Source organism: Streptomyces rugosispiralis (assembly GCF_024505145.1).
In the GTDB taxonomy this organism is placed as follows: Bacteria; Actinomycetota; Actinomycetes; order Streptomycetales; family Streptomycetaceae; genus Streptomyces; species Streptomyces rugosispiralis.
In genome coordinates this window covers 1-57,671 of record NZ_JANIAA010000015.1, presented here as the reverse complement: position 1 = coordinate 57,671, position 57,671 = coordinate 1, and the positions used below count along the sequence as shown (strand labels likewise).

Below are 57,671 nucleotides of genomic sequence, written 5' to 3'. Positions count from 1 at the left end.
CGAGGACCGGCTGCGCTTCGTGGAGACCCTCACCTGGGTGGCCAATCCTGCCGTACAACACAGCGGCGGCCAGGAGTGGGCGCGGGAGCGGCGCACCATCGAACTCCACTCGGTGGAGCCGGACGCGGGCACCTGGGCCCTGGACTGGTCCATCAACCTCACCAACATCCGCGGCGAGGCCCTGCACTTCGGCTCCCCGACCACCGCCGGCCGGGAGATGGCCGGGTACACCGGGCTCAACTGGCGCGGCCCGCGCGACTTCACCGGCGGCGACGTCATCGGCCCGGACGGGCGCGGCGGCGACGGCGAGAAGGGCGCCTCGGACCTGATGGGCACCCCGGCCGCCGACGCCCCCTGGGTCGCCTTCACCGGTGAGCACGACGATGTGGACGGGCACTCCACGCTGCTGTTCGCCCACGCCCCGGAGAACGCCGACGCCATCCACGCCTCCCACTGGTTCGTGCGCTCCGAGCCGATCCCCTCGGTGGCCCCCTCCTGGGCGTTCTTCGAGGAGTTCGAGCTGGAGCCCGGGGAGTCCTTCGGCTACCGCTACCGGGTGGTGGTCGCGGACGGCGCCTGGGACCGGGCGCAGGCGGAGCACTACCTCAAGAACCACGGGTGGTGAGGACGATGGCCGCGTCGTCCGAGATGTCCGCCCCGCTGCCGGGCGGTGTGGGCCTCTCCCACATCAGCGCGTACGAGTGGGAGGCCGCCGACGGGGTGTGCGGCGGCAGCCCCCACCTCCACCTCGCCTGCACCGAGGCGTATGTGGTCACCGCCGGACGTGGCGCCGTGCAGACCCTGACCCTCGCGGACGGTTTCACCGAGACCCCGCTGGAGCCGGGCTCGGTGGTGTGGTTCACCCCCGGCACCATCCACCGCATGGTGCAGGGCGGCGGTCTCAAGGTGACCGTGCTGATGCAGAACAGCGGGCTGCCGGAGGCCGGGGACGCCGTCTTCACCTTCCGGCCCGAGGTGCTCGCCGACCCCGAGCGCTACGCGGCCGCCGCCGCGCTGCCCGCCAAGGAGGGGCCGGAGGCCGACGCGGCCGCCCGGCGCCGCCGGGACCTCGCGATCGAGGGCTATCTGACGCTGCGGGCCGCCGCCGGGAAGGGCGACCACGCACCGCTGCGCGCCTTCCACGAGGCGGCGGCGCGGATCGTGGCGCCCAAGGTGAAGGAGTGGGAGCCGCGCTGGCGGGACGGGGCGCTCGCCGCCGCGCGGCGCACCGGTGAGCAGCTCACCGCGCTCGCCGCGGGCGACCCCGCGCACCTCGCCGAGGCGCGGGTCACCGCGACCGGGCCCAGCCGCCGGGGCGGCTACGGCATGTGCGGCCGCCGGGACGAGTACGAACTGCCCGGCATCACGCTCCCGTACTACGGCGAATAGCCGCCATGGGCCCTGTCCGGCGGACCTTCGCGGGCCCGCGACGCCTGGCACGGCGCCCCCAGCTACCGCTGGGAGGTGCCCCGAAGGGGCGCGGGGCTGTATCGATATGCGGCTCCGCCGCGCGGGCGCGACCAGCCACGACGGCGCCGCGGCCGGCCGACGACCCATTGCGACACTTCCAGCGGAGCGCTTAGGCACCACCACTCACGCTCAACGAAATGATCATGGAGGGAGGTCGGCTCCGGTATGCGCGGAAACAGGACAACGAGGTCCTGCGCCCTGGCCCTTGTGCTCACGCTCGCAGGGACCCTCACGGGCTGCGGCGGCGATGGCGGCGGCGGCTCGGGCGGCAAGGTCAGCCTGCGGTTCACCTGGTGGGGAAACCCCGACCGGGCCGCCCGCACCGAGGCGGCCGTCAAGCTCTTCGAGCAGCGTCACCCCGACATCGACATCGCGACGTCCTTCGCGGGCTTCGACACCTACAAGGCGAAGCTGGCCACCCAGGCGGCGGGCGGTGACGCCCCCGATGTGATGCAGCTGGACTACCGGCAGATCAACCAGTACGCGACCTCCGGCATCCTGCTGAACCTCGGTGAACACTCCGAGCTGCGCACCTCGGAGATCGACAAGGGGCTGCTGGCCACCGGCGTGGTCGACGGCAAGCAGTACGCGCTGCCGGTGGCCCGCGGCACCGAGACGGTGGCGTACGACGCCGCGCTGTGGCGCAAGGCGGGCGTCCCCGCGCCCACCCTGACCTGGACCTGGGACGACTGGGCCGACGCCATGCGCAAGCTCTCGGCGTCCAGGGCGACACAGGGGCGGGTGGGCTCCACCGACCCGGGCCAGAGCGAGGACGTCTTCGAGATCTGGCTGCGGAGCCGGGGCAAGTCCCTCTACACCAAGGACGAGAAGCTCGGCTTCACCGCCGACGACCTGACCCGCTACTGGGAGTGGTGCACCAAGCTCCGCAAGGAGGGCGCGGTCGTCCCCGCCGAGCAGACCACCCAGATGGACGGGACGGTGGAGAACACCCCGCTGGGCCGGCTCAAGTCCGTCTCCGACTTCAACTGGGACGCGCCCACCAGCGGCTACGCGCCCATCGTCGGCGAGGGGCTGAAGCTGGCACCGCTGCCGGTCGGCGACGACGGCACCCCCGGGCAGTACTTCAAACCGTCGATGTTCTTCGGCGCCTCGGCCAAGACCGCACACCCCAAGCAGGCGGCCCAGTTCATCGACTTCCTGCTCAACGACAAGAAGGCGGGCGCCATCCTCGGCGCCACCCGCGGCATCCCGGCCAACGACGCCATCCGGCAGGACGTACTGCCCAAGCTGGAGGGCTTCGACCAGGTCATCTCCACCTACCAGAAGCAGTTCGAGGGCAAGCTCAAGGATCCGCCGCCCGCGCCGCCCAAGGGTGACGCCTCCCTGCAGACCACCTTCTCGCGCGACTACGACCAGGTCAGCTACGAGCGTATGTCGCCGCGTGAGGCGGCGCAGAACTACATCACCGAGGCGAAGGCGGAGCTGAGGCAATGACCGCGACCGCGACCCGCCCCCCGGACGCCGCACCCCCCGCCACCGGCGGCAAGCGGGCTCGCAAGCGTGAGCGGCAGGGGGCCGCCTGGGTGTTCCTGTCGCCATGGGTGCTCGGCGCCGCCGTGCTGACGCTGCTGCCCATGGCCGTGTCCCTGTATCTGTCGTTCACCGACTACGACATGTTCGACGCGCCCCGGTGGATCGGCTTCCGCAACTACACCCAGATGTTCACCGAGGACCCCCGCTACTGGCGGTCGGTCCTCACCACCCTGACCTACGTCGTGATCGCGGTGCCGCTGCAACTCCTGCTGGCGCTGGCCGTCGCGATCGCGCTGAAGTCGGTCAAGCGCGGCAAGGGCTTCTACCGTTCGGCGTTCTACGCCCCCTCGCTGCTCGGCGCGTCGATGTCCATCGCCCTGGTCTGGCGGGCGATCTTCAACGACGGCGGCTCGGTCGACAACCTGCTCTCCGGCATGGGCATCGACATCGGCGGCTGGATCAACAAACCGGGCTGGGCCATCCTGTCGGTCGCGCTGCTCACCATCTGGCAGTTCGGCGCCCCCATGGTGATCTTCCTGGCCGGGCTCCAGCAGATACCGGCGGAGCTGTACGAGGCGGCCGCGGTGGACGGGGCCTCCTGGTGGCGGCAGTTCCGCTCGATCACCATCCCGATGCTCTCACCGGTGCTCTTCTTCAACCTGGTGCTCCAGATGATCCAGGCGTTCCAGGTCTTCACCCCCGCCTTCGCGGTCAGCGCGGGCAAGGGCGGGCCCGCCGACTCCACGCTCGTCTACACGCTCTACCTCTACGACCGCGGCTTCACCGCCTCCCACATGGGCTACGCCTCCGCCATGGCGTGGGCGCTGCTGCTGGCCATCGGGGTCGTCACCGCGGTGCTCTTCCGCACCTCCCGGGCCTGGGTCTTCTACGCCAACGACAACAACGAGGGGGCCCGATGACCACCGCCCGGATCACCACCGCCCCGGCGGCGCGGCGGCGCCCCACCGGCCGGATCGTGCTGCACATCTGCCTGATCGCCGTGCTGCTGGTGATGCTCTATCCGCTGGCGTGGCTGCTGGCCACCTCGTTCAAACCCGCCGACGAGGTCATCGCCAGCCTCAAGCTGCTGCCCAGCCACTTCGAATGGGGCAACTACTCCACCGCGCTGGACGGGGTGAACGAGGTCAGCGTCGGACGGCTGCTGTGGAACTCGCTGCTCATCGCGTGCGGCGCGGTGCTCGGCAACGTCATCAGCTGCTCGCTCGCCGCGTACGCCTTCGCGCGGCTGCGGTTCCGGATGCGCGGTCCGCTCTTCGCGTTCATGATCGCGACGATCATGCTGCCGCACCACGCCATCCTCATTCCGCAGTACATCATCTTCAACCAGCTCGGCATGGTGAACACCTACTGGCCGATGATCCTGCCGAAGTTCCTGGCCACCGACGCCTTCTTCGTCTTCCTCATCGTGCAGTTCATGCGCGGACTGCCGCGTGAGCTGGAGGAGGCGGCGCGGATCGACGGCTGCGGGCCGTTCCGGTCGTTCTTCAGCGTCATCCTGCCGCTGACCCGGCCCGCCCTGATCACCACCGCGATCTTCACCTTCATCTGGACCTGGAACGACTTCTTCACCCAGCTCATCTACCTCTTCGAGCCGGAGAAGTTCACCCTGACCCTGGCCCTGCGGTCCTTCGTGGACGCCTCCAGCCAGTCGGCCTTCGGGCCGATGTTCGCGATGTCGGTCTTCGCGCTGCTGCCCATCGTGCTCTTCTTCCTCGCCTTCCAGCGGTTCCTGGTCGAGGGCATGGCGAGCTCCGGACTGAAGGGATGAGCATGGCCACCGCCACCAAACGCGAACCCGGTGAGCTGTTCGGCCCGCGCTTCGCGCTCTTCGCCGACGTCCTGGCCGTGGGCCTGGCCACCGCCGCCGCCTCGCTGCCCCTCGTCACCGCCCCGGCCGCGATGTCCACGGCCTGTGCCGTCCTGGACCGGCGGGTGCGCCAGGACGCGCCCACCACGGCCGGCGGCTACCTCCGCGCGCTGCGGGACCGGCTGCGCGCCGGCGATCTGCTGGCCGGGGCGGGGCTGCTGGCCGGCGGTGCCCTGCTGCTGTTCAACGCCCTCGCGGCGGGGGCGGGGCTGCCGGGCGCGGTGGTCTTCCGGCCCGTGCTGCTGATCGCGGGCGGGCTGCTCGCCGTCGTGCTGCTGCGGGCCTGCGCCCGCCCCGAGTCGGCCACGAGCTGGCGGGTGGCGCTGCGCTCGGCGGCGTACGACAGCGTGCGCGGGCCCCGGGCGAGCGCTGTGCTGCTGCTGGCCGTGGCCACCGCCGCCGTCTGCGCCTGGGCCTATCCGCCGCTGGCCTTCCTCGTCCCCGGCCCCCTCGCCCTGGCGGCCCGAGCCACGGAGCACCACCTATGACACCCCTGCCCCGCCGCCATCTGCTCGCCGGGACCGCCGTGGCGGGCGGGCTGCTGGCCGTCGGCGCCCCGGGCGGCGCCTCGGCCGAGCCGACCCGGGCCTCGGCAGGGGCCCGGGTGGGGGTCGACAAGCCGTTCCTGGCCCTGCTCACCGAGGCGGCCGACGCCCGGGTGGCCGAGGTGCTGGACGGGCTCGAGGGGGTCCTGGGACAGCTGAACAACCTCGGCCAGGCCCGCCCCGCCGCCCGCAGCCTCCGGCTGCTCACCTCCGTCCAGGTGTGGGGCGACGCCGCCCACCACCACGACGACGCGCTGATCGCGCCGATGACCCGGCTCGTGGACGCACTGGCCGCCGCCCAGTTCGACGACGGCCTCTACGACCAGGGCGCGGTCCACTCGCCCCCGGACACCGCCTTCTCGATCGTCGATCTGGGGCTGCTGTACGGCCTGCTGGACGCGGACGGCCACACCGGCACCCGGGCGATCCGCGCCACCCTGAAGAAGATCCTGCTCAAGGCGGGCAAGGGGCTGTCCACCGGCGGGGTGCACACTCCCAACCACCGCTGGAAGGTGTGCGCCGCGCTGGCCCGGATCAACTCCTTCTGGCCCGACGCCCGTTACACCCGCCGTATCGACGCCTGGCTGGCCGAGGGCATCGACCAGTACGACAGCGGCCAGTACAGCGAGCGCAGCGCCACCTACGCGCCCATCGTCACCAACCCGTCGCTGCTGACCCTGGCCCGGCTCACCGAGCGCCCGGCCCTCTACGAGCACGTACGCCGCAACCTGGACGCCACCCTCCACCTCCTGGAGCCCGACGGGGAGGTGGAGACGGTGCACTCGCGCCGTCAGGACCAGAAGACGGTCAAGCATCTGTCCGAGTACTGGCTGCAGTTCCGGGCCCTGGCGCTCCGGGAGCGGGACGGGCGGTTCGCGGACGTGGCCGCCACCATCCAGCGGCGCGGCGCGGATCAGACCTTCGACGAGACCCCGCTCGGGGACTTCCTCGCCGAGGTGCTGGACCACCCGGAGCTGGCCGCGCCGCTGCCCGAGGCCACCCGCGCGCCGGGGGAGTTCACCTGGCGCGACAAGGACTGCGGGCTGGTCCGGATCGCCAAGGGGAGGACGCGGACCACGATCTTCGGCGGCACCGACTTCCCCGATGTCCACGCGATCTCCTCGGGCCTGTCCACCAATCCGACGTTCTTCAAGTGGCGCAAGGGCGCGGCCGTCCTGGACTCGCTCCGGCTGTCCCCGCAGTTCTTCTCGCTCGGCCACTTCCGGGCCGAGGGCGTGGAGCGCACGGCGGACGGCTGGCGGCTGTGGGCCGAGGTGCGGGCCGGATTCCACCTGCCGCTGCCGCGCCGCCACCGCCGCCCCGACGGGCGGTATCCGCTGACCGACGACGGCCGGTTCTGGTCCGCGATGGACTTCCCGCACCGCCCCAAGGAGTGGCGCACCCTGCGTACCGAGGTGCGGATCGCGGCGGCGGACGGCGGCTGGGACCTGGACCTCGAGATCGGCGAGTCCGAGGTCCCGTTCGCCCTCGAACTGTGCTTCCGCGATGGCGGAAAGCTGACCGGGGTCGATCCCGTGCCCGGCCAGAAGGACACGTATCAGCTGGTCAATGGGTACGGCAGCTATACGTCCGGCGATGACGTGATCACCTTCGGGCCCGGCAACGGCAGCGGCCCGCGCCAGCCCGCCGTCGTGGACTCCGGCGAGCGCTACAGCTGGCTGGGCGGCGATCTGACCCCGGCGGGGCAGCGGGTCCTGATCACCGGGCGTGCGCCGCTGCGCCACCGGCTGACCGTGCGCTGAAGCGCTGACCGGCCCCGCCCCCGTGTTCGGTCCTCTGTACAGAGGCGGGGCGGGGCGGTTAGCGTGGACCTTAGAAAGCGCTTACTATCACTCGCGGTGAGGAGAAGAACCCACGTGACACGCAAGACAGTGCGGATCGCCATGAACGGTGTGACCGGCCGGATGGGCTACCGCCAGCACCTCGTCCGCTCTCTCCTCGCCCTTCGCGAACAGGGCGGCCTGGACCTCGGCGGCGGCACCGTGCTCTGGCCGGAGCCGCTGCTCGTCGGCCGCCGGGAGCACGCGCTCAAGGAGATCGCCGAGCACCACGGCCTCGACCCGGTCGCGGACGTCTCGACCGACCTGGACGCGGTCCTGGCCGACGACGGCGTCGACATCTACTTCGACGCGCAGGTCACCGCCGCCCGTGTGGAGGCCATCAAGAAGGCCATCGCGGCGGGCAAGCACATCTACACCGAGAAGCCGACCGCCACCGGTCTGGAGGGCGCCCTGGAGCTGGCCCGGCTCGCCGAGGCGGCCGGCGTCAAGCACGGGGTCGTCCAGGACAAGATCTTCCTGCCGGGGCTGCTGAAGCTGAAGCGCCTCATCGACGGCGGCTTCTTCGGCAGAATCCTCTCCGTGCGCGGGGAGTTCGGCTACTGGGTCTTCGAGGGCGACTGGCAGGTCGCCCAGCGGCCCTCCTGGAACTACCGCACCGAGGACGGCGGCGGCATCGTCTCCGACATGTTCCCGCACTGGGAGTACGTGCTGCACGAGCTGTTCGGCCCCGTGCGCACCGTCCAGGCCCAGGCCGCCACCCACATCCCGACCCGCTGGGACGAGCGCGGCAAGCCGTACGAGGCCACCGCCGACGACTCGGCCTACGGCGTCTTCCAGCTCGAGGGCGGCGTCATCGCGCAGATCAACTCCTCCTGGGCGGTCCGGGTCAACCGCGACGAACTGGTGGAGTTCCAGGTCGACGGCACCGAGGGCTCGGCCGTCGCGGGCCTGCGCAACTGCCGCGTCCAGCACCGCTCGCACACCCCCAAGCCGGTCTGGAACCCCGATCTGCCTGCCACCGAGGCGTTCCGCGACCAGTGGCAGCAGGTGCCGGACAACGAGGAGTTCGACAATGGCTTCAAGGCGCAGTGGGAGCTCTTCCTGCGCCATGTCGCGCTCGACGAGCCCTGGCGCTGGGATCTGCTGGCCGGTGCGCGCGGTGTCCAGCTCGCCGAGCTGGGCCTGAAGTCGTCGGCGGAGGGCCGGCGTCTTGACGTACCGGAGCTGAGCCTGTGACGACCATCCGCCGCCTGGACGTACCGGAGCTGAGTCTGTGACCATCCACCTTCCCGCGCCGGACGGTACGACCCGCGCCTACGAACCCCGCGCCGAGCCGCTGTCGCCGGCCCCCGGGACCCCCTTCACCTCCCGCGTCGTCTTCTCGGCCGCCCATGTGGTGGCCGACCCGTACGCCGATGTGACCCCCGACGGCCCGGCCGCCGTCGACTGGGACGCCACCCTGGCCTTCCGCCGCCACCTGTGGTCCCACGGGCTGGGCGTGGCCGAGGCCATGGACACCGCCCAGCGCGGTATGGGCCTGGACTGGGCGGCCGCCGCCGAGCTGATCCGCCGCTCGGCGGCCGAGGCGAAGGCGGTCGGCGGCCGGATCGCCTGCGGCGTCGGCACCGACCAGCTGGCCCCCGGCGACCGCACGGTGGCCGAGGTGCGGACCGCGTACGAGGAACAGCTGGCCGTCTGCGAGGAGTCCGGCGCCCAGGCGATCCTGATGGCCTCGCGCGCCCTGTGCGCCGCCGCCAAGGGCCCGGAGGACTACCTCGACGTCTACGCCCATCTGCTGCGGCAGACCACCGAACCGGTCGTCCTGCACTGGCTGGGCCCGATGTTCGACCCGGCCTTGGAGGGCTACTGGGGCAGCGCCGACCTGGACGCCGCCACCGAAACCTTCCTCGACGTGATCGCCGCCCACCCCGACAAGGTCGACGGCATCAAGGTCTCCCTGCTCGACGCCCAGCGCGAGATCGACCTGCGGCGCAAGCTGCCGGACGGGGTGCGCTGCTACACCGGCGACGACTTCAACTACCCCGAGCTGATCGCGGGCGACGACCGGGGTTTCAGCCACGCCCTGCTCGGCATCTTCGACCCGCTGGGCCCGCTGGCGGCGGAGGCCGTGCGCCGGCTCGACACCGGCGACGTGGGGGCCTTCCGCGCCCTGCTGGACCCCACCGTGGAACTCTCCCGCCATCTCTTCCAGGCCCCGACCCGCTACTACAAGACGGGTGTGGTGCTGCTGGCCTGGCTGGCGGGCCACCAGTCGCACTTCACGATGGTCGGCGGCCTCCAGTCGGCCCGTTCGCTGCCGCATCTGGCGCGGGCGTACGAACTGGCCGACGGGCTGGGCCTGTTCCCGGACCCGGCGCTGGCCGAATCGCGCATGAAGCACCTGCTGTCCGTGTACGGAGTGGCCCGATGAGCGCGTTGTCCCGGCTGAGCCTCAACCAGGAAACGATCAAGCAGTGGTCGTTGCCCGAACTGGCGGAGGGCTGCGTCAAGGCGGGCGTCACGGGCGTGGGCCTGTGGCGCGAGCCGGTCCAGAAGTACGGCGTGGAGGAGGCCGCCGAGCTGGTGCGCGGCGCGGGCCTGACCGTCACCAGCCTCTGCCGGGGCGGCTTCTTCACCGCGAGCGAGCCCGAGGCCCGCGCCACGGCCCTGGCCGACAACCGCCGGGCCATCGAGGAGGCCGCCACCCTGGGCACCGACACCCTGGTCCTGGTCTCCGGCGGCCTCCCGCCCGGCGGCCGCGACCTCTTCGCCGCCCGCGAGCGCATCGCCGACGCGCTGGCGGAGCTCGCCCCGTACGCCGCCGACCACGGCGTCCGCCTGGCCATCGAGCCCCTGCACCCCATGTACGCGTCCGACCGCTGCGTGGTCTCCACCCTCGCCCAGGCCCTCGACCTGGCCGAGCGCTTCCCGGCGGAGCAGGTGGGCGTGGTCGTGGACACGTACCACATCTGGTGGGACGACACGGTCGCGGACCAGATCGCCCGCGCGGGCGCGGGCGGCCGCATCGCCGCCTTCCAGCTCGCCGACTGGGTCACCCCGCTCCCGGAGGGCGTCCTGCTGGGCCGGGGCCAGCTCGGCGACGGCTCGGTGGACTTCCGCTGGTTCCGCGAGCGGGTCGACGCGACGGGCTACACCGGCCCGATCGAGGTGGAGATCTTCAACCCGGATCTATGGGCCCGGGACGGCGCGGAGGTCCTGGCGGAGGTCGCCGACCGGTATCGGGCGGTGGTGCTGTAGCGACTGCTTCGGGGCGTGTTGGGCGGCGTTGCGTCCAGGCAGCCGAACGCCCCCCGGTGCGGGGAATCCTGAGCCCCGCTGAACCTTGCCTGGCGCCGCTTGGCAGCGTCATGCGAGTGCGCCGACGCGCTGGGCGAACGCACGTACGCCGGGAAGGGCACGGTCGTGCCGCATCAGCCCGGCGGCCATCGTCCGCACGGAGCCGCGGCGGGCCTCCTGCGGTGCGGCGTGCTCCGCGGCCAGCAGCGCGCGGTAGCAGCGGTCGGGCTTGCCCCACTGGTCGAAGGCGCGAGCGACATCGATCCAGTAGCGGGCCTGGCGTTCGCTGGTGGGCAGGGCGGCGGTGTCGATACGGCGGGCGTGCTCGATGGCTTGTCCGGCGTCGCCGAGCAGATAGCTGATCGAGATCTGGTGGAGCAGCACCTGACTGGGGCCGAAGACGGTGCCGCGCAGCAGTTCGTCGCGGCCGAGTTGGCCGGCGGTGGCCTGTGCCTCGGTGATGAGAGCCTGCGCGGTGTGCCGGTCGCCTTGCTTCGCGGCGGTGTAGGCGGCGGTGGCGTACAGGTTGCCTTGCACGGACAGCCGTTCGGTCATGTCCGTGGTGCGGTCGGTGGCCAGTTGCTGGGCTGCGGTCACGGCGACATCAGTGGCGCGGGCGTAGTGGCCCTGGCGGCGCCAAGCGCTGGAAACCATGCGATGGGCCTCGGCGATGGTCAGCGCGTCCGCGCCGCTCAGAGCCGCGGTCAGGGCCCGGTCGGCGGTGACCGCCGCGAGGCCGTCCTCGCCGAGCTTGATGCACAGCCTGGTCGCGACGGTGTAGAGGTCGGCGACCGGGGTCGCCGCCTGCCGGGGGTGCCCCTCGGCGCCGAGGGCCTGCGCGAGCGTGATCCGGGATGGCAGGCCGCGGGCAAGGGCGTCGTAGCGGCAGGCGCTGAAGTCGCGTCGGGAGGCGTCGACCGCCGCGAGGACCGCGGACGGGGTGGGATCCGTGCCGAGTAGCGGGTTGTTCTGCCGGTGCAGTAGCAGGTCCTCCAGACCCGACAGCATCGGCCGCGCCGGAGACTGGGCGGCGGCCGGGGTGGGCCCCAGGACCGCACTGGAGGTCGCTCCGGCCAGACCGGTCAGGAGTTTGCGGCGTCGCACTGGGTCGTCCCCCTCTTCGCCGAACAGGGCGTGCGGGCCCACCCTAGTGGTGCCGGAGAGGCGCTCATCGACGTATCCGCGGGATGTCGCCTGCTCGTGTCGGGGCGCGAGTCCCAGCAGGTCGGGCGGGATGTCCAGATACTCGGCAACCTGCCGTAACAGCTGTACATCGGGCATGGGCTGCTTGCCGCGTTCCATTCGGGACAGCGAGGCGGCGGTGTAGCCGACGGCCGCTCCGAGTTGGGCCAGCGTGATGTCGGACGCGCGCCGGGCCAACCGGACGATCGCCCCGGCGTCACGGCGGACGAGGGCATCACGCATGGCGACTGAGCGCCAGATCGAATGTGTGCCGTCCACAACAAGTCACCTCCTATGGGGACCTATTGTTCCGCCAAACTCGTCGCCATTACAGTGCGTTGCACACCATTTGCGCCGCGTGAAACCCGTGTGCGCCCCCGACGGCTACACCTCCCACCGCCACCCGAGCTGCGGTGTCCTCAAAGGCCAGGACGGCCCGCAGCGAGCGGGTCGCAGTGCACCCCAGGAGCGAGCGCCATGAAGCAGAAGACCCCCGGCGGCTGAGGGGGTGTGGGGGTCGGTCACACACGCGCCTCCGCTGAAGCGGGATGCGATGTACGACCACCGTGCCCAGCAGGCTGCCATCGGCGTCGAACTGCACCACGCCGATGGCCGGACCACGGAATCGGTGCTGATCTTCACTCCCGGCCAGGTGGAGCTGTACGCCATTCAGTTCGCACAGCTCATCGACAAGCGCGAGCAGGCCCGTCAGGAGGGTCGGTGACGCCGCACACCTCCCCGCTCCGCGCGAGTGGGGAAGAACGAGCACTTTCCATGCATCGAGAGAGGGAAAGCAATGCCCACCACTCAGATTGAAGAGCGCCGCCCCGTCGGCGTGGAGCTCGACGTGCCGGAACTGCGGTTGCCGCTGAGCACCGACGGCCCCGCGGCCATGCCGGAGCTGCGCGAGGGCGACGGGTCGTCGCCGTTCGCGTTCCGCTTCCTCGTACCGGTCCCGACGACGGGCGGCATCCTGCCGACCGATGTCGGGTACGACGAGAACACGCAGACGGCGCCGGTGTCGGCTACATCCTGCACACGCCCGCCGCGTTCATGCCGCTCAAGAGTGACACGGGGACACCCCCACAGGTGCCCGCCGTCCGGGAGGGTCCCGGTGGGGACACCGACCTCTCGGCCCGCATCCTCGACGACTGGACGTTCTCGTTCTTCGCCCAGCTCCACATGGACCCTGACCTCATCCGCACCTACGGGAAGAACGCCAACGGGCTACACGTCACCACTCTGTACGACCCAGCCGACGGCTCGGCGACGCGCATCGACGACATGCCTGACGGGCCGCCGATGGTCATCCACAGCGGGCCGCGCAACCTGTGGGAACCGATCGAGGCCGCCCACAAGCTGTGGCAAGAACTCAATCGGCCCCGCCGCGAGTGGTTCACCATCGAGGCCACCCGCGCCGAGCAGACCGTGAGGTACACGGCACCGGACGGGCGGGTCCACCGCTGGACTCTGTAGCCACCGACACCACAGGGCGAAGAGCACCCATCGTTTGACGCCCTCCACACCGGCGTTGGGCCGGATCAGGGCTGGGTGGGGACGGAGGTCGAGGTCGGGGGCGGAGTCGCGGGTGGAGAGGTGGGGGACGGCCGGGTTGGAGGGCCGGGGTTCGAGGACGGGACTGGGGTGGCCGGAGGGGAGGTGCGGGGGTCCCGTGCGGGCGGTGCCGGGCGCGGGCGGTCCGGGGAGCCGGACAGCAGCAGGAAGGCCACGGCCGCCGCTGCCGCCAATGTCACCGCGACGGCGGACACGACCCGCCGGATCCGCCGCCTGCCCCAGGCCGGGCCGGTGGGCGGCCGGTACGGGGACAGATCGTGGGCGTCGATGAGCCGCGCGCGGGCGTCGAGCGCGGCGCGCAGCCGTTCCTCGGTGGGGGAGGGAGTGCTCATCGGGCCGCCTCCAGCAGCTTCTCCAGGGTGACGAGCGCACGGCTCGCGGTCGACTTCACGGTGCCTCGGGAGACGCCCAGCGCCTCGGCTATCTGAGCCTCAGTCAGCTCCGACCAGTAGCGCAGCACCAGCACCTCGCGCTGGCGCGGGGTGAGCCGCGCCAGCGCGTCGAGGACCTGGCGGTGCTCCTCAGCGAGCAGCAGCGGCTCGTCCACGGGCGCCCCCGGCCCCTGGTACGGCGGGGTGTAGGCGCGTGCCGTACGCCGTCGGCGCAGCACCGAGCGGGCGGCGTTGACCACGGCGGTGTGCAGATAGGCGTGGGCGTCCTGGAGGCTGTCCAGCTTTGAGCCGTGGCGGCGGCAGACGGCGGCGAAGGCGTCCTGGACGACGTCCTCGGCGGTGTGCAGGTCGTCCACCAGGAAGACCGCCAGCCGGATCATGTCCAGCCGCCGGGCCCGGTACAGATCGTCCAGGGTCGGGCCGGGCTCCCCGTCGCCCCGGCCGCCCACCGGCCGCAGCGCCCGCAGCCGCCGCCCGGTTCGCGGTGCCTCCACCGCCGGTGCCGAGGCGGTCGTCCGGGCACGGCGGAGCAGCCGGGTCCACCAGGGCAGGACAAGAGTGAGCTGCATCGTCCTCGTTCACCTCATCGGTGCGGCGGGACCGGCTCCGGATCCGGCCCCGCCCCACCCGTGTTCGGGCTAGCGGCTGGCCTTGGTGGGCGCGGGCTTGGTGGGCTCGGGCGCGGTGGTGGGCGGCAGCGTGGGGGCGGGCTTGGTGGGCTCGGGCACGCTGGTCGGCGGCTCGGTGGGCTCGGGCTTGCTCGTGGGGGGCTTGGTCGGCTCGGGCTTGCTGGTCGGCGGCTTGGTGGGCTCCGGCTTGCTGGTGGGGGGCTTGGTCGGCTCGGGCTTCGAGGTCGCCGTCGGGGCCGGCTTGGCCGGGCGGGAGTGGTCGGAGGTGGCCGCCTGGGCGGCGATGCCCCCGCCCACGATCAGGGCGACTCCGGCGACCGACCCCACGATCCAGGGGCGCAGACGGCGGTTCGGCTTCTTGGCGCGGACGTGCTGCATACGGAACGACTCCCGAAAGGATTGAGCGAACGCTGAAGGGCGAGGCGTGCGCCGAGGATCCGAGGATCCGTTCCGGAACCCGCCTTCATCCCACCAGACGTGCGGCCCTGTCCGAGGTTGTCGCGCGTCGGAAAAATCTTTCGCCGATCGCCGTGCAACCGTTCCGGCCCTTGGTGGGTCGTACCTGGCATCGGGCTTCCCGGGGGGATCCGGGGGGGATTCGAGAGGAAGCCCTGGGAGGGGAAGACGAGGGGCCCGGACCACGGCCGGGCCCCTCGAAATATCAGACCGCGCCCGGGGACGCGCATGTCACACCGCGCCCCGGGGGCGCCCGCGCGCCGTACGCCTCAGAACGGCACCCCGCACCGCAGCAGTACGTTCGCGTACGGCCGCGCCTCGCCCGTACGCACCACCAGCCGCGCCCCCGCCGTCAGCGTCTTCAGCTCCTCGTGCGGGACCAGCTCCAGCGCGGGAGCCGGGAAGAGGCGGTCGAGCAGGGCGGTCGCCCCGGAGTTGTGGCCGCGTACCTCCCGCGCCGCCGTGGCCCCCTCGACCACCAGCTCGTCCAGCAGCCCGGTGAGCACCCGCTCGAACGACGGCACCCCGGCCGTGAAGGCGAGGTCCACCACGAACGGCCCGTCCGGTATCGGCAGGCCCGCGTCGCACACCATCACGGTGTCGGTGTGGCCCAACAGGGCGATGCCCGCGCTCAGCCGGCGATTGAGGATCCCGGACCGCTTCACAGGGCTGCCACCTCCTCGGCGCTGGGGAAGGACGCCTGCGCCCCGGCCCGGGTCACCGCGGCCGCGCCCACGCGCACCGCGAACCGCACCGCCGTCACCAGGTCGTCGCCGACGCCGAGGCGCCAGGCGAGGGCTCCGGTGAAGGCGTCCCCGGCGCCCGTGGTGTCCACGGCCGTCACCTCGGGACTGGGCACGAGCACCGTACGGTCGCCGTCGGCGACCAGCGCGCCCTCGCCGCCCAGGGTCACCACGACCGAGCGCGGACCGCGCGAGAGCAGGGCGTCGGCCCACTCCTCGGGGTCGTCGGAGGAGCCCACCTGGTCGTCGCTGAGCAGGAACCGCGCCTCGTGCTCGTTGACCACCAGCGGATCACAGGCGGCCAGCACATCGTTGGGCAGCGGCGCGGTCGGCGAGGGGTTGAGCACCACCCGCGGCCCGGGGCGGTCGCCGAAGCCCGCGGCCGCCGTGCGGACCACCTCGGCGACCGACTCCAGGGGGATCTCCAGCTGCAGCGATACCACCCGCGCCGCGGCCAGCAGGTTCGCGGCGGCCCGGACGTCGCCGGGGGTCAGCCGGGCGTTGGCCCCCTGGGAGACCACGATGCTGTTGTCGCCGGAGGGGTCCACCGTGATCAGCGCGACCCCGGTGGGCGCGCCGCCGACCAGCACGCCCACCGTGTCGACCCCGGCCGACCGCTGGGAGTCCAGCAGCAGCCGGCCGTAGTCGTCGTCGCCGACCCGGGCCAGCAGGGCCGTCCGGGCCCCCAGCCGGGCGGCGGCGACGGCCTGGTTGCCGCCCTTGCCGCCCGGGTGGACCACCAGGTCGGACCCGAGGACCGTCTCACCGGCCTCGGGGCGGCGGTCGACTCCGATCACCAGATCGGCGTTGGCCGACCCCACGACCAGCAGGTCGTAGTCGTGCATCCGCACGTCCTTTCGTTTGTCTCTTCGCGGTGACGACCTTCACCCGTCAATTCGCGGTGACGACCTTCACCGGCACCTTCACCGTGCCGTCGATCTTCTGCCCCTTGGCGGCCTTGACGGCGTTCTCCACCACCATCCGGCCCAGTTCCTTGGGCTGCTGGGCGACGGTCGCGGCGAGAGTGCCGTTCTCGACGGCCTTGAGCCCGTCCGGGGTGCCGTCGAAGCCGACGACCGCGACGGACTTGCCCGCCTTGGACCCGAGCGCCTTGACCGCGCCGAGCGCCATCTCGTCGTTCTCGGCGAAGATCCCGTCGATGCCGGGGTGGGCCTGGAGCAGATTGGTGGTCACATCGAGCCCCTTGGCCCGGTCGAAGTCGGCGGTCTGCTTGCCGACGACCTTGATGTCCGGGTACGCCTTCAGGCCCTCCGCGAAGCCCTTACCGCGCTCACGCGAGGCCGAGGTGCCGGGGGTGCCCTGCAGCACCAGGATCGTGCCCTTCTTGCCGAGCCGCTCGGCGAGCGTCTTGGCGGCCAGCTTGCCACCGGCGATGTTGTCGGAGGCCACCAGGGTCGCGATCTTCGCCTTGTTGACGCCGCGGTCGGCGGCGAGCACCGGGATGCCCGCCTTGTCGGCGGCCCGGACGGACGGTCCGGCGGCGTCGGAGTCGACCGGGTTGATGATGATCGACTTCATGTTCTGGCTGGTGAAGTTCTGGAGCTGATTGGCCTGCTGGGAGGCGTCGTTCTGGGCGTCGGTGACCGTAAGGCTGACACCGGCGCGCTTGGCCTCCTCCTGGGCGCCCGCCTTCAGTTGCACGAAGAAGGGGTTGTTCAGGGTGGAGACCGACAGGCCGACCTTGGTGGACGTGCCCCCGGAGGAGCCGGAGCGCCAGACGGAGGCGCCGAAGGCGATGGCGGCGACGACGACGGCGGCCAGTGCGAACTTGCCCGCGTTGACGGCCTTCTTACGGCCGCCACCGGACGGCCCGCCCGCCGCGGCCCCGGGCGCGCCCGGTCCGGCCCCGGCCCGTCGGCGCACGGTGTCAAGCAGCACCGCGAGCGCGATGACGACACCGATGACGACCTGCTGCCAGAAGGCGGACACCTCCAGCAGGTTGAGCCCGTTGCGCAGTACGGCGAGGATCAGCGCGCCGATGAGCGTGCCGGACGCCTTACCGACGCCACCGGACAGGCTGGCGCCGCCGATGACCACCGCGGCGATCGCGTCGAGTTCGTAGCCGACCGCCGCCTGGGGCTGCGCGGAGGACAGCCGGGAGGCGAGCACGATGCCCGCGACGGCCGCGAAACCGCCGGAGAGCGCGTAGATGACCAGCTTCTGGCGGGTCACCCGGATCCCGGAGAGCCGGGCCGCCTCCTCGTTGCCGCCGATCGCGTACATCGCCCGGCCCGGATACGTACGGCCCAGCACACCGGCGGTGATCAGGCCCATCACGATCATCACGATCACCGGGACCGGCAGCCAGCCGCCGAGGGTGTCGCCGAGGCCGGACACCGAGTCGGGCACGGCTATCGGGCTGCCCTGGGAGATCACCAGGGCGAGGCCGCGGCCGATCGACAGCATCGCGAGGGTGGCGATGAACGGCGGCAGCTTCCCGAAGGAGACCAGCGCCCCGCTGACCAGCCCGCAGGCGACGCCGGTGGTGAGCGCCAGGAGCGCCGCGAACCAGACCGGCAGTCCCTGTGAGCTCGCGGACCAGGCGAGCACGGTGGCGGACAGCGCGGCCACCGAGCCGACCGAGAGGTCGATGCCCGCGGAGACGATGACGAAGGTGACGCCGAAGGCGAGGATCGCGGTGACCGCCGCCTGGACGCCGACGTTGAGGAGATTGTCGGTGGTGAGGAAGTCGCCGGACAGCAGCGCCATGGCGGCCACCAGCAGTACCAGGGCGCTCAGGGCGCCGTTGTCGAGCAGCACGCGGCGCAGCGCCGTCGAGCCTCCGGGGTCCTTCGTGGCGTCAATCGTGTCAGTGGCCACGGGAGCCCTCCTTTTCCTTGCCGCCGACTCCTTCGTCGGCGTCCTTGACGTCCTTCACTGCCAGGGCCATCACGGCGTCCTGGGTCGCGTCGTGCGCGGTCAGCTCACCCGCGATCCGGCCCTGGGCCATGACCAGGACCCGGTCGCTCATCCCCAGCACCTCGGGCAGATCGCTGGAGATCATCAGCACGGCGTGGCCGGACGCGGTGAGTTCGTTGATGAGCTGGTAGATCTCGACCTTGGCGCCCACGTCGATCCCGCGGGTCGGCTCGTCGAGGATCAGCACCTTGCTGTCGGCGAGCAGCCACTTGCCGATGACGACCTTCTGCTGGTTGCCCCCGGAGAGGGTGCGCACCCGCTGGTCGAGACCGGCCATCCGGACGGCCAGCCGCTCGGCGACACCGGCCGCCGAGCGCCGCTGGGCGGCCCGGTCGACCAGCCCGGCGCGGGTGGCGGCGCGCAGCGTGACCAGGCCCAGGTTCTCCTGTACGGAGCCGTCGAGGACCAGTCCCTGGCCCTTACGGTCCTCGGGGACCAGGCCGATCCCGGCCCGCATGGCGGCCACCACGTCATGGCCGGGCAGTGGGCGGCCGAGCACCTCCACGGAGCCGGAGTCGTACGGGTCGGCGCCGAACAGCGCCCGGACGACCTCCGTACGGCCCGCGCCGACCAGCCCGGCCAGGCCCACCACCTCCCCGGCCCGCACCTCGAAGCCGATGTCCTGGAAGCTGCCGTTCCGGGTGAGCCCCCGGACCTTCAGCAGGGGCTCACCGGCATCCCCGCGCTCGCGCGGGTACTGCTGCTCGATGGAGCGGCCCACCATCAGCCGCACCAGCTCGTCCTGGTCGGTGCTCGCCGGTACCTGGGTGACGCTGCGGCCGTCGCGCAGCACGGTGACCCGGTCGCCCAGGGCGGCGATCTCCTCCAGGTGGTGGGTGATGAAGACGACGCCCACCCCGTCCGCGCGCAGCGTGCGCACGATCCGGAAGAGCTTGTCGACCTCCTCGGTGGTGAGCACGGCGGTCGGCTCGTCCATGATCAGGACGCGGGCCTCCAGGCTCAGCGCCTTGGCGATCTCCACCATCTGGAGCCGGGCGATGCCGAGGTCGCGGACGCGGGTCCGGGGCGAGACGTCCACCCCGACGCGGGCCAGCAGCTCGGCGGCCCGCGCGTCCATGGCCTTGCGGTCGATCATGCCGAAGCGGCGCGGCTGGCGGCCCAGGAAGATGTTCTCGGCCACGGTGAGGTCCGGGACGAGGTTGAACTCCTGGTAGATGGTGGCGATCCCGAACCGCTCGGCGTCCTGCGCGCTGTTGATGCGCACCGGTTCGCCGTCGACCAGGATCCGCCCGCCGTCGGGGCGGTGGGCGCCGGAGAGCATCTTGATCAACGTGGACTTGCCCGCGCCGTTCTCGCCCAGGAGGACATGCACTTCGCCCCGGCGCAGCTCGAAGTCCACCCCGTCCAGCGCGATCACTCCGGGGAAGGTCTTACGGACCCCCTCCATGCGCAGCAGTTCCGCCCCGCCGGGGGAGGACCGCTCGGGCTCGGAACTCATGGCTTGCTCCCTTCGGGCTCGCCGCACGAGCGGCGGGTGACCAGACGGGCGGACAGGGTCACCGACTCGGCGGGCCGCCCCTCGACGAGATCGATCAGCGCCGTCACGGCGGCCCGGCCGAGCGCCCCGGTCGGCTGGGCGATGGCGGTGATGGGCGGATCGGTGTGGACGAACCAGGGGATGTCGTCGAACGCGGCGAGCGCCACGTCGTCCGGCACCCGCAGGCCCCGGGCGCGGATCTCGTCCATCGCGCCGAGCGCCATCAGGTTGTCGGCGGCGAAGACGGCGTCCGGGGGGTGTGGCAGATCGAGGAAGCGGGCGGTCACCCGGCGGCCGCTGTCCGCCTGGAAGTCGCCCTGGCCGATGTGGTCCTCGTGCAGCTCCAGGCCGGACTCGCGCAGCGCGGAGCGGAAGGCGTCCACCCGTTCGCGTCCGGTCGTGGTGGCCGCGGGGCCCGCGATGATCGCGACCCGGCGGTGGCCAAGGGCGCACAGATGGGCCACGAGGGCGCGGATGGCTCCCCGCCCGTCGGTGCGGATCACCGGCACCCGGTCCAGACCCTCGCCCTCGATCCAGCGGTCGACGAAGACCATGGGGGTGCCGGCGCGGGCGGCGGCCAGCATCATCGGGGAGCCGCCGTCGGTGGGGCTGACCAGCAGTCCGTCTATGCGGCGGTCCATCAGGGTGCGCACATGGTGGTCCTGGAGGTCGGGCCGCTCGTCGGCGTTGCCGATGACCACGCTGTAGTCCAGCTCGCGGGCGGCGTCCTCGACCGAACGGGCCAGCTCGGTGAAGAAGGGATTCAGCACATCGCTGATGACCAGCCCCAGGGTCCGGGTCTGATCGGTGCGCAGCGAGCGCGCCACCGCGTTGGGGCGATAACCGAGGTCGGCGACCGCGGCGAGCACCCGTTCGCGGGTGTCCGCGCGGACGGAGGGGTGGTCGTTGAGCACCCGTGAGACCGTCGCCACGGAGACCCCGGCGCGCCGCGCCACATCCTTGATGGCCGGCATCGTCCACCTCCTTGTGGAATCGATTACATGAGATTGGAATCGATTACATTGAAGGAGGCAAGGGGTCGGCCCCCGGTGAAACCGGATCGTGATATTCCGCTGCGGGGCGCATACCCGCGTTCGTTCCCCGCGGGCGTTGTCCACAGGCCCGAACCGCCTGTCGGCTCCCGGCGGTACGGTCGGGGCATGCTCAAACTCGCGGTGGTGGAAGGGGTCCTGGAGCGGATCACCTACGCCAATGAGGAGAACGGCTATACGGTCGCGCGGGTCGACACCGGCCGTGGCTCCGGCGATCTGCTCACCGTCGTCGGCTCGCTGCTGGGCGCCCAGCCGGGCGAGTCGCTGCGGATGGAGGGTCGCTGGGGTTCCCATCCGCAATATGGCAAACAGTTCACGGTCGAGAACTACCAGACCGTCCTCCCCGCCACCGTCCAGGGCATCCGGCGCTATCTCGGCTCCGGGCTGATCAAGGGCATCGGCCCCCGGATCGCCGACCGGATCACCGAGCACTTCGGCGTCGACACCCTCGATGTCATCGAAGAGGAGCCCAAGCGGCTGGTAGAGGTCCCCGGCCTCGGCCCCAAGCGCACCAAGATGATCGCCGCCGCCTGGGAGGAGCAGAAGGCCATCAAGGAGGTGATGGTCTTCCTCCAGGGGGTCGGCGTCTCCACCTCCATCGCGGTGCGGATCTACAAGAAGTACGGAGACGCGTCGATTTCGGTCGTGAAGAACGAGCCGTACCGGCTGGCGGCCGACGTCTGGGGCATCGGCTTCCTCACCGCCGACAAGATCGCCCAGTCGGTCGGCATCCCCCATGACAGCCCGGACCGGGTGAAGGCCGGTCTGCAGTACGCGCTGTCCCAGTCCGCCGACCAGGGCCACTGCTATCTCCCCGAGGAGCAACTCATCGCGGACGCGGTCAAGTTGCTCCAGGTGGACACCGGCCTGGTCATCGACTGCCTGGGCGAGCTGGCCACCGAGGACGAGGGCGTGGTGCGCGAGCCGGTCCCGGGTCCGGAGGGCGGCGAGCCGGTCTCCGCCGTCTATCTGGTGCCCTTCCACCGCGCCGAGATCTCCCTCGCGGGCCAGGTGCTGCGGCTGCTGCGCACCGAGGAGGACCGGCTGCCCGCCTTCCGGGGCGTGGACTGGGACAAGGCCCTGGGCTGGCTGGCCGGTCGCACCGGCGCCGATCTGGCGCCCGAGCAGAGCCAGGCGGTGCGGCTCGCGCTGACCGAGAAGGTCGCGGTGCTCACCGGCGGGCCGGGCTGCGGCAAGTCGTTCACCGTGCGGTCCGTGGTGGAGCTGGCCCGCGCCAAGAAGGCCAAGGTGGTGCTCGCGGCGCCCACCGGCCGGGCCGCCAAGCGGCTGTCCGAGCTGACCGGCGCCGAGGCGTCCACCGTCCACCGGCTGCTGGAGCTCAAGCCCGGCGGGGACGCGGCGTACGACAGGGACCGCCCGCTCGACGCGGACCTGGTGGTGATCGACGAGGCGTCGATGCTCGATCTGCTGCTGGCCAACAAGCTGGTCAAGGCGGTCCCGCCCGGTGCCCATCTGCTCTTCGTCGGCGATGTGGACCAGCTGCCCAGCGTGGGCGCCGGGGAGGTGCTGCGCGATCTGCTGGCCCCCGGCAGCCCCGTTCCCGCGGTGCGGCTGACCCGGATCTTCCGCCAGGCCCAGCAGTCCGGGGTGGTCACCAACGCCCACCGGATCAACGAGGGGGTGCCGCCGGTCACCCAGGGCCTGTCGGACTTCTTCCTGTTCGTCGAGGACGACACCGAGGAGGCCGGGCGGCTCACGGTCGATGTCGCGGCCCGCCGCATCCCCGCGAAGTTCGGCCTGGACCCCCGCCGCGACGTGCAGGTTCTGGCCCCGATGCACCGCGGCCCGGCGGGCGCCGGCACGCTCAACGGACTGCTTCAGCAGGCCATCACCCCGGCCCGCCCGGACCTCCCGGAGCGCCGCTTCGGCGGCCGGGTCTTCCGCGTCGGCGACAAGGTGACCCAGATCCGTAACAATTATGAGAAAGGGGCCAACGGGGTCTTCAACGGCACGGTTGGCGTCGTCACCTCGCTCGACACCGATGAGCAGCGGCTGACCGTGCGGACGGACGAGGACGAGGAGGTGCCGTACGACTTCGACGAGCTGGACGAGCTGGCTCATGCCTATGCGGTGACCATTCACCGGTCACAGGGCAGTGAGTACCCGGCCGTCGTGATCCCGGTGACCACCGGGGCCTGGATGATGCTGCAGCGCAACCTCCTGTACACGGCCGTGACCCGTGCCAAGCGCCTTGTGGTGCTGGTCGGCTCGCGCCGCGCGCTGGGGCAGGCGGTGCGCACCGTCTCGGCGGGCAGGCGCTGTACCGCGCTGGATCACCGACTCGGCGGCGATGTGACAGTCGAGCGTGTCAGATGGGTTTCCGAACGATGACGAACGGGGCAGGATGGCCGTGAAAGGCGGCACTGAGTGCCGCCAAAAGGCTCTTCGGCCGACCCCGAGTGCACGTTCGCTACCCGAGTAGGGGAAGGTGGGGGGAGTCAGGGCACCTCGAAGAAGAGAACCAGACGTCGGTGAGGGATGACGTGAGCGACAACTCTGTAGTACTGCGGTACGGGGACGGCGAGTACACCTACCCGGTGGTCGACAGCACCGTCGGCGACAAGGGCTTCGATATCGGCAAGCTGCGCGCCCAGACCGGTCTGGTGACCCTGGACTCCGGTTACGGCAACACCGCCGCGTACAAATCCGCGATCACCTATCTGGACGGTGAGCAGGGCATCCTGCGCTACCGCGGCTACCCCATCGAGCAGCTGGCGGAGCGCGCCTCCTTCCTGGAGACCGCCTTCCTGCTGATCAACGGGGAGCTGCCGACCGTCGATGAACTGGCGGCCTTCCGTGAGGACATCACCCGCCACACGCTGCTGCACGAGGACGTCAAGCGGTTCTACGACGGCTTCCCGCGTGACGCACACCCGATGGCGATGCTGTCCTCCGTGGTCAGCGCGCTGTCGACCTTCTACCAGGACAGCCACAACCCGTTCGACGAGAAGCAGCGCAACCTCTCGACGACCCGGCTGCTGGCCAAGCTGCCGACCATTGCCGCCTACGCGTACAAGAAGTCGGTCGGCCACCCCTTTGTCTACCCGCGCAATGACCTCGGCTATGTCGAGAACTTCCTCCGGATGACCTTCTCGGTCCCCGCGCAGGAGTACGACCTGGACCCGACCGTGGTCTCCGCGCTCGACAAGCTGCTGATTCTGCACGCCGACCACGAGCAGAACTGTTCGACCTCCACGGTCCGGCTGGTCGGTTCCTCGCAGGCCAATATGTTCGCCTCCATCTCGGCAGGCATCAATGCCCTGTGGGGTCCCCTGCACGGCGGCGCCAACCAGTCCGTGCTGGAGATGCTCGAGGGCATCCAGGCTTCGGGCGGCGACGTCGACACCTTCATCCGCAAGGTGAAGAACAAGGAAGACGGCGTGAAGCTCATGGGCTTCGGGCACCGCGTCTACAAGAACTTCGACCCCCGGGCGAAGATCATCAAGTCGGCGGCGCACGATGTCCTCTCCGCGCTGGGCAAGTCCGACGAGCTGCTCGACATCGCGCTCAAGCTGGAGGAGCACGCGCTCGCGGACGACTACTTCGTGGAGCGCAAGCTCTACCCGAACGTGGACTTCTACACCGGTCTGATCTACCGGGCGATGGGCTTCCCGACGGAGATGTTCACCGTGCTGTTCGCGCTCGGCCGGCTGCCGGGCTGGATCGCCCAGTGGCACGAGATGATCAAGGAGCCGGGCTCCCGCATCGGCCGCCCCCGCCAGATCTACACGGGCGTGGTCGAGCGCGACTTCGTCCCGGTCGAGGAGCGCTAGAGCTTCTTGGAGTCTCCGGGTGCCCCCGCCCTGTTCCTTGAGAGGGCCGGGGGCACTCGTATGAGCTGGGCCGGGTGCCGTAGGGCTTCCGGCCCCGGGGTCTTCCGGCAGGGGGTACCTCCCGGCGGTGGCCGGGGGAGGCTGAAGCGCCCCGGCGGGGGCACCTCCCAGCCGTAGCCGGGGGAGAACCGAGCCCTCAAAAAAGCGAGAAGCGCCCCGCTGCCGATCCCCCCACGGGTCGGAGCGGGGCGCTTCCCTTGCCCCGGAGCGGATTCCCCCCACGGGATCCGGCCGGGCGTCTACGGGCCCTTGCGGGCCGTACGGTGGCGCGATCTGCCGGGACGGGTACCTACGGGAGGGCCGCTCAAAGCTCCCCGAGTACGTCGTCCCGGCTACGCGTTGCAGGATCCGTCCCCCAAGACGTATCCCCACCGTCCCATTAGACTCGCCACCCCCCTCAATGGTTACGTTGGGTTGTCTGTGATCTGCGTCTCTTGCCATAAGGGCCATAAAAGGGCAAGAGCCTCGATTTGAAGATCGAGGCTCCGCCGTATGGGTGTTGTGCGGCTTATGGGGACTTGGTGAATCTATGTGGACGCTGTGAAGGCCCGCAGTCGCAGACTGTTCGACACCACGAACACGGAAGAGAACGCCATCGCGGCTCCCGCGATCATCGGGTTCAGCAGTCCGGCCGCCGCGAGCGGCAGCGCGGCGACGTTGTAGCCGAAGGCCCAGAAGAGATTGCCCTTGATGGTGCCGAGCGTCCGGCGCGCCAGCCGGATCGCGTCCGCCGCCACCCGCAGATCGCCCCGGACCAGGGTCAGATCCCCGGACTCGATGGCCGCGTCCGTGCCCGTGCCCATCGCGAGCCCGAGGTCGGCGGTGGCGAGGGCGGCCGCGTCGTTGACCCCGTCGCCCACCATGGCGACCGTACGGCCCTCATCCCGCAGCCGCTTCACCACGTCCACCTTGTCCTGCGGCAGCACCTCGGCGATGACGTCGTCGATGCCGACCTCGCGGGCCACCGCCTCGGCGACCAGCCGGTTGTCGCCGGTCAGCAGGATCGGGGCGAGGCCGAGCGCCCGCAGTTGGGCGACCGCCTCGGCGCTGGTCTCCTTGACGGCGTCGGCCACCAGGAGGACACCGCGCGCCGCGCCGTCCCAGGCCACCGCGACCGCCGTCTGCCCCTCGGACTCGGCCGCCGCCTTGGCGGCCGCGAGATCCTCGGGCAGTTCGATGGCCCGGGCGCCCAGCAGCTTCTCGCGGCCGACCAGCACCGCGTGGCCGTCCACCGTGCCCTGGACGCCGAGACCGGGCTCGGAGCGGAAGTCCTCGGGTGCCGGGAGGTCGCCGATCCGCTCGGCCGCGCCGTCCGCGATGGCCCGCGCGATCGGGTGCTCGGAGGCGTGTTCCAGGGCGCCCGCGAGCCGCAGCAGCTCCCGCTCGTCCACACCGGGCGCCGTGACGGCCCCGCGCAGCCGCATCTGCCCGGCCGTCACCGTGCCGGTCTTGTCCAGGACGACGGTGTCCACCCGGCGCGTGGACTCCAGCACCTCGGGCCCCTTGATCAGGATGCCCAGCTGGGCGCCGCGGCCGGTGCCGACCATGAGCGCGGTCGGGGTGGCCAGGCCCAGGGCGCAGGGGCAGGCGATGATCAGGACGGCGACGGCCGCGGTGAAGGCGGCGGCCGTGTCGCCCGTGGTGAGCAGCCAGCCCAGCAGGGTGCCGACGGCGATCAGCAGCACGATCGGTACGAAGATCCCCGAGACCCGGTCGGCCAGCCGCTGCACCTCGGCCTTGCCGTTCTGCGCGTCCTCGACCAGCTTGCCCATACGGGACAGCTGGGTGTCCGCGCCGACCCGGGTGGCCTCGACCACGATCCGGCCCGACGCGTTGACGGTCGCGCCCGCCACCGCGTCGCCGACCCCCACGTCCACCGGCACCGACTCGCCGGTCAGCATCGAGGCGTCCACGGCGGAGGAGCCCTCGACCACCGTGCCATCGGTGGCGATCTTCTCGCCGGGGCGCACCACGAAGTGGTCGCCTACGGCCAACTCGCCGACGGGGATCCGTACCTCCCGGCCCGCCCGTCGCCCACCACCGCCCTCAACCGGGAGCGCTTCGCGCTCGCCCCCCTCGTACCGGAGCACGGCCACGTCCTTGGCGCCTAGCTCCAGCAGTGCGCGCAGCGCGGCGCCCGCCCGCCGCTTGGACTTCGCCTCCAGATAGCGGCCGAGCAGGATCAGCGCGGTCACCCCGGCCGCCGCCTCCAGATAGATCGAGGACGATCCACCGGTGCGGGAGACGGTGAGGTCGAAGCCGTGCCGCATACCGGCCATGCCCGCGTCACCGAAGAACAGCGCCCACGCGGACCAGCCGAGGGCCGCCAGGGTGCCGATGGAGACGAGGGTGTCCATGGTGGCCGCGCCGTGCCGGGCGTTCGTCCAGGCGGCCTTGTGGAAGGGCGCGCCGCCCCAGACGACGACCGGCGCGGCGAGGGTGAGCGAGAGCCACTGCCAGTTGTCGAACTGCAGGGACGGCACCATCGCCAGCACCACGACGGGCAGGGACAGCGCGAGGGAGACGAGCATGCGGTGGCGCAGGGAGTCCGGTGCGGCCTCGCCGCGCGGGTCGGCCTCCGGTGCGGCGGCGCCCTCGGGGGCGCGGGGCTCGGGCACGGCGGGGCGCGGTTCCTCGGCGGTGTACCCGGTTTTGACGACGGTGGCGATCAGGTCGGCGACCTCGATCCCGGCGCCGTAGGACACCTTGGCCTTCTCGGTGGCGAAGTTCACCGTGGCGGTGACGCCGTCGAGGCGGTTGAGCTTCTTCTCGACACGGGCGGCGCAGGACGCACAGGTCATCCCGCCGATGGCGAGTTCGACCTGCGAGGGGCCGCCGGTCGTCGCGGTGGTGTCGGCGGCGGACCCGGCGGGGGGTGCCGTGCTGGTCATGTCTGGTTCTCCTGGGAGGAGGGCCGGGCCGTGCGGCGACTGTATGAGCAGGGCGGCACGGGCCGGCGGGGGTTTGGTGGGGGCTCGCTCAGGCCCGGCCGGCGAGCTCGTAGCCCGCCTCGTCCACGGCGGCGCGGACGCTCTCGTCGTCCAGCGGGGCGGCCGAGACCACGGTGACCTGGCCGGTGGACGCCACGGCCTTGACGGAGGTGACGCCGTCGAGGCCGCCGATCTCCTCGGTGACGGCGCCTTCGCAGTGGCCGCAGGTCATGCCGGTCACCTGGTAGACGGTGGTGACTGCCTCGGAGCTCATGGGGTTCTCCTGTGTGAGGTGAGCGTGACGGTCGGTGCGCAGGAGGTGCCGGAATGCCTCAGCGTCTCCTGACGATTCCCACTCTATACCCCTAGGGGGTATGGATGGAAGCCGGTGGTGCGCGGGTCCGTGGCGGGTACCCCGCACCCGCGCGCACCCCTCCGCGGCCCGGGGACTTTTCCCGGGGCCCCGGGGTGGGGGCGTCGTGCGACTCCGTCCGGCCGTCCGTCGCGCGGAGGTGGCCGGGGCTCTGGCCGACTGCCGTGGAAGCCGGTGGCCAGGGCCCCGGGGCGTGCCCCCGGCCACCGGGGGCGGGAGCGGACGGGGCCGTCTCAGCGGCGCCCCCGGCTCCCGGTGGCGTTCTGCTCGCGGTGGCGGGGGCACTGGCATGGCGGCCACGCCTGCCCCAGTCCGTAAGCGTCGGTGCTGTCCCTCCCGGTCAGGACGGTCACCACCGCGCGCCGCGCGATGACGATGCCGTCGCGCGCCATCGTGTACACGCGCATCGTCATCCGAGGCTCCGCACGGGGCTCCTCGCCCCCGCCCCTGCCCTTGCGGATGTTCACGGGTCGTCCTCCCCGACCGGCGCGAGGAGCTGGAGCACGCTGCGCAGACCGCGTTTCACCGCGCCCAGGTGGTAGGCCAGTTCCTCCGGTGCGGCGGTGGCGAGGCTCAGAGCCTCGGCGGCGGCAAGGCTCTGTCCGGCGACGATCACGACGGCCTGCTCCAAGCCGTCGCGGGTGGGCCTGCCCGCCGCGACACACGCCGGGCACAGACCCGAACGCGGCTCGCCGAGGTCGCGGTGCCCGAAGTCGCCGGGCACGGCGCACAGGGCGCAGCCAGGGGCCGGAACGGGCGCGGCACGGCCGGTGGCGGTCACCGGATCACCACCATCCCGTGCGGAGCACAGATCAACTCCACCCGGGGGACGCTCTTCGGCCGCTCTCGCCGCCGCCGCTCATCGGCCACCGGGTAGGGGCGCACCAGCGCGGGCAGCCCGCTGTCCAGCGGCAGGAGGGGAACGGTGTGCAGTTCCAGGGTCGGCGAGTTGGTGTACGGGCGCGGGGGCACCGGTCGGTGCGTGACACTCGGGGAGGCCATGGCCCCCGCCACGGGGCCGGAAGGCCCCGGGCGCGACGTGGGGAGGTTCGGGGCGGCCCGGTGACGGCCGGACGGCCGTAAGGCGAAAAACGCCCTCACCCATACGAGCAGACGGGCGATAGGGTCCAGCATGTTGACGCTCCAATCCAGCGTTGACCATGCCCCCGGACCCGGCCAGGTCGCGGGGGTCTCCCAGGTCAGAAGTTCCTGCCCGCGCCCGTGTCGGTCAGGGGCGCGGTGGCTGTTGACTCTGTGTAGTGCAAGCGTGGCTGTCCGCGCGTACTCTCGACAGACTTGGATGTCTCAACCTGGTTTTGGGAGATGGGAGTTACGTGCATGGCGGCACGGCAACGTGAACTGACGCCCGACCGATCGGCCCGTCATCTCTTCGGTGCCGAGCTGCGCGGGCATCGCGAACGGGCAGGCATGAGCCTGGCGAGGCTGGCTGAAGTGGTGCCGTCAAGCCGTAGTCACTTGGCGCGCATCGAGGTAGCCGAGTACATGATCCCGCCCGAGCTTCCCGCCCATCTGGACGCCGCGTTCGGCACAGACGGGCTCTTCGGAAAGCTGTACGCGCTCGCAAGGCGGGAGGTGCACCCGGACAAGTACCGGCGTCGTATGGAGCTGGAGACTCGCGCCAGGGCAATTGCTTGTTATGCGGGTCAGCTTGTGCCTGGACTGCTCCAGACCGAGGACTACGCTCGCGCTCTCTTTCGAGTCAGTAACCCGAAGGCGACCGTGAACGAGATAGAGGAGAAGGTGGCGGCACGGATGGGGCGCCAGGCACTTCTCCGGGCTACGCCTTCACCTCATCTATCCGTGATCCTGGACGAGGCTTCCTTGCGGCGGCCGGTTGGTGGGGCAGGCGTGATGCGTGCCCAGTTGGCCCGGTTGATGGGCTTGGTGGACACCCCTGACAGCGTGATTCAGGTGCTGCCGTACGAACACGGTGAACACCCGCTGATGGGTGGCACTCTGGATCTGCTGAGGCTGGACGATGGCACAGAGGTGGCCTATGAAGAGAGCATCGACACCGGGCAGTTACTAGAGGACACCGAGACGGTCATGGCCCGGATTCAGGCATACGATCTGCTCAGGGCATACGCCTTGTCGCCGACACAGACGGCAGCATTCATCCGTTCTGTTATGGAGGAATTGACGCCATGAGCACCCCCCGGGACACCTCCTACGTAGGGTGGGTCAAATCCAGCTACAGCAACGGCGGAGGGGGGTCCTGCGTCGAGTGGGCTCCCGCGTTCGCGTCCACTGGCGCCGTCCCCGTGCGTGACAGTAAGGATCCGAACGGCCCGGCGTTGGTCTTCCCCGCCTCGTCCTGGTCATCGTTCATATCTGCCGTCAAGGACGGGGAGTTGCACGGCGCCTGACCCCTCGCTGATGACGCATCGACACAGCAAAGAGCGGCCCCTGACCACATGGCAGGGGCCGTTGTGCTGGTGCGCCCGGCATGGGCGATGGGCCATGCCGGGGTGGCAACGTCACGGCACGGTTTCGCGCAAGAGGGTGAGAAACCGCTAGTCCTTGCCATCGCGCCGGGCGCGGCGGTTGCCGGGTCTGCGGACCACCCAGGAGCGGATCGTATCCGCGTACCAGTACGGCTTGCCGCCCTCCACATGATCGGGGGGCGGCAGCAGACCGTGCTTGCGATAGGACCGTACGGTGTCGGTCTGCACACCGATATGCGCGGCGATCTCCTTGTACGACCACAGCCTCCGGTCGGTCATTTCTCATGCCCTTCCGCAGGGCGTCGCGGTTACGGCCCGGTGGGGCCGTCGGGGGAGCCACGTCGCGCCTGCTCACATTCCATCAGCCTGTGCCTGGTCAACGACGCTGAGTGAAGGGTGGCCCGGGGCTGTTGAACATCTGTGACGGAGGCGTATGGAGATGTGACCGCTGTGACGCGCGAGTGACGCACCGGACGAGACCCGGACGCACTCGGACGCGCTCGGACGTACTCGTCCGCCAAGACCACAGCGGGCCGGCCGTGAGGTCACGGCCGGCCCGCTGGGCGTCGGCTGGAGACGGGGTGTCAGCTGTAGAAGGCGGGGCGCTCGATCATCTCGACGGCCGTGCGCTGACCCGTGGCCTGGGCCCGGACCCCCGCCTCACTGACGGCGGCCGCGGCATAGCCGTCCCAGGCGCTGGGGCCCTCGACCTCCCCGCGCCGGGTGGCGTTGACCCAGCTCTGCACCTCGCGGTCGTACGCCTCCTCGAAGCGGGCCACGAAGTCCGGAGCGATCTCCCCGCCCCAGACGCCGGGCCGGTTGACCAGCATCCCGTGGGCGTCGCCCACGCGGGCGGTGCCGCGTTCGCAGACCGCCTCCGCCTGCACCTGGTAGCCGAAGCCGCAGGTGGCGAAGATCTCCACATTGACGATCGCCCCGCCGGTAGTCTCGAAGACCACCAGCTGGGGGTCGCTGAGCGGCTCGGGCGACAGTGAGCTGGGGGTCGGCTTGAGCACGGTGATGGCGGCGATCTCCTGCTCCAGCAGCCAGCGCGACTGGTCCATCTCATGCACCACCGAGTCGGTGATCAGCATCTCGTTGGTGAAGTACGAGTGCACCGAGGCATTGCGGTGGCGGCAGTGCAGCAGCAGCGGGCGGCCCAGTTCGCCCCCGGCCAGCAGCGCCTTGAGCTTCATGAACTCGGTGTCGTAGCGGCGCATGAAGCCCACCTGCACCCGGCGGTGGCCCAGCCGCTGCTCGGCCTCCAGCACCCGCAGCGCGGACGCGGAGTCCGGGGTGAGCGGCTTCTCGCACAGCACCGGCAGATCGCGTTCGAACGCGCTGAGCAGCGCGGCCTCGTGCGCGGGCCCCGGCGAGGCGATCAGCACCGCGTCCACGCCGGGCGCGGCCATCGCGGCGGCCGGGTCGGTGAACGCCTGACAGCCGTCGGCGGTGTCGGCGACCGCCTTGGCCCGCGCCTCGTCGATGTCGACCACGGCGGCCACCCGGGCGCCGCTGATCACGTCGTTGATGCGGCGGACATGGTCGGCGCCCATCTTGCCGGTCCCGATGACGGCGACCCCGAGCGTTCCCTGCTGGGTCATAGACTGCTCTCTCTTCTCTCTCTGCTCTCTGGACGGTTCGACGGCCCGTGTGGGCGACGGCCCCTGGGGGCTGGTGGGGGCGAAAAGGAAGGGGTCAGGCGCCGCAGGAGCGCAGGAAGCGCCGGGTGCGCTCGGCGATGGGGAAGGGCTGGCCGGGCGGGCAAGGGTACATGTCCTGCTCGACGATGGCGAACAGATCCACATCCAGGTTCTGGGCCGCGGTCAGGACCGGCCCCAGCTCCGGAATGCCGTTCGGCGGTTCGCACATCACCCCGCGCTGGACGGCGGGCCCGAACGGCACCCCGTTCTTCACCACATCGGCGAGGATCTCCGGGTCGACCTGCTTGAGGTGGAGATAGCCGATGCGCTCGCCGTAGGTCTCGATCAGCTTGACGCTGTCGCCGCCGCAGTAGGCGTAGTGCCCGGTGTCCAGGCAGAGGCTGACCAGGTCGGAGTCGGTGGCGTCCAGGAAGCGGGCCACGTTCTCCTCGGTGTCGATATGGGTGTCGGCATGCGGGTGGACGACGATGTCGAGCCCGAAGCGCTCCCGCACCTCACGGCCGAGCCGCTCCATCCCGGTGGACAGATGGCGCCACTGCTCGGCGGTGAGCGTCGGAGGCTCGATCAGCTCGGCGGTCTTGTCGTCCCGCCAGAAGGAGGGGATGACCACGAGGTGCTTGGCGTTCATCGCCCGGGTCAGCTCGGCCACCTGGGAGACATGCTCCCAGGTGGCGTCCCAGACCTCGGGGCCGCGGTGCAGCGAGGTGAAGACGGTGCCCGCGGAGACCGTGAGACCGCGCCGGCCGGTCTCCTCGGTGAGCCGGGCCGGGTCCGTGGGCAGATAGCCGTACGGACCCAGCTCGATCCACTCGTAACCGGCCTCCGTGACCTCGTCGAGGAAGCGCTGCCAGGGAACCTGCTGATCGTCGTCGGGGAACCACACCCCCCACGAGTCGGGGGCCGAGCCGACCCGGATGCGGTCCAGGGTGGGTACGGGGGAGGCGTCGGCAGTCATGGCAGAGGGTCTCCTCGGTGTGCTGGGGTGCCCGCGTCGTACTGCTTTGGGCAGCTTCACCGGCCGGGCGGGCGGCCGTCAAGGGTTCGTCAGGACATTCGGACGTCTTGTCAGGGAAAGGCGTCGGAAGGATGGCGTCCGTCAGGAGGTGTCCATCAGGAGGTGTCCATCAGGAAGATGGGGCGGTCACCTCCTCCGGCAGCTCGTCTACGTCGACCCCGCGGACCTGGGCCAGCTCATGCTTGAGCGCGGCCAGTTCGGCACCGCCGGCCATGTGGTTGGTGAGCTCCTCGAGGCTGACATCCTCGCGCGCCGCGTTCAGCTCCAGGGTGCCGAGCCGGAGCACCGCGAAGTGGTCGCCGACCATATAGGCGTGGTGCGGGTTGCGGTGACGAGCGCGGCGAAGCCCGCTCTGCGGTGTCGATTGAGTCTGAGGTCCATCCGTTCCAGCACCTCTCAAGCCAGGTCCGTCGGATCAGCACGGCCGTTGCAGAACGGGAGCCTCTCCCCGTGGGTGGCCACTGTCAAGACTTTGTCATGACAACATTTCATCTGGACGTAACGAGCCGATAACGCGCCCCGTGGGCCCGGATGATTACGTCCGTATGTAAGGACAAAGTCTTGACAGTGGTGGGGGCACACGTCTAGACCTGAAGGGCCGGGATGGATCCCGGAGTTCTGAGCACCAGACCCTGAGCTGCGTCTTTCCCGAAGGGGCAGGCATGAGTGAGCCGTACGACCTGATCACGATGGGCCGCATCGGAGTGGACCTCTATCCACTGCAGACCGGTGTGCCACTGCCGCAGGTTGAATCGTTCGGAAAGTTTCTCGGCGGCTCGGCGACCAATGTCGCGGTCTCCGCGGCCCGCTTCGGCCACCGCTCCGCCGTGATCAGCCGCACCGGGGCGGATCCGTTCGGCGACTACATCCACCAGGAGCTGCGGGCCTTCGGGGTGGACGACCGCTTCGTCACCCCCGTCGAGGAGTACCCCACCCCGATCACCTTCTGCGAGATCTTCCCGCCCGACGACTTCCCGCTGTACTTCTACCGCCGCCCCAAGGCGCCCGATCTGGAGATCCACTCCGATGAGCTGGACCTCGACGCCATCCGCACCGCCCGGATCTTCTGGATGACCGGCACCGGGCTCAGCGAGGAGCCCAGCCGCACCAGCACCCTCGCCGCGCTCGCCGCCCGCGCCAAGAGCGGCACCACCGTCTTCGACCTCGACTGGCGGCCGATGTTCTGGGCCGACCCGGAGACCGCCCGCCCCTTCTACGCCGAGGCGCTGCGCCATGCGACCGTCGCCGTCGGCAACGTGGACGAATGCGAGATCGCCACGGGTGCGCGCGAGCCCAAGGCGTGCGCGCAGGCGCTGCTGGACGCGGGCGTGGAGATCGCCGTCGTGAAACAGGGCCCGCGCGGGGTGCTCGCCGTGCACCGCGACGGCACCACCGCGGAGGTCCCGCCGGTCCCGGTCGAGGTGGTCAACGGGCTCGGCGCGGGCGACGCGTTCGGCGGAGCGCTGTGCCACGGGCTGCTCTCGGACTGGCCGCTGGAGCGCGTCATGCGGTACGCCAACGCGGCGGGCGCCATCGTCGCGTCCCGTCTCGCCTGCTCCTCCGCGATGCCCACCACGGCGGAGGTCGAGGCTCTGCTGGCGGGGGACTGACCACCGACGTCAGGCCCTTCCCCTCGTCGGCACGCGGTCCCCGCGCTCCGTGTGCCCTTCAAGAATCGCGAATGCGAGGAAAATCCCTTGAGCATCAGCATTTCGGACCTCGTGGCGGTGCGCAGCCGCCACCCGGAGTCCATCGCCGAGGCGGCCGCCCGCCGGGTCCGCCGCCCCCTCATCGGGGACAGCGGCCGTCTGATGATCGTGGCCGCCGATCACCCGGCGCGCGGCGCCCTCGCCGTCGGTGGCCACAAGCTGGCCATGGCCAACCGGGGCGATCTGCTGGAGCGGCTGTGCGTGGCGCTGTCCCGGCCCGGGGTCGACGGGGTGCTCGCCACCGCCGACATCCTCGAGGACCTGCTGCTGCTCGGCGCCCTCGACGGCAAGGTCGTCATGGGCTCGATGAACCGCGGCGGCCTCGCCGGGGCCTCGTTCGAACTCGACGACCGGTTCACCGGACACCGCCCCCAGGACATCGAGCGCCTCCGCTTCGACGCGGGCAAGCTGCTGCTGCGCATCGACTACGAGGACTCCGGTTCGCTGACCACCATGGTCACCACGGCCCGCGCCATCGACGAGATGGCCGAGCGGCGGCTGCCCGTCTTCGTCGAGCCGTTCATCTCCCGGCGGACGGGCGGGAAGGTCGTCAACGACCTGTCCGCCGAGGCCGTCACCAAGTCCATAGCCATCGCCTCCGGCCTCGCCGGAACCTCCGCCTACACCTGGCTGAAGGTGCCGGTCACCCACGACGCCGACGAGATGGCGGCGGTGATGGAGACGAGCACCCTTCCGGCGGTGTTGCTCGGCGGCGACGTGGGCAAGTCTCCGCAGGACCAGGAGGAGGCGTACGAGAAGTGGCGCAAGGCGCTGGGCCTGCCCACCGTGCAGGGGCTGGTCGTCGGCCGCTCCCTGCTCTATCCGGCGGAGGGCAGTGTCGAGACCGCCGTGGACACCGCCGTCGGCCTGCTGTGACGCTGTAAGAAAGGCAGAGACTTCACGCCATGACCACCACCGATCCGTTCCCCGGCTTCCATGTGCAGGCCGGCAAGGCGGCCGACGGCCCCTACGCCGTGGACATCGACCCCGAGCGGGCCGGCTGGGGCTACTCCAGCCTGCGGGTCCTCGATCTGCCGCCCGGCGGTTCGCACTCCCTGGCCACCGGGGACAGCGAGTGGATCGTGCTGCCGCTGAGCGGCGGCTGCACCGTGATCGCCGAGGGCGAGACCTTCGAACTGCACGGCCGGGAGAGCGTGTTCAGCGGGGTGAGCGACTTCGTCTATCTGCCGCGCGACTCCCACGCCCAGATCGCCAGCGGCGCGGGCGGCCGCTTCGCGCTCACCGGCGCCCGCTGTGAGCGCCGGCTGCCCGCGCGCTACGGACCGGCCTCCGCCGTCCCCGTCGAACTGCGCGGCAGCGGCAACTGCTCGCGCCAGGTGAACAACTTCGGCGCCGCGGCCCCCGCCGGAGGCGGAAAATCAGGTGGCGGTTTCGAATGCGACAAGCTCATCGCCGTCGAGGTGCTCACCCCGGGCGGCAACTGGTCCTCGTATCCGCCGCACAAGCACGACCAGTGCCGCCCCGGCGAGGAGAGCGAGCTCGAGGAGATCTACTACTTCGAGATCGCCGAGGCCCACGGCAACGAGGGCGTCGGCTATCAGCGGGTCTCTCCGTCCGGCCACGGCCGTGGCACCGATGTGCTCGCCGAGGTCCGCTCCGGCGACACCGTCCTGATCCCCGACGGCTGGCACGGCCCCTCCATCGCCGCCCCTGGGCACGACATGTACTACCTGAACGTCATGGCGGGCCCGGAGGCGGAGCGCGCCTGGCTCATCCGCGACCACCCCGACCACAGCTGGATCCGCTCCACCTGGCCGGACCAGCCCGTCGACCCCCGTCTGCCCCTCTATCAAGCACCCGCTGGAGACCCACGATGAACGGTTCGGCAGTGCGCCGCCTCACCGTCGCCCAGGCGCTGGTGGAGTTCCTGGCCCACCAGTACACCGAGCGGGACGGTCGGCGGCATCGCCTGATCAACGCCACCTGGGGGATCTTCGGCCATGGCAACGTGGCCGGGCTCGGCCAGGCGCTGCTGGAGTCCGGGCCGGGCACCATGCCGTACCTCCAGGGCCGTAACGAGCAGGCGATGGTGCACGCAGCGGTCGGCTTCGCCCGGCAGAACAACCGGCTCGCCGCCCAGGCCGTCACCACCTCCATCGGCCCCGGCGCCACCAACCTGGTCACCGGTGCCGCGCTCGCCACCGTCAACCGGCTGCCGGTGCTGCTGCTGCCCGGCGACATCTTCGCCACCCGGCCCGCCGACCCGGTGCTCCAGCAGCTCGAAGTGGGGTACGCGGGCGACATCTCGGTGAACGACGCGCTGCGCCCGGTCTCCCGCTACTTCGACCGGGTGATGCGCCCCGAGGCGCTGATCCCGGCCGCGCTCCAGGCCATGCGGGTGCTGGCGGACCCGGCCGAGACCGGCGCCGTCACCCTGGCCCTGCCGCAGGACGTCCAGGCCGAGGCGTTCGACTGGCCCGAGGAGTTCTTCGCGGACCGGGTGTGGCACGTCCGCCGCCCCGCCCCCGAGGCGGCCGAGGTGGCCGCCGCCGCGCGGACCATCCGCGCCGCCCGCCGGCCGCTGATCGTCGCGGGCGGCGGGGTCCACCACAGCGAGGCGGAGGACAGCCTGCGCGCCCTCGTGGACGCGACCGGCATCCCGGTGGCCTCCACCCAGGCGGGCAAGGGCTCGCTGCGCTACGACCACCCCGCCGACATCGGCGGGATCGGCCACACCGGCACCGCCGTCGCGGACGACCTGGCCCGCACCGCCGACCTGGTCATCGGCGTGGGCACCCGCTACAGCGACTTCACCACCGCCTCCGCGACCCTGTTCGCGGACCCGGCGGTCCGCTTCCTCAACCTCAACATCACCCCGTTCGACGCCCACAAGCTCGGCGCCACCACCGTGGTCGCCGACGCCCGCGCCGCCCTCGAAGCGCTCACCGCCGAGCTGGCGGGCCACCGCGTGGACGAGACGTACGAGGCCGAGTACCGCACCGGGAAGGCCGCGTGGGAGCGCCGGGTGGACGCCGCGTACGCCGCCGAGGACGAGACCGCCCGGCCGTCCCAGACCCAGGTACTGGGCGCGCTGGACGCGGTCGTCGGCGACGAGGACGTGGTGATCAACGCGGCCGGCTCGCTGCCGGGCGACCTCCACAAGCTGTGGCGCGCCCGCTCCCCGCGCCAGTACCACCTCGAGTACGGCTACTCCTGCATGGGGTACGAGATCCCCGGCGCCATCGGCGTACGGCTCGCGGCGCCCGGCACCCCGGTCTGGGCGCTGGTCGGTGACGGTACGTATCTGATGATGCCCACCGAGATCGTCACCGCGGTCCAGGAGGGCATCAACATCAACGTCGTGCTGCTCCAGAACCACGGCTACGCCTCGATCGGCGGTCTGTCGGAGACCACCGGCGCCGAGCGCTTCGGCACCGCCTACCGCTTCCGGGCGCCCGACGGGCAGTACACCGGCGATCCGCTCCCGGTCGACCTGGCCGCCAACGCCGCCTCGCTCGGCATGGACGTGCTGCGCGCGAAGAGCGTGGGCGAGCTGCGGGCGGCGCTCGCCGAGGCACGCGCCTCGGACCGGCCCACATGTGTCTATGTGGAGACCGAAACGGCCGACACAGTGTCCGGCGCACCCGAGGCACAGGCGTGGTGGGATGTGCCTGTCGCCGAGATCGCGACCCGTCCGGCCGCCGTGAAGGCCCGCGAGGACTACGACCGGCAGGCCGCCGCACGCCGCCGCCACCTCTGACGTTTTTCGACAGAAAGGCTCCGCACCCATGAAGACCGTCAACCACTGGATCGGCGGAAAGACCGTCGAGGGCGCGACCGGCGCGTACGGACCGGTCTACAACCCCGCCACCGGCGCGCAGAACACCCAGGTCGCCCTGGCCTCCGTGGACGAGGTCGACGCGGCCGTGGCCGCGGCCAAGGAGGCGTACCGCTCCTGGGGCACGGTGTCCCTCGCCAAGCGCACCGCGATCCTCTACAAGTACCGCGAGCTGCTGGACGCCCACCGCGACGAGATCGCCGAGCTGATCACCGCCGAGCACGGCAAGGTCCACTCGGACGCGCTCGGTGAGGTGGCCCGCGGTCTGGAGATCGTGGAACTGGCCTGCGGGATCGCCGAGAAGCTGAAGGGCGAGCTGTCCACCCAGGTCTCCACCGGGGTCGATGTCTCCTCGATCCGCCAGCCGCTGGGTGTGGTCGCGGGCATCACCCCGTTCAACTTCCCGGCGATGGTGCCGATGTGGATGTTCCCGGTGGCCATCGCCTGCGGTAACACCTTCGTCCTCAAGCCCAGCGAGAAGGACCCCTCGGCCTCCCACCGGCTGGCCGAGCTGGCCTCCGAGGCGGGGCTGCCGGACGGGGTGCTCAACGTGGTCAACGGCGACAAGGTGGCCGTCGACCGGCTGCTCGAGCACCCGGACGTCGCGGCCGTCAGCTTCGTGGGCTCGACCCCGATCGCGAAGTACATCCAGTCCAAGGCCGTCGAGCACGGCAAGCGGGTGCAGGCGCTCGGCGGCGCCAAGAACCACATGCTGGTGCTGCCCGACGCCGATCTGGACTTCGCGGCGGACAACGCCATCAACGCGGCCTACGGCTCGGCCGGTGAGCGCTGCATGGCGGTCTCGGTCGTGGTCGCGGTCGGCGACGCGGGCGACGAGCTGGTGAAGAAGATCGCCGACCGGGCCGCCAAGTTGCGGATCGGCCCCGGGAACGACCCGGCCTCCGAGATGGGCCCGCTGATCACCAAGGAGCACCGCGACAAGGTCGCCTCCTATGTGCACGGGGCCGCGGCCCAGGGCGCCGAGGTGGTCGTGGACGGCACCGGATACTCCGTGGAGGGCCATGAGAACGGCTTCTTCATCGGCGTATCGCTGCTGGACAGGGTTCCGCCGACGGCCGACGCCTACCGTGACGAGATCTTCGGCCCGGTGCTGTGCGTGGTGCGCGCCGAGACCTACGACGAGGCCATCGCGCTGATCAACAGCTCCCAGTGGGGCAACGGCACGGCCATCTTCACGCGCGACGGTGGCGCCGCCCGCCGCTTCCAGCTGGAGGTGGAGGCGGGCATGGTCGGCGTCAACGTGCCGATCCCGGTGCCGGTAGGCTACCACTCCTTCGGCGGCTGGAAGGACTCGCTCTTCGGCGACCACCACATCTACGGCAACGACGGGGTGCACTTCTACACCCGCGGCAAGGTCGTCACCACCCGCTGGCCGGAGCCGTCGGAGGAGGTCGGCATCAACCTCGGCTTCCCGAAGAACCACTGACCGTACGTCCGATCGGCCCGGCCCTCATGGGCCGCGTACGCCCCTCGCCCCAGCCCGTCAGGGGCGGGCGGGGGGCACCTTCCGCGTCCACGGCCTCGCCGAGTCGCCGGAGGCGGTGTAATGGGGCTAGGAGTGCTCGATGGTCTCTCCCTCGGAGACTTGGTAGCAGCCCGAGGTGACTTCGATGCCGATGCTCGGGGTGTCACGCTTGCTGTACCCGACGATCCAGACACTCATCTTCTTGGAGTCGTTGTCGGCGACGATGTTGAGGTTCTTGTTCGCACTGTTGTCGCGGTAAGAACTCTTGATCACCCAATCGCCCGTACCGAGTTTCTCCTTGAGGTTCCTCATGGCGACGTCGTTGTCCGCGCCGGACTTGGGCTTGAAGTTCCACGGGTGGTAGACCTGGAAGTACTTGTCCGGGTCCTTGCCGGAACACGCCTTGACACCGGGCCCGGGTTGGGATGCTGTACCGGGCACGCCGATGAAGTCGTAGATCTGGCTGGAGATCGCTTTCACGGCGGCAACCGCCTCGTCGGTGCCGGCCGTGCCCGCGTGGGGAATCCGTGAGGCCGAGTCGCCCGACTCGCTGGTATTGGTGGTGGGAGATTCCGAGGTGTCGTCGTCAGTCATGCCGCATCCACTGAGAAGAAGGCCGGTCAATACGAGAGGGAACACGGCACTGCCCGTGCGACGCCGATGAGAGGTGGGGAGCGGTGCGCGGAGCATGCGAGTCCTTGGTGTTGTTCGGCAGGTCGACGGTGGGCCGGTGGGTGTTTGCGCGCCTGGGTGTGATTCGTTACCGGGGAGCGGTGACGTCGCCGTACTCGCCGACCACGACCAACGCTTGGTTCTTCAGCGCGGTCGTGCCCTTGTTCCAGTACTCACTGTGGCCTTCCGATCCCGTGGTCGCTTGGGGGCCGCTGCCCTCGGCGTGCGTGTTCATCTGGTGCGCGCCGAAGGCATCGTCGCTGGGGATGAGGAATACGCCGCCGCCCATCTTCCACTGACTGCCGCCGTGACCCCAGCGGCCGATGTCCGGGACCTTGTCCCCGTCCGCTTCCTCGTTCCACACGTGCCCTTTCGGAACGTCCATCTCATGGGCCGAACCTACCTTTACCCCTGGGCTCCCGGCGAAGACCACATCATCCGCGTTGAGGTCGCCCGTCTGGGCCGCTGCCCCGATGAGGGTGGTGCCGTAGGAGTGCCCGATGGCCGTGCGGTGCGGCTCGCCGGAGCCACTGTACGAGGCGTCGAGACCGTCCATGAACTTCCGGTAAGCGGGCGCTCCGTCGTAGGCGTAGTGCTCGAACGGGGCATCTTTGACGATGCTCTGCGGGGCGTCGTAGCCGAGCCAGGTGATGGTCGACACGGAGGCATCCGGTGTCGCCTGCTGTGTCTGGCGCCACAGTTCGGTCATCCGGTCGACGTTGCCGCCGATACTGCCCAGGTTCGACGTCGTGCCGGGCACGTACACCGCCTGGTGCCGAGCGGTGTCCGGGTTGCCGTTGGCCACGATGGCCCGGCCGTTGCCCTCCGGACTGAAGCCGAGTAGATACGCCTCGGGCAAGCCGCCCTTGCCGGTCTGGTCGAACCGGGTCTGGATGGCGTTCATGCCCTTGAGGGATGACTCCAGGTGCCGGTACTGGTCGCCGTACTTCTTGTCCCACTCCATCCACTCGTCGGTGTGCACCTTGGAGGGGAACATGCCCGCGGTGATCCACGTCCACTCGTTCGCGGGCGGCTTGGGGATCCCGTTCAGCTGCGTCTGGTACTGGCCCCGCTTCTCGTCGAGGACGATGCGATTGGCCTCGTCCCGAGCCGTGGCGGGCAGGCCATCGAGCCCGCCGACGGTGTTCGGCTGGAGCGCGGTCCAGGCCGCCTGCTGTTCGGGGTCGAGCCCCTTCCACCAGTCCGCGTTGGCCTTCGGGCTGCCGTCCTTCGGGGGCTGCGGCAGGGAGTCCAGATAGTCCTGGCCCGCCCTGCGGACGCCCTCCGTGTCCTTCCCCGCGTCCGCCCAGTCCTCGGCGGACACGACCAGGTCGTCGTCCGCCTTGAGCTTGCGCAACTGCGGCGCCCACTTCTGGTCCGCGTCCGTGGCCTCCTTCAGGGCCTCCGCGATGCGGTTGGCGATGCCCTGGGCTATCGCGTAGTTCGGGTTCGGGTCGAAGTTGCCCGCCTGGCGCTGGATCGCCCGGACCTGCTCGGACAGGGTGCCGCTGGCCGAACCGGGCTGCGGCGGGGAACCGCCCGGGTTCTCACCGGCCGCCGGATAGGCCACCGAGCCATCGGCGCCCACCGTGAACTTGTGCTCGGCCGCCTCCGACAGCGCCCGCTTCAGTTTGTCCTGCGCCGGGCGCATGTCCGCCGCGAAGGCTTTCAGGGCTGTGCCGATCAGGCCGCACTCGACCTGCACGTAATGGAAGTCCTTCGCCACCTCGCGCAGTTGGACGACCGCGGCATCGACTGCCTCCCCCTTCAGCGCCTTCCGCATCTGGACGGTGATCCGCTGCTCCAGCGCGTCCTTCGCCTCGCTCCCCATGTCGCTGACCGAGCGGTAGCCGGTCGCCGCTTCCTCGAACTCGTGCAGCTTGAGCGTCTTCAGCGCATCGATGTCCATGGCTCAGGTCACTTTCCCTCGCCGCCGACGGCCGGGGTGTCGCGGTACTGCTTTCCCAGCTCCACGAAAAGGCCCTTGACGTTCTCGTCGGTGAGGAGCAGGTCCTTGCCCGCCCGCTCCAGGTTGCCCTGCAAGGTGGTGCATCGCCCGGACAGCTTGTCCAGGTACGTCTTCCAGCTCTGGTAGACCTCGGACTGCGCCGCCGCGGTCTCCACCTCTCCGTCGGTGGCAAGACCGTGCTGGCCGGTCTCGAGGGAGGTCAGCACCTTCTTCGCGTTGCTGCACAGGCCCCCGACGGCGCTGCCCGCCGCCGTCCACGCGGTCTTGCTGGACTTCACGCCCCCCTCGGCGCCGCCGTCCCCGGCGCTCGCCAGCCGCATCCCGGGCCCGCCCGCGGCACCATCCTTGAGACGCGCCCATTCCTCCTCGAACGAACCCATCTTCCCCCTCCAGTACGGCTTGCGCCGCGCATCACCCTCATCAGCCGCTGCCAGGCTGGAGGGAACAATACGGAGACTCATGAGTGCACGTACATACAAACCGGGCCGCGTTTCCAGATGTCGGCCCGTCGTGGATGGCCGGCTCACGGCAGGTGAGGGGACGGCATGGATGTGGTGGGGGTCTCCGGAGGCGACGCCCGGAGACCGGAACGGGTGGTTCAGTTCTCCCGGGGCCACCCCGTAGTCTCGCCGTATGACCTGGTCGCACGCGTTGAAGGAGACCGCCCGGACGGGCCTCGCGATCGAGCGGACCAGGACCGAGCCGCTGGTCGCGATCCGCGGCGCGTGCGGGGTCGCGCTCGTCGTCGGGGTGGCGCTGTGGCTGGGCTCGCCGACGCTCGCCGTCTCGGCGGCCTTCGGCGCCTTCTCCGCCGGGATCGCCACCTTCCAGCGCAGCTGGCGCCCCCGCCCCTGGCTGGCCCTGGCCGCCGCGAGCGGTCTCGCGGTGAGCACCTTCCTCGGCTATCTGGCCGCCGCCCACACCCTCACCTTCGTCCTCATGCTCTCCGTGTGGACGCTGATGACGGGCATGTCGTGGGCGGTCGGCCCGGTCTCCGGGCTGGTCTCCACCCAGATGGTGGCCGTCATGCTGATCACGGTCACCCTCCCGACCTCGGTCACGGGCGCCCTGGGGCACGCCCTGCTGGTCGGGCTCGGCGGTGTGGTGCAGGCCGCGCTGATCGTGCTCTTCCCGGTGCGGCCATGGGGCGTGCAGCGCGACGCCCTCGCCGACGCGCTCGCCGGCGTGGCTGACTACGCCCGCAGGCTGCGCCACGATCCGGTGGCGCCCTTCGACCCCAAACCGCTGATGGACGCCCGCAGTGCCGCCGCCGTGACACCCCGTCAGGCCCGGCGGCGGCCCCGCCAGCTGAGCGGCTACCGGCTGCTGGCCGAGCGGATCCGCCCGGTGCTCGCCTCGCTCGCCGATCCGGTGGTCGGCGCCCCCGAGGAGGGGCCCGAGCGCGACCGGGTGCGGGAACTGCTCGCCGCCACCGGCACCGTACTGGACGCGGTGGCCCACGCCATCCGCCGCGGCACACCGGTGCGGGTGCCCTCCGACGCCATGGCCGTGCTGCGGATGCCGGCGGACGGGCCCAGGCTGACCGGTGCCGCCCGCCGTGCCGCGCTGCGGCTCTTCTCGCTGGTGGCGGACGTGGTGGAGGCGTCCGACGAGCCGGTGGAGGAGGTGTCCGCCGAGGGCCGGATGGTGCACCGCTTCCTGCCCCGCCCCGGTATCGGGGGCACCGCCGCCGTGGCGCTGCGCGCCGTCCACCGCGAGGCCCGCTGGTCCTCGCCGGTGCTGCGCCACGCGGTGCGGCTGTGCGCGGTCAGCGTCAGCGGCTATCTGCTGAGCACGACGCTGCCGCTGGGCCACTCCTACTGGGCGCCGCTGACCTCCACCATGGTCCTGCGGCCGGACTTCGCCCAGACCTACTCCCGCGGTGTCGCCCGCTTCCTGGGCACCCTGGCCGGGGTGCTGGTCGGCGGCGGGGTGGTGGCGCTGGTCCACCCCGGCTCGTATCTGAGCGCCGCGCTGGCCGTGCTGGCCGTCCTGTCGATGTATCTGCTGCTGCGCACCGGTTTCATCGTGACCTCCGCGTGCGTGAGCGCGTATGTGGTCTTCCTGCTCAGCGTCGCGGGCGAGGCGTGGCATCAGACCGTGCAGGCGCGGGTGGCGCTGACGCTGCTGGGCGGGGTGCTGGCGATGGTCGCGTACGCGGTCTTCCCCGCCTGGGAGACGCCGCGGCTGCGGGACCGGCTCGCGGACTGGCTGGCCGCCAACGGCGCCTTCGCCACCGCCGTCTTCGACGCGTACGCCCGGCCCGCCGAACGCCGCCCCCGCCAGGTGCGGGACGCCCTGCTGGACGCCCGCGCGGCGCGGGCGGCGTGGGAGCAGAGCGAGACCCAGGCGCACCGGGAGCCGGTGCGCCACCGCGGGCTGTCGCGGCCCGCCGCGCGAGCCGCGCAGACGGCGCTGTCCATGATGGGCCGGGTCGCCATGTTGCTGGAGGCACATCTGCCGGAGCGGGACGCGCCGCCGTCGGAGGAGGCCGGGGACTTCGCCGCGGCACTGCGGCAGGCGCTGCCCGAGGCGGTGAAGGCGGTACGGGAGCGGCGGCCGCTCAACTGGTCGCCGGTGCACCAGTCGCTGGAGCGGTGGCGGCAGCGGTCCGGGGACCGTCCGGGGGTGGCGCTGCGCGACGCGGAGCAACTCGTCGACGCCCTGGACGATCTGGTGGAGGCGCTCAACAAGGGCGCACGGAAGTAACGCACGCCCCGTGACCCCAGTCAAGAAGAATCCCCCTAGACTAGGGGTGCCCCCTACATCATTGGGCGTGTTAATCATGAAGGGGCAGTGCTGTGCCGATGCGTCCTCGGATGCGTGCCCGGTACGCTCTGCCGTCTGTCCCCCACATTTTGCTTGACGAGTGAAAGACTTTCCCTACGCATGGGTGCACAGCGAGAAGACAGCGTCTGGATACGACGATTCCATCCGATGCCAGAGAGTCGCGCCCGTCTGGTCTGTCTGCCCCATGCCGGGGGTTCGGCGTCGTTCTTCTTCCCGATGTCCCAAACGCTTTCGTCGTCCGCCGATGTCCTTTGCGTGCAGTATCCGGGGCGTCAGGACCGGCGGCAGGACGCGCTGATCGAGAACATCGACGAGTACGCCGACACCATCGCCGCGGAGTTGAAGCCCTGGCTCGATCTCCCGGTCGTCTTCTTCGGGCACAGCATGGGCGCCGTTCTCGCGTTCGAGGTGGCCCGCCGGCTGGAGGAGGCCGATCCGGAGTTCTCCGCGCTCGCCCTCTTCGCCTCCGGCCGCCGGGCGCCGTCCCGTTACCGCGACGAGAATGTGCACCGGCGCGATGACGACGGCGTCGTACGCGAGATGAAGCTGCTGAGCGGCACCGATTCCCGCGTCCTCGGAAATGAGGAGATCCTGCGCATGGCGATGCCGGCGATTCGCGGTGACTACAAGGCGATCGAGACCTACCGCTCGGTGCCCGGCGCCGCCGTCCGCTCGCCGATCACCGTGCTGACCGGCGACAACGACCCCAGGACCAGCCTCGAGGAGGCGGAGGCCTGGCGGTCGCACACCACCGGCGCGTGTCATATCCGGGTGTTCCCGGGGGGCCACTTCTTCTTGGCCGGGCATCAAGGGCCGATTATGAGTCTCGTCGCGGAGGCGCTTTCGGGGTCGAGACCCTGAGTCGTCCGCCTCATCAGGTACCTGCCCGACGCTCTGGAAAACACCACTCGTCACGCTCGATGCCTCCGGCGGTCCGCTGGGGGCATCACGTGGCTTCATCGGGGGATGAATTCTTTGCCTGCGAACCTCTTCGAATGGGAGAACCACCTCTCCGCGCTGCGTGAAATGCTGCGCGGCGCGACGCAGGGCCGGGGTCGGCTGGCACTTGTCAGCGGTGCGGTGGCCAGTGGCAAGACCACACTGCTGAACACCTTTGCCGAACAGGCCATCGAAAGCGGTGCGTTGCTCCTGGAAGCGACCGGTTCGCGGGCCGAGCGGGACCTTCCCTTCGGAATTGTCCGAAAGATTTTCGATAGCGGTGCGATGTCCGCCGATGTGCGATCCGAAGTGATCGCGCTGCTTGACGGAAACGCGCTGGAAAGCACCGCCGCGGGGCGCATGCACGTGATGTCCCAGATTTCCTCGGCGTTGCTGCGGATGGTCGACGATCGCACACTTGTCGTCCTTGTCGACGATGTGCACTGCGGCGACGACCAGTCCCTGCAATTCCTGCTTCATCTGGCCCGGCGGGTGCGTCAGGCGAAGGTTCTCATCGTCCTCACCGAATCCCCCCGACTTCGCCAGGAACAGTTCACCTTCCACGCCGAACTGCTCCGTCAGCCCAACTGCGTGCGCATGCGGCTGCACATGCTCACCGAGTCGGGCGTCGCCGAGGCGCTCTCCGGCACCCTGTCCGCCACCGTCGCCGCCCGCCTCGCCCCCGAATGCCACCGCGTCTCCGGCGGCAACCCGCTGCTGCTGCGCGCCCTGCTGGAGGACTGGCGGACCGTCGGCGAGCACGGCGAGGCCCAGCAGCGCCCCGCGCCCGGCGAGGCGTTCGCCCACGCCGTTCTCGGCTGTCTGCACCGCGGCGAGCCCGAGGTGCTGCGGATCGCCCGCGGGGTGGCCGTCCTCGGCGACGCCCGCTCCCCGCGGCTGCTCGGCCAGCTCCTGGACCTCAGCGCCAGCACGGTCCAGCAGGGCGTCCAGGACCTGCACCAGTGCGCCATCCTGGAGCACAACGCCTTCCGCGACGAGGTGGCCCGTACCGCAGTGCTCGACGCGACCCCCGCCACCGCACGCGGCGCGCTGCACGCCCGCGCCGCCCGGCTGCTGCACGCCGACGGCGCCTCCGCGCTCGACGTGGCCCGGCAGTTGGTCTCCGCCCGGCAGGACGCCGAGCGCTGGACCGTCCCCGTTCTCCGCGAGGCCGCCGAATTCGCCCTGGTCGAGGAGGAGTTGGAGTTCGCGCTGCGCTGCCTCGAATGCGCCCACCACGCCTGCGCGCCCGGCTCCGAGCGCACCGCGCTCAAGGCCCGCCTGGTCAGCGTCGCGTGGCGGATCGGCCCGGCCACCGCCGAAAGCCATCTGCCGGAGCTCACCGAGGACGCCGAGCGGGGCCGGCTCGCCCCGCGCGACGTCGCTCCGATCACGTCCTACCTCGCCTGGTCGGGACGGCTGGACGCGGCGGCCGGCGCCGTTTCCGCGCTGGCCCGCTCGGCCGCCACCGGTGACGACTGCGCGATGACCGCCGCCGTCTCCGCCTCCGCCCAGTGGCTGACCATGCTCAGCCCCCCGCTGCGCGACCGCCTCCCCACCGTCGGGACCGGCGCCACCGGGACCACCGCCGGAGCCCCGCGCGACATGGCCGACCTGGCCCACGCCCACGCCGCCGCCACCATGTCCGCCGTGCTCACCGAGGGCCAGGCCGACCGCGCCGTCATCGAGGCCGAGCGGGTGCTGCAGCGCTACCACCTGAGCGACAGCACCCTCCAGCCGCTGGCCGTGGCGCTGATGGCACTCGTGCTGGCCGGCCGGCTCGACCTCGCCCTGTCCTGGTGCGAGCGGCTGCAGGGCGAATGCTCCTCCCGCCGCGTGCCCACCTGGCAGGCGCTGCTGTCCGCCGTACGGGCCGAAATCGCGCTGCGCCAGGGCGATCTGCAGGTCGCCGCGCACCAGGCGCGCACCGCGATGTCACGGATCTCGGTCCAGGGCTGGGGTGTGGGCATCGGACTGCTGCTGTCCACCCTGATCCAGGCCGAGACCGGGATGGGCCACTACGACGAGGCCATGGCGCTGCTCGAACAACCCCTGCCCGAGGAGCTCTTCCAGACCCTCCCCGGGCTCTTCTACCTGCGCGCCAGAGGCCGCTGCCACCTGGCCACCGGCCGCTACCACGCCGCGCTCGGCGACTTCACGGCCGCCGGTGAGCTGATGGCCGCCTGGCGGATGGACATCCCGCTGCTGAGCCCCTGGCGGCTGGACGCCGCCGAGACCTGGCTGGCCCTCGGCGACCCGGCACGCGCCCGCGCCCTGGCCGAGGAGCAGTTGCGGCTGGGCCCGGAGGACGCCCGGCTGCGCGGCGCGCTGCTGGTCGTGCTCGCCCGCACCGACGAGCTCAAGCGCCGGGTGCCCCGGCTCAAGGAGGCCGTGGAGATCCTGGAGGGTGGCGACGACCGCGTCCAGCTGGCCGTCGCCCTCGGTGAACTCGGCCGCGCGTACCGCTCGCTGGGCGACTTCAACCGGGGCCGGGTGCTCGTCCGCAAGGCCTGGCACGTGGCCAAGACCTGCGGCGCCGATCCGCTCTGCCGTGAGCTGATGCCCCGGCACGCGGACCCCGGCGAGCTCGCGGCGGCCGCCGCGCAGCCGGGCCCGGGGACCGAGGCGCAGCGCGATGTGGAGGCGCTGACCGAGGCGGAGGTGCGGATCGCGGTGCTGGCCGCGCACGGCAACACCAACCGGGAGATCGCGTCCAAGCTGTTCGTCACCGTCAGCACGGTGGAGCAGCACCTGACCCGCATCTACCGCAAGCTGAACGTCAAGCGCCGCCGCGACCTCCCCGCGAAGCTCTCCGACAGCAGCCTCACGGGGACGGTGTAGCGGGGTCCGCTCAGCTCAACAAGCCGTGTTCCATGGCCTTCATCACCGCGGCCGTGCGGTCGGACACACCGAGTTTCCGATACGACCGCAGCAGATGCGTCTTGACCGTGGCCTCGCTGACGAACAGCTCGGCGCCGATCTCGGCGTTGGTCAGCCCCCGGCCGACCAGCCGCAGCACCTCGCGCTCACGGCCGGAGAGCGGGGACGGCTCGGGCGCCCGGGGGCGGAAGAGCTTGCCCGCGAGGGACGGGGTGAGCACGGTCTCGCCACGCGCCGCGGTCTGCACCGCGTCGATCAGCTCCTGACGTGAACTGCCCTTCAGCAGATAGCCCGCGGCGCCCGCCTCCACCGCGCGCAGGATGTCGGAGTCGTCCTCGTACGTGGTCACGATGACCACCTTGCAGCTTGGCACCTGGCGCAGGATCTGACCGGTGGCCTCGACCCCGTCCATTCCGCCCATGCGCAGATCCAGCAGGGTGATGTCCGGCCGCAGCGCGACCGCCTGGACCACCGCCTCCTCACCGGAACCGGCCTGCCCGACCACCGTGATCCCCTCGGCGGACTCCAGCATGGCGCTCAGCCCCTCCCGCACCACGGGATGGTCGTCGGCCAGCAGGACCCTGATCGGGCTCGACCCGCCCGGCGTGCTGTCAGCCACGCGACTCCTCCCCGGCCGGCGCCGTCATCGGCACGCTCACCTCCACGGTGGTGCCCCGTCCGGGGCCGCTGGTGACGGACGCCACCCCGTCGATCTCCGCCACCCGGGCCTGCATACCGCGCAGCCCGTAGCCTTCCTGGCCGCCGTCCGGGGTGAACCCCTCGCCGTCGTCGCGGACCATCAGCCGGACGCCGTCCTGGTCGAAGACCACGATCACATCGACCGTACGGGCCTGTTTGGCGTGCTTGCGCACATTGGCGATGGCCTCCTGCACCGTACGCAGCAGCACCACGTTCACCGCCATCGGCAGCGACTTCTCCTCGCCCATCACCGAACACCGCACCTCAAGGCCGGTCTCGGCGATCAGGCCCTCCGCCTGCCGCCGCACCGCCTGGGACAGCGAACCGCCACGCAGCGCGGGCGGGGTGAGGGCGGCCACGAAGCCCCGGGCCTCGGCGAGCGACTCCTTGGCCACCCGCCCGGCCAGCGACAGATGGTCCACCGCCTGGTCCGGGGCCGCGCGCACCTCCGACTCGGCCGCCTGCACCAGGCTGATGATGCTGGTCAGGCCCTGCGCCAGGGTGTCGTGGATCTCCCGGGCCAGCCGCTCGCGCTCGGCCGAGATACCGGCCTCGTGGGAGAGCCTGGCCACCCGCTCCCGGCTGTGCCGCAACTCCTCGATGAGCAGTCCGCGCTCCTTGCTCTGCCGCACCACCCGCTTGATCCACATCCCCAGCAGCACCGACAGCGCGATGCTCAGCAGCGAGATGGGCAGCACACCCAGGACGCTCAGCCCCAGGTCCGCACCGGTGAACGCCACCACCAGCACGGGGCAGAGATTGGCCACCGTGGCCAGCACCACCGCCGAGGCCATCGGCAGGCTCATGATCAGCATCGGGATGACCGCGAACAGCGCGAACGCGCCGATGAGGTTGAACGCCGTGGTGAGACAGAACAGCGTCACCAGGCCCGCCGCGAAGACCAGGTTCCGCGGTCCGTAGGTGTCCTCGATCATCAGCGTCCGGCCGACCGCCGCGTACCAGGGCACGATGAGGGTCAGCGCGGCGATCGGGATGGAGTGGTTGACCTGCGAGCCGCCGGAGAGGAAGAGCAGGACCGCCGTAACGAGATAGGAGACGGCGAAGAAGCCGTCCCACAGGCCGAACCAGCGGGTGCCGGACTCGGGACCGTAGTACGCCCCGGTCTGCGAGCCGTCCCCCGGAGAGTGATTGCGCACGGCTCAGTACTACCACGCGTGTCCACCGTGTCCACCGGACGGTTGACAGTCGGAACCCACCGTTCAGTCGTCTCGCCGTGGCTCGCCCGCTTCTAGCGTTGAGCTAGGCGAGGCGGAGCACCGTCACACCGAACGCACATCCCCTTTTGGCTTGGAGAACGTCGCATATGCCACAGATGAGCCAGTTCCTGTCCGCACTGATCGCCAGTGGCACGATCCTGATCATCATCCTGGCGACCGACATCGGCCGCCGCCGCATCACCACGATGCGGATGGTGCGCTCGGTCATCGCCGTGGCCGTGGTCATCGCGATCTTCGTCGACTCCTTCCCGACCAAGGGCAACGACATTTCCCTGCAGCTCGTGGGCGTCGGCACCGGCGTCATCTGCGGTCTGATCGCCGGAGTGCTGCTGCCCGCCTACAAGGACGCCACGTCCGGTGAGCTCTACACCATCGGTGGCATCGGCTACGCCCTGGTGTGGATCGTCCTCTCCGGCGGACGCGTCCTCTTCGCCTACGGCGCCGAGCACTGGTTCACCATGGACCTGGTCAAGTTCTCCATCGACTACAAGATCAGCGGCCAGGACACCTACGCCAACGCCTTCGTCTTCATGTCGCTGGCCATGGTGCTGACCCGAACCGCCGTGCTGCTGGCCAAGATGCGCAAGCTGAAGGACCAGAACACCGGAACCGGTCAGCTGCCGCGGCAGACCGTCACCGGTGCGTCGGTCTGAGCCGCCTGATTTCATAGGCCACCAACCCCCGCCGGGCACCGTCCCGGCACCCGTCAGACGCAAGAGCAGGGTGAAGCAGTGGAAAGCCATGACAATCTGAGGCTCCGACCGCCCCGGCACCGGGTCGACCGCCGTGCGATCGGCTGGTGGACGCTGCAGTCCGCACTCTTCGCCCTGCCCCTGCCGCTCGTCTTCGGGATCCTGTGGGCCTCCATTCCCCCCACGCGTGAGTTCTTCATGTGGGCCACGCTGATCTCGCTGGTCCCCGGGCTGCTCTACATGGCCGTCATGCCGGCCTGGCGCTACCGGGTCCACCGCTGGGAGGCCACCAACGAGGCGGTCTACGCGGCCTCCGGCTGGCTCTGGCAGCAGTGGCGGGTCGTGCCGCTGTCCCGGGTGCAGACGGTGGACACCCTGCGCGGCCCGATCCAGCAGCTGTTCGGGCTCTCCGGTGTCACCGTGACCACCGCCTCCGCCGCGGGCGCGGTGAAGATCAAGGGCATCGACCACAAGCTGGCCGGGGACCTGGTGGAGTACCTGGCCAAGTGCACCCAGGCCGTGCCGGGAGACGCCACATGAGCTCCGAGACCACCGTGCGGCCGGACCTCCACGCGGCGGGCCGCGACTGGGGGCGGCTCAACGGGCGGCTGCTCCTGGTCAACCTCTCCATCCTCGCCGCGCCGGTGGCCATGTTCCTGGCCAGCCTCGCGGTCACCGGAGGCAAGACCAACCTCCAGGTCATCATCACCCTCGGCTCGCTGTTCGTGACCTTCCTGGTCATCAGCGGCATCGGGCTGATGCGGCTGTTCACCACCTGCTACCGGCTCACCGAGGACCGCTTCGAGCTCCACACCGGGCTGCTCTTCCGCAGCGAGCGCTCGGTCCCGATCGGCCGCATCCGCGGTGTCGACGTCACCGCCAACCCGGTGCACCGGATCTTCGGCCTCACCACGCTGCGCATCGACAGCGGGGACCAGAGCGACGCCGCCGCCCGCAGGCTCGCCCTCGACGGCATCACCAAGGCCGACGCGGTGGAGCTGCGCCGCCAGATCATCGCGCTGCGCGACGCCGGCCGGGCCCGGCCGGTGGCCGACAGCGACGGTGTGCTCAGCCGGCTGGACTGGTCCTGGCTGCGCTACGGCCCGCTGACCGTCTGGGGCGTGGGCGGTGTCTTCATCGCCGCCGCCAGTACGTACCGCACCCTGAGCGAACTCCAGGTGAACCCGCTCGACCTCGGCGTCGTCAAGGACCTCGAGGACCGCTTCGGCACCATTCCGCTCTGGTACGGAATCCTGCTGGCCGTCGTCGTCATCGTCGTCCTCGGCATGATCGGCTCCTCCGCCACCTTCATCGAGAACTGGGCCGGTTACGAACTGCGCCGCGAGGACGGCGGAATCCTCCGCATCCGCCGCGGACTGCTGGCCACCCGCTCCGTGAGCATCGAGGAACGCCATCTGCGCGGCCTCGAACTCGTCGAGCCCGTCCCGCTGCGCTGGGCCAGGGGCGCCAAGCTCAACGCCGTCGCCAGCGGCCTGGGCAATCAGGAGGACAACCGCAGGCGCCGCGGACTGACCCCGCCCGCCCCGCGCGACGAGGCCATGCGGGTCGCCGCCCAGGCGCTGCCGACCGGCCCCGGGCTGATCGAGCGCAAGGGCCTCCTCGCGCACCCCAAGGCGGCCCTGCGGCGCCGGATCAACCGCGCCCTCATGTGGTCGGTCCTGATCGCGGCCGTCCCGGTGGGCCTGGGCCTGTGGCTGGGCGAGTGGCTCGTCATCACCGGCGTGATCACCGGCGTGGTGCTGGTGCCGCTCCTGGTGGCGTTCGCCTTCAGCGCCTACCACAGCCTCGGCCACGGGCTGCGCGACCGCTATCTGGCCGCCTGCTCCGGCGCGTTCGCCCGCCGCACCGTCGCCCTCCAGCGCGACGCGATCGTCGGCTGGAAGTTCTCCCGGACGCCCTTCCAGCGCCGGGCCGGGCTGATCACCCTCGGCGCCACCACCGCCGCGGGCGAAGGCGTCTACCACGTGCACGACCTGACCGAAGGCCAGGGAATCGCCCTCGCCGAGACCGCGGTACCGGGGCTGCTGGCCCCGTTCATCGAGAGAGCCCCCGACCGCGGCTGACCCCCCGAGACCAACTGGCGATCCCCCGAGAGGTGGAGGGGCGGACCGAAAGGCCGCCCCTCCACCTCTGAACCCCGCCACCTCCGAGCCCCTCCATCTCTGAAAGACTGAATACTGGGCGCATTATTTGCTCGAGATCCTTGTCGCGACCGGAATTCTCATGCACTCTGGTGAATTAACGGTGGCCATTGCGCGATACCCCTCGGATACGGGACCCCAAAGAGATGATAGGGGTCCATAGGGGGTTTGAAGGGGTTTCTGGTCGCCCTGCCCTGTGTAAAGCTGACGTACGGTCTTGGTGTTATGTCTGCGAGGGTAATGGGGCGCGCGATGGTGAGTGAGTCCGTGGATTTCACGCCCGAGCACACCGAAAAGGGGGGGACGAGTCCCGAAGGGGCGTCCCCGTGGCGTGACCGGCTCGCCGCGCTCCCCGAGGCCGAGCGCGCCGAGGCCCTGGCCACCTGGGTCGGCGAGATCGTCGAACAAGCCCTCAAGGACAAGGCGCCGGATGTCCTCGACCCCGAGCGCCCCTTCCTCGACCTGGGCTTCGACTCCCTCGCCACGGTCGATCTGCACGCCCGGCTGACCGCCGCCACCGGACTGCGGCTGCCGGTCACCCTCGCCTTCGACCACCCCACCCCCGCCGACCTCGCCCGCCATGTGCGGGCCGAACTGCTCGGCGCGGACGACGACTCCGACACTTCCCCGGCCGACGCCGGAATGGGCCCGATGGCCGCCGACGAACCCATCGCCATTGTCGGAATGAGCTGCCGGTTCCCCGGTGCGGTCGGCTCTCCCGAGGAACTGTGGGAAATCGTCGCGGGCGGAAAAGACGTCATCTCCGAATTCCCGGTGACCCGGGGCTGGGATCTCGCCGGACTTTACGACCCCGACCCGGACCGGCCGGGCAGCAGCTATACCCGCGAAGGCGGATTCCTGCACGACGCCGCCGAGTTCGATCCGGCGTTCTTCGGAATCTCCCCGCGCGAGGCCCTCGCGATGGATCCGCAGCAGCGGCTGCTGCTGGAGACCTCCTGGGAGGTCTTCGAACGCGCCGGTATCGACCCCGCGACCGTCCGGGGCGGCCGGACCGGTGTGTTCGTCGGCGCCGAGACCCAGGACTACGGCCCCCGGCTGCACGAGGCCGAGCAGGGCTTCGAGGGCTATCTGGTCACCGGCAACGCCGCCAGCGTCGCCTCCGGCCGGATCGCCTACACCTTCGGCTTCGAAGGCCCCACCGTCACCGTCGACACCGCCTGCTCCTCCTCGCTGGTGGCGCTCCACCTGGCCGTCCAGGCGCTGCGCGCGGGCGAGTGCACCATGGCGCTCGCCGGCGGCGCGGCGGTCATGGCCAACCCCGGCTCGTTCATCGCCTTCAGCCGCCAGCGCGGCCTCGCCCCCGACGGCCGCTGCAAGCCGTTCGCCGCCGCGGCCGACGGCACCGCGTGGGGCGAGGGCGTCGGCATGCTGCTCGTCGAGCGGCTCTCGGAGGCCCGCCGACACGGCCACCGGGTCCTCGCCGTCGTCCGTGGCACCGCCATCAACCAGGACGGCGCCAGCAACGGCCTCACCGCCCCCAGCGGCCCCGCCCAGCAGCGCGTCATCCGGCAGGCCCTCGCCAACGCCGGACTGACGGCCGCCGACGTGGACACCGTCGAGGCCCACGGCACCGGTACGACGCTCGGCGACCCCATCGAGGCCCAGGCGCTGCTCGCCACCTACGGCCGGGACCGCGAGGCGGACCGGCCGCTGTGGCTCGGCTCGCTCAAGTCCAACATCGGCCACACCCAGTCGGCGGCCGGTGTCGGCGGCATCATCAAGATGGTCATGGCGATGCGGCACGGGGTGCTGCCACGGACGCTGCACGTGGACGAGCCGACCCCGCATGTCGACTGGACCGCCGGTGACATCGAGCTGCTGACCGAGGCGCGGCCCTGGCCGGAGAGCGACCGCCCGCGCCGCGCGGGCGTCTCGTCGTTCGGCATGAGCGGCACCAACGCGCACGCCATCATCGAGCAGCCGCCGGTCGAGGACGCGGAGCGGAACGAGCCCGAGGAGCCCGAGGAGCCCGAGGGCTCTACGGAACCCGCTCTGCTGCCCTGGGCCCTCTCCGCGAAGACCACCGAGGCCCTCCAGGGCCAGGCCGAGCGGCTGCACGCGCTGCTGGAGGCCGACCCCGGCCTCGCGCTCACCGACATCGGCCACTCCCTGGCCACCACCCGCGCCACCTTCGAACAGCGCGCCGTGCTCCTCGCCGGTGACCGCGACGGCTTCCGCACCGCCCTGCGCACCCTCGCCGACGGTGGCGACGGGCCGTCGGTCGTGCGCGGCGCCCCGGCCGCCGGAAAGCTCGCCCTGCTGTTCACCGGACAGGGCAGCCAGCGCCTCGGCATGGGCCGCGAGCTGCACGCCGCCTACCCCGTCTTCGCCGAAGCCCTCGACGACGCCTGCTGGTACCTCGAGGAGCAGCTCGAACTCCCGCTCCTCGACGTCCTCTTCGCCGAGGAGGGCAGCCCCGAGGCCGCCCTCCTGGACCGCACCGACTACACCCAGCCCGCCCTGTTCGCCATCGAGGTCGCGCTCTACCGCCTCCTCGAGTCCTGGGGGCTGCGCCCCGAGCTGCTCGCCGGACACTCCATCGGCGAACTCGCGGCCGCCCATGTGGCGGGCGTGCTGTCCCTGGAGGACGCCGCCGCCCTGGTCGCCGCCCGTGGCCGGCTGATGCGGGAGCTTCCGGCCGGTGGCGCGATGGTCGCGGTGCAGGCGTCGGAGGACGAGGTGCTGCCGCTGCTCGCCGGGCGCGAGGACCGGATCGGCATCGCCGCGATCAACGGCCCCCACTCCGTCGTCGTCTCCGGCGCCGAGGAGGACGCGCTGGATATCGCGGCGTCCTTCGAGGAGCGGGGCCGTAAGACCAAGCGGCTCACCGTCAGCCACGCGTTCCACTCCCCGCTGATGGACGGCATGCTCGCCGAATTCCGGCGCGTCGCCCAGGTGCTGGAGTACGCGCCGCCGCGCATCCCCGTGGTCTCCACCGTCACCGGGCGCGTCGCCACCGCCGAGGAGCTGTGCTCGCCCGAGTACTGGGTGCGCCACGTCCGCGAGGCAGTCCGCTTCCTCGACGGTGTGCACACCCTGGCCGACAAGGGCGCCACCACCTTCCTGGAGCTCGGCCCCGACGCCGTGCTCACCGCCATGGCCCAGGACTGTCTGCCCGACGCCGACGGCACCGCGTACGCCGCCGCGCTGCGCGGCGGGCGCCCCGAGGCGGAGACCCTGACGGCCGCTGTCGCGCTGGCGTACGTCCGGGGCAAGAAGGCCGACTGGGCCGCCCCGTACGCCACCACCGGCGCCCGCGTGATCGACCTGCCCACCTATGCCTTCCAGCGCCAGCAGTACTGGCTCAACGCCCCGGTCCCGGCGGCGTCGGGGGCTGTGCCTGGTGGTGCT

General features: G+C 71.0%; 49 protein-coding genes and 2 pseudogenes (1 of these 51 running past the window's edge). 28 read left to right on the top strand and 23 right to left on the bottom strand.

The window, feature by feature from the left end; translation table 11 throughout:
- The 10 genes from NP777_RS22860 to NP777_RS22815 all read left to right on the top strand — a co-directional run.
- Positions 1 to 625 carry the 3' portion of a DUF6807 domain-containing protein gene (locus NP777_RS22860; RefSeq protein WP_256652044.1) on the top strand. It extends 341 nt beyond the left edge of the window, so only the last 625 of its 966 coding nucleotides appear in the window; its start codon lies off the left edge, out of view; its stop codon occupies positions 623 to 625.
- Between the two features lie 5 nt (positions 626 to 630).
- Positions 631 to 1,389 (top strand): cupin, encoded by a 759-nt coding sequence (locus NP777_RS22855; protein ID WP_256652043.1) that lies wholly within the window; start codon positions 631 to 633, stop codon positions 1,387 to 1,389.
- Positions 1,390 to 1,635: 246 nt separating this feature from the next.
- Positions 1,636 to 2,925 carry an ABC transporter substrate-binding protein gene (locus NP777_RS22850; RefSeq protein ID WP_256652042.1) on the top strand — a complete coding sequence of 430 codons (1,290 nt, stop codon included), beginning with the start codon at positions 1,636 to 1,638 and terminating at the stop codon, positions 2,923 to 2,925.
- On the top strand, positions 2,922 to 3,884 hold the full coding sequence (locus tag NP777_RS22845; RefSeq protein WP_256652041.1) for a carbohydrate ABC transporter permease: 963 nt from the start codon (positions 2,922 to 2,924) through the stop codon (positions 3,882 to 3,884). The genes NP777_RS22850 and NP777_RS22845 overlap by 4 nt, the downstream gene beginning before the upstream one ends.
- Complete coding sequence (locus tag NP777_RS22840) at positions 3,881 to 4,753, top strand: carbohydrate ABC transporter permease (protein ID WP_256652040.1); 873 nt, start codon at positions 3,881 to 3,883, stop codon at positions 4,751 to 4,753. The genes NP777_RS22845 and NP777_RS22840 overlap by 4 nt, the downstream gene beginning before the upstream one ends.
- Positions 4,754 to 4,755: 2 nt before the next feature.
- The gene (locus tag NP777_RS22835) at positions 4,756 to 5,340 is read left to right on the top strand and encodes a hypothetical protein (protein ID WP_256652039.1); all 585 of its coding nucleotides are present in this window, start codon (positions 4,756 to 4,758) and stop codon (positions 5,338 to 5,340) included.
- Positions 5,337 to 7,160 (top strand): hypothetical protein, encoded by a 1,824-nt coding sequence (locus tag NP777_RS22830; protein WP_256652038.1) that lies wholly within the window; start codon positions 5,337 to 5,339, stop codon positions 7,158 to 7,160. Before NP777_RS22835 ends, NP777_RS22830 begins: the two co-directional genes overlap by 4 nt.
- A gap of 114 nt (positions 7,161 to 7,274) precedes the next feature.
- Positions 7,275 to 8,435 (top strand): Gfo/Idh/MocA family protein, encoded by a 1,161-nt coding sequence (locus NP777_RS22825; protein WP_256652037.1) that lies wholly within the window; start codon positions 7,275 to 7,277, stop codon positions 8,433 to 8,435.
- A gap of 37 nt (positions 8,436 to 8,472) precedes the next feature.
- Positions 8,473 to 9,630 carry a dihydrodipicolinate synthase family protein gene (locus NP777_RS22820; protein WP_256652036.1) on the top strand — a complete coding sequence of 386 codons (1,158 nt, stop codon included), beginning with the start codon at positions 8,473 to 8,475 and terminating at the stop codon, positions 9,628 to 9,630.
- A complete protein-coding gene (locus NP777_RS22815) occupies positions 9,627 to 10,457 on the top strand; it encodes a sugar phosphate isomerase/epimerase family protein (RefSeq protein WP_256652035.1) in 831 nt (276 codons plus the stop codon). Before NP777_RS22820 ends, NP777_RS22815 begins: the two co-directional genes overlap by 4 nt.
- Before the next feature lie 108 nt (positions 10,458 to 10,565).
- Here NP777_RS22815 and NP777_RS22810 read toward each other — a convergent pair whose 3' ends face one another.
- The gene (locus NP777_RS22810; protein WP_256652034.1) at positions 10,566 to 11,921 is read right to left on the bottom strand and encodes a helix-turn-helix domain-containing protein; all 1,356 of its coding nucleotides are present in this window, start codon (positions 11,919 to 11,921) and stop codon (positions 10,566 to 10,568) included.
- A 310-nt stretch (positions 11,922 to 12,231) separates the two neighbouring features.
- Between NP777_RS22810 and NP777_RS22805 the strand changes: the two genes are divergently transcribed.
- Both NP777_RS22805 and NP777_RS22800 read left to right on the top strand, forming a co-directional pair.
- A complete protein-coding gene (locus NP777_RS22805; protein WP_256652033.1) occupies positions 12,232 to 12,402 on the top strand; it encodes a hypothetical protein in 171 nt (56 codons plus the stop codon).
- A 365-nt stretch (positions 12,403 to 12,767) separates the two neighbouring features.
- Entirely contained in the window at positions 12,768 to 13,154 is a 387-nt protein-coding gene (locus tag NP777_RS22800) for a hypothetical protein (protein WP_256652032.1), read from the top strand.
- Positions 13,155 to 13,219: 65 nt separating this feature from the next.
- Here the strand turns inward: NP777_RS22800 and NP777_RS22795 are convergent, their stop codons facing one another.
- The 8 genes from NP777_RS22795 to NP777_RS22760 form a co-directional block, all read right to left on the bottom strand.
- Entirely contained in the window at positions 13,220 to 13,585 is a 366-nt protein-coding gene (locus NP777_RS22795) for a hypothetical protein (RefSeq protein WP_256652031.1), read from the bottom strand.
- On the bottom strand, positions 13,582 to 14,214 hold the full coding sequence (locus NP777_RS22790) for a sigma-70 family RNA polymerase sigma factor (RefSeq protein WP_256652030.1): 633 nt from the start codon (positions 14,212 to 14,214) through the stop codon (positions 13,582 to 13,584). The genes NP777_RS22795 and NP777_RS22790 overlap by 4 nt, the downstream gene beginning before the upstream one ends.
- A 69-nt stretch (positions 14,215 to 14,283) precedes the next feature.
- Positions 14,284 to 14,652, bottom strand: coding sequence for a hypothetical protein (locus NP777_RS22785; RefSeq protein ID WP_256652029.1), 369 nt, complete (start codon positions 14,650 to 14,652; stop codon positions 14,284 to 14,286).
- Positions 14,653 to 14,999: 347 nt separating this feature from the next.
- Complete coding sequence (rbsD, locus tag NP777_RS22780) at positions 15,000 to 15,395, bottom strand: D-ribose pyranase (protein ID WP_256652028.1); 396 nt, start codon at positions 15,393 to 15,395, stop codon at positions 15,000 to 15,002.
- The gene (gene rbsK, locus NP777_RS22775) at positions 15,392 to 16,318 is read right to left on the bottom strand and encodes a ribokinase (protein WP_256652027.1); all 927 of its coding nucleotides are present in this window, start codon (positions 16,316 to 16,318) and stop codon (positions 15,392 to 15,394) included. Before rbsK ends, rbsD begins: the two co-directional genes overlap by 4 nt.
- A gap of 46 nt (positions 16,319 to 16,364) precedes the next feature.
- Positions 16,365 to 18,314 carry an ABC transporter permease/substrate-binding protein gene (locus NP777_RS22770; RefSeq protein ID WP_256652026.1) on the bottom strand — a complete coding sequence of 650 codons (1,950 nt, stop codon included), beginning with the start codon at positions 18,312 to 18,314 and terminating at the stop codon, positions 16,365 to 16,367.
- A complete protein-coding gene (locus NP777_RS22765) occupies positions 18,304 to 19,872 on the bottom strand; it encodes a sugar ABC transporter ATP-binding protein (protein WP_256652025.1) in 1,569 nt (522 codons plus the stop codon). The genes NP777_RS22770 and NP777_RS22765 overlap by 11 nt, the downstream gene beginning before the upstream one ends.
- Positions 19,869 to 20,885, bottom strand: coding sequence for a LacI family DNA-binding transcriptional regulator (locus NP777_RS22760; RefSeq protein ID WP_256652024.1), 1,017 nt, complete (start codon positions 20,883 to 20,885; stop codon positions 19,869 to 19,871). The genes NP777_RS22765 and NP777_RS22760 overlap by 4 nt, the downstream gene beginning before the upstream one ends.
- A 186-nt stretch (positions 20,886 to 21,071) precedes the next feature.
- Here NP777_RS22760 and recD2 point away from each other — a divergent pair, with 186 nt between their 5' ends.
- Together recD2 and NP777_RS22750 are read left to right on the top strand one after the other, a co-directional pair.
- Positions 21,072 to 23,315 carry an SF1B family DNA helicase RecD2 gene (recD2, locus tag NP777_RS22755; RefSeq protein WP_256652023.1) on the top strand — a complete coding sequence of 748 codons (2,244 nt, stop codon included), beginning with the start codon at positions 21,072 to 21,074 and terminating at the stop codon, positions 23,313 to 23,315.
- 152 nt (positions 23,316 to 23,467) lie between these two features.
- Positions 23,468 to 24,757, top strand: coding sequence for a citrate synthase (locus NP777_RS22750; RefSeq protein WP_044575006.1), 1,290 nt, complete (start codon positions 23,468 to 23,470; stop codon positions 24,755 to 24,757).
- A gap of 587 nt (positions 24,758 to 25,344) precedes the next feature.
- Here the strand turns inward: NP777_RS22750 and NP777_RS22745 are convergent.
- From NP777_RS22745 to NP777_RS22725, 5 genes and pseudogenes are all read right to left on the bottom strand, one after another.
- On the bottom strand, positions 25,345 to 27,708 hold the full coding sequence (locus NP777_RS22745; RefSeq protein ID WP_256652022.1) for a heavy metal translocating P-type ATPase: 2,364 nt from the start codon (positions 27,706 to 27,708) through the stop codon (positions 25,345 to 25,347).
- 88 nt (positions 27,709 to 27,796) lie between these two features.
- Positions 27,797 to 28,009: pseudogene (locus tag NP777_RS22740) on the bottom strand (heavy-metal-associated domain-containing protein); the annotation flags it as partial.
- A 344-nt stretch (positions 28,010 to 28,353) separates the two neighbouring features.
- Positions 28,354 to 28,533: a hypothetical protein gene (locus tag NP777_RS22735; RefSeq protein WP_256652020.1), complete on the bottom strand. Its 180-nt coding sequence runs from the start codon at positions 28,531 to 28,533 to the stop codon at positions 28,354 to 28,356.
- Between the two features lie 50 nt (positions 28,534 to 28,583).
- Positions 28,584 to 28,901 (bottom strand): hypothetical protein, encoded by a 318-nt coding sequence (locus NP777_RS22730; protein WP_256652019.1) that lies wholly within the window; start codon positions 28,899 to 28,901, stop codon positions 28,584 to 28,586.
- Complete coding sequence (locus tag NP777_RS22725; protein ID WP_256652018.1) at positions 28,898 to 29,092, bottom strand: hypothetical protein; 195 nt, start codon at positions 29,090 to 29,092, stop codon at positions 28,898 to 28,900. Before NP777_RS22725 ends, NP777_RS22730 begins: the two co-directional genes overlap by 4 nt.
- A gap of 366 nt (positions 29,093 to 29,458) precedes the next feature.
- Here NP777_RS22725 and NP777_RS22720 point away from each other — a divergent pair, with 366 nt between their 5' ends.
- Complete coding sequence (locus tag NP777_RS22720) at positions 29,459 to 30,289, top strand: helix-turn-helix domain-containing protein (RefSeq protein ID WP_256652017.1); 831 nt, start codon at positions 29,459 to 29,461, stop codon at positions 30,287 to 30,289.
- Positions 30,286 to 30,507: a DUF397 domain-containing protein gene (locus NP777_RS22715; RefSeq protein WP_256652016.1), complete on the top strand. Its 222-nt coding sequence runs from the start codon at positions 30,286 to 30,288 to the stop codon at positions 30,505 to 30,507. Before NP777_RS22720 ends, NP777_RS22715 begins: the two co-directional genes overlap by 4 nt.
- A gap of 147 nt (positions 30,508 to 30,654) precedes the next feature.
- On the opposite strand, the gene NP777_RS22710 is transcribed toward NP777_RS22715, so the two are convergent.
- From NP777_RS22710 to NP777_RS22695, 4 genes and pseudogenes are all read right to left on the bottom strand, one after another.
- Positions 30,655 to 30,864, bottom strand: a complete 210-nt coding sequence (locus NP777_RS22710; protein WP_020871200.1) for a helix-turn-helix transcriptional regulator — start codon at positions 30,862 to 30,864, stop codon at positions 30,655 to 30,657.
- A 305-nt stretch (positions 30,865 to 31,169) separates the two neighbouring features.
- Positions 31,170 to 32,189, bottom strand: coding sequence for a Gfo/Idh/MocA family protein (locus NP777_RS22705; RefSeq protein ID WP_256652015.1), 1,020 nt, complete (start codon positions 32,187 to 32,189; stop codon positions 31,170 to 31,172).
- Positions 32,190 to 32,283: 94 nt separating this feature from the next.
- On the bottom strand, positions 32,284 to 33,204 hold the full coding sequence (locus tag NP777_RS22700) for a sugar phosphate isomerase/epimerase family protein (RefSeq protein WP_256652014.1): 921 nt from the start codon (positions 33,202 to 33,204) through the stop codon (positions 32,284 to 32,286).
- Between the two features lie 169 nt (positions 33,205 to 33,373).
- Positions 33,374 to 33,589: pseudogene (locus NP777_RS22695) on the bottom strand (sugar ABC transporter ATP-binding protein); the annotation flags it as partial.
- A gap of 337 nt (positions 33,590 to 33,926) precedes the next feature.
- On the opposite strand from NP777_RS22695, the gene iolC reads away from it, so the two are divergent.
- The 5 genes from iolC to NP777_RS22670 all read left to right on the top strand — a co-directional run bounded on the left by iolC (position 33,927) and on the right by NP777_RS22670 (position 40,219).
- A complete protein-coding gene (gene iolC, locus NP777_RS22690) occupies positions 33,927 to 34,874 on the top strand; it encodes a 5-dehydro-2-deoxygluconokinase (protein ID WP_256652013.1) in 948 nt (315 codons plus the stop codon).
- Positions 34,875 to 34,961: 87 nt separating this feature from the next.
- On the top strand, positions 34,962 to 35,849 hold the full coding sequence (locus NP777_RS22685; protein ID WP_256652012.1) for a Cgl0159 family (beta/alpha)8-fold protein: 888 nt from the start codon (positions 34,962 to 34,964) through the stop codon (positions 35,847 to 35,849).
- 29 nt (positions 35,850 to 35,878) lie between these two features.
- Entirely contained in the window at positions 35,879 to 36,811 is a 933-nt protein-coding gene (iolB, locus tag NP777_RS22680; protein WP_256652011.1) for a 5-deoxy-glucuronate isomerase, read from the top strand.
- A complete protein-coding gene (iolD, locus tag NP777_RS22675; RefSeq protein WP_256652010.1) occupies positions 36,808 to 38,694 on the top strand; it encodes a 3D-(3,5/4)-trihydroxycyclohexane-1,2-dione acylhydrolase (decyclizing) in 1,887 nt (628 codons plus the stop codon). Before iolB ends, iolD begins: the two co-directional genes overlap by 4 nt.
- A gap of 28 nt (positions 38,695 to 38,722) precedes the next feature.
- Positions 38,723 to 40,219 (top strand): CoA-acylating methylmalonate-semialdehyde dehydrogenase, encoded by a 1,497-nt coding sequence (locus NP777_RS22670; protein WP_256652009.1) that lies wholly within the window; start codon positions 38,723 to 38,725, stop codon positions 40,217 to 40,219.
- Positions 40,220 to 40,345: 126 nt separating this feature from the next.
- Here the strand turns inward: NP777_RS22670 and NP777_RS22665 are convergent, their stop codons facing one another.
- The 3 genes from NP777_RS22665 to NP777_RS22655 form a co-directional block, all read right to left on the bottom strand.
- Positions 40,346 to 40,852, bottom strand: coding sequence for a hypothetical protein (locus NP777_RS22665; protein WP_256652008.1), 507 nt, complete (start codon positions 40,850 to 40,852; stop codon positions 40,346 to 40,348).
- A 166-nt stretch (positions 40,853 to 41,018) separates the two neighbouring features.
- Complete coding sequence (locus NP777_RS22660) at positions 41,019 to 42,839, bottom strand: alpha/beta hydrolase (protein ID WP_256652007.1); 1,821 nt, start codon at positions 42,837 to 42,839, stop codon at positions 41,019 to 41,021.
- 8 nt (positions 42,840 to 42,847) lie between these two features.
- Positions 42,848 to 43,279, bottom strand: a complete 432-nt coding sequence (locus tag NP777_RS22655; RefSeq protein ID WP_256652006.1) for a hypothetical protein — start codon at positions 43,277 to 43,279, stop codon at positions 42,848 to 42,850.
- A gap of 253 nt (positions 43,280 to 43,532) precedes the next feature.
- On the opposite strand from NP777_RS22655, the gene NP777_RS22650 reads away from it, so the two are divergent.
- From NP777_RS22650 to NP777_RS22640, 3 genes are all read left to right on the top strand, one after another.
- Positions 43,533 to 45,608 (top strand): FUSC family protein, encoded by a 2,076-nt coding sequence (locus NP777_RS22650; protein WP_256652005.1) that lies wholly within the window; start codon positions 43,533 to 43,535, stop codon positions 45,606 to 45,608.
- A gap of 180 nt (positions 45,609 to 45,788) precedes the next feature.
- Positions 45,789 to 46,550, top strand: a complete 762-nt coding sequence (locus tag NP777_RS22645) for a thioesterase II family protein (protein ID WP_256652139.1) — start codon at positions 45,789 to 45,791, stop codon at positions 46,548 to 46,550.
- 105 nt (positions 46,551 to 46,655) lie between these two features.
- A complete protein-coding gene (locus NP777_RS22640; RefSeq protein WP_256652004.1) occupies positions 46,656 to 49,469 on the top strand; it encodes a helix-turn-helix transcriptional regulator in 2,814 nt (937 codons plus the stop codon).
- A gap of 10 nt (positions 49,470 to 49,479) precedes the next feature.
- Here the strand turns inward: NP777_RS22640 and NP777_RS22635 are convergent, their stop codons facing one another.
- Complete coding sequence (locus NP777_RS22635; protein ID WP_256652003.1) at positions 49,480 to 50,127, bottom strand: response regulator; 648 nt, start codon at positions 50,125 to 50,127, stop codon at positions 49,480 to 49,482.
- Positions 50,120 to 51,364, bottom strand: coding sequence for a sensor histidine kinase (locus NP777_RS22630; RefSeq protein ID WP_256652002.1), 1,245 nt, complete (start codon positions 51,362 to 51,364; stop codon positions 50,120 to 50,122). Before NP777_RS22630 ends, NP777_RS22635 begins: the two co-directional genes overlap by 8 nt.
- A 167-nt stretch (positions 51,365 to 51,531) precedes the next feature.
- On the opposite strand from NP777_RS22630, the gene NP777_RS22625 reads away from it, so the two are divergent.
- The 4 genes from NP777_RS22625 to NP777_RS22610 form a co-directional block, all read left to right on the top strand.
- Positions 51,532 to 52,098 carry a hypothetical protein gene (locus NP777_RS22625; protein ID WP_256652001.1) on the top strand — a complete coding sequence of 189 codons (567 nt, stop codon included), beginning with the start codon at positions 51,532 to 51,534 and terminating at the stop codon, positions 52,096 to 52,098.
- 78 nt (positions 52,099 to 52,176) lie between these two features.
- Positions 52,177 to 52,677 carry a PH domain-containing protein gene (locus tag NP777_RS22620; protein WP_256652000.1) on the top strand — a complete coding sequence of 167 codons (501 nt, stop codon included), beginning with the start codon at positions 52,177 to 52,179 and terminating at the stop codon, positions 52,675 to 52,677.
- Entirely contained in the window at positions 52,674 to 54,221 is a 1,548-nt protein-coding gene (locus tag NP777_RS22615; protein ID WP_256651999.1) for a PH domain-containing protein, read from the top strand. The genes NP777_RS22620 and NP777_RS22615 overlap by 4 nt, the downstream gene beginning before the upstream one ends.
- 345 nt (positions 54,222 to 54,566) lie before the next feature.
- Positions 54,567 to 57,671 (top strand): type I polyketide synthase (locus tag NP777_RS22610; RefSeq protein WP_391858552.1); only part of this gene is annotated, 3,105 nt, incomplete at its 3' end.

Coding starts and splice junctions, on each gene's coding strand:
- NP777_RS22840 (WP_256652040.1), top strand. CDS start 3,881: ATGACCACCGCCCGGATCACCACCGCCCCGGCGGCGCGGCGGCGCCCC.
- NP777_RS22715 (WP_256652016.1), top strand. CDS start 30,286: ATGAGCACCCCCCGGGACACCTCCTACGTAGGGTGGGTCAAATCCAGC.
- NP777_RS22850 (WP_256652042.1), top strand. CDS start 1,636: ATGCGCGGAAACAGGACAACGAGGTCCTGCGCCCTGGCCCTTGTGCTC.
- NP777_RS22745 (WP_256652022.1), bottom strand. CDS start 27,708: ATGACCAGCACGGCACCCCCCGCCGGGTCCGCCGCCGACACCACCGCG.
- NP777_RS22735 (WP_256652020.1), bottom strand. CDS start 28,533: ATGACGATGCGCGTGTACACGATGGCGCGCGACGGCATCGTCATCGCG.
- rbsK (WP_256652027.1), bottom strand. CDS start 16,318: ATGCACGACTACGACCTGCTGGTCGTGGGGTCGGCCAACGCCGATCTG.
- NP777_RS22705 (WP_256652015.1), bottom strand. CDS start 32,189: ATGACCCAGCAGGGAACGCTCGGGGTCGCCGTCATCGGGACCGGCAAG.
- NP777_RS22615 (WP_256651999.1), top strand. CDS start 52,674: ATGAGCTCCGAGACCACCGTGCGGCCGGACCTCCACGCGGCGGGCCGC.
- NP777_RS22660 (WP_256652007.1), bottom strand. CDS start 42,839: ATGGACATCGATGCGCTGAAGACGCTCAAGCTGCACGAGTTCGAGGAA.
- NP777_RS22720 (WP_256652017.1), top strand. CDS start 29,459: ATGGCGGCACGGCAACGTGAACTGACGCCCGACCGATCGGCCCGTCAT.
- NP777_RS22655 (WP_256652006.1), bottom strand. CDS start 43,279: ATGGGTTCGTTCGAGGAGGAATGGGCGCGTCTCAAGGATGGTGCCGCG.
- NP777_RS22805 (WP_256652033.1), top strand. CDS start 12,232: ATGTACGACCACCGTGCCCAGCAGGCTGCCATCGGCGTCGAACTGCAC.
- NP777_RS22830 (WP_256652038.1), top strand. CDS start 5,337: ATGACACCCCTGCCCCGCCGCCATCTGCTCGCCGGGACCGCCGTGGCG.
- NP777_RS22700 (WP_256652014.1), bottom strand. CDS start 33,204: ATGACTGCCGACGCCTCCCCCGTACCCACCCTGGACCGCATCCGGGTC.
- NP777_RS22760 (WP_256652024.1), bottom strand. CDS start 20,885: ATGCCGGCCATCAAGGATGTGGCGCGGCGCGCCGGGGTCTCCGTGGCG.
- iolC (WP_256652013.1), top strand. CDS start 33,927: ATGAGTGAGCCGTACGACCTGATCACGATGGGCCGCATCGGAGTGGAC.
- NP777_RS22790 (WP_256652030.1), bottom strand. CDS start 14,214: ATGCAGCTCACTCTTGTCCTGCCCTGGTGGACCCGGCTGCTCCGCCGT.
- NP777_RS22710 (WP_020871200.1), bottom strand. CDS start 30,864: ATGACCGACCGGAGGCTGTGGTCGTACAAGGAGATCGCCGCGCATATC.
- NP777_RS22810 (WP_256652034.1), bottom strand. CDS start 11,921: ATGCGTGATGCCCTCGTCCGCCGTGACGCCGGGGCGATCGTCCGGTTG.
- NP777_RS22795 (WP_256652031.1), bottom strand. CDS start 13,585: ATGAGCACTCCCTCCCCCACCGAGGAACGGCTGCGCGCCGCGCTCGAC.
- NP777_RS22835 (WP_256652039.1), top strand. CDS start 4,756: ATGGCCACCGCCACCAAACGCGAACCCGGTGAGCTGTTCGGCCCGCGC.
- NP777_RS22645 (WP_256652139.1), top strand. CDS start 45,789: ATGGGTGCACAGCGAGAAGACAGCGTCTGGATACGACGATTCCATCCG.
- iolB (WP_256652011.1), top strand. CDS start 35,879: ATGACCACCACCGATCCGTTCCCCGGCTTCCATGTGCAGGCCGGCAAG.
- NP777_RS22765 (WP_256652025.1), bottom strand. CDS start 19,872: ATGAGTTCCGAGCCCGAGCGGTCCTCCCCCGGCGGGGCGGAACTGCTG.
- NP777_RS22650 (WP_256652005.1), top strand. CDS start 43,533: ATGACCTGGTCGCACGCGTTGAAGGAGACCGCCCGGACGGGCCTCGCG.
- iolD (WP_256652010.1), top strand. CDS start 36,808: ATGAACGGTTCGGCAGTGCGCCGCCTCACCGTCGCCCAGGCGCTGGTG.
- NP777_RS22640 (WP_256652004.1), top strand. CDS start 46,656: ATGAATTCTTTGCCTGCGAACCTCTTCGAATGGGAGAACCACCTCTCC.
- NP777_RS22815 (WP_256652035.1), top strand. CDS start 9,627: ATGAGCGCGTTGTCCCGGCTGAGCCTCAACCAGGAAACGATCAAGCAG.
- NP777_RS22855 (WP_256652043.1), top strand. CDS start 631: ATGGCCGCGTCGTCCGAGATGTCCGCCCCGCTGCCGGGCGGTGTGGGC.
- NP777_RS22785 (WP_256652029.1), bottom strand. CDS start 14,652: ATGCAGCACGTCCGCGCCAAGAAGCCGAACCGCCGTCTGCGCCCCTGG.
- NP777_RS22665 (WP_256652008.1), bottom strand. CDS start 40,852: ATGACTGACGACGACACCTCGGAATCTCCCACCACCAATACCAGCGAG.
- NP777_RS22845 (WP_256652041.1), top strand. CDS start 2,922: ATGACCGCGACCGCGACCCGCCCCCCGGACGCCGCACCCCCCGCCACC.
- recD2 (WP_256652023.1), top strand. CDS start 21,072: ATGCTCAAACTCGCGGTGGTGGAAGGGGTCCTGGAGCGGATCACCTAC.
- NP777_RS22625 (WP_256652001.1), top strand. CDS start 51,532: ATGCCACAGATGAGCCAGTTCCTGTCCGCACTGATCGCCAGTGGCACG.
- NP777_RS22670 (WP_256652009.1), top strand. CDS start 38,723: ATGAAGACCGTCAACCACTGGATCGGCGGAAAGACCGTCGAGGGCGCG.